Here is a 57671-nt window from a genome sequence, read left to right as displayed (position 1 = left end):
GTTTCCAGCGCGGCTTCGGGCTGGCGGTCGACCACCGTGACCTCGTGGCCGCGCTCAAGCAAGTGCCACGCCGTACTGACGCCAATAATGCCAGCGCCTAAAACAACAACTCTCATAGAAGCCCTCTCTGGCTGACAAGTGTGCAGGAGCTTGCTTTCAATTAACAGAAAAATTAAACTATTAGGTAAAACATCAGCACAGCTAATACAAGGAAGCCCCTCATGAGCACGTTTGATCCCGATGCGCTGGAGTGTCTCGCTGCCATTGTGGAGGAAGGGGGATTTGAGCGTGCGGCCCAGCGCCTGTCGATCACACAATCGGCGGTCTCGCAGCGCTTGCGGGCGCTGGAGGCCCAAGTGGGGACCGTGCTGATCGTGCGCAGCCGACCGCTCAAACCGACGTCCGCAGGTCATCTGCTGCTCAAGCACACCAAGATGCTGCGCTTGCTACGGGCGGACTTGGAGCGCGATCTCAAGGAGCTGGCGCCCAGTTCCTTGAGGGGTGCGCGCGAAGAAGAGCGCATCTCCATTGCGATCAACGCCGACAGCATTGCAACCTGGGCTTTGCCCGCACTGACCGAACTGGCGCAGCAGGGGTTGCCAATGGAAATCATTACCGACGACCAGGATTTCACCCACGAATGGCTGCGGGAAGGCCAGGTGCTGGGCTGCGTCACCACCCTCAAGCAGGCCCTGCGCGGTTGCAAGGTGGTGGCCCTGGGTGCGATGGAATACGTGGCGGTGGCCACACCGCAGTTCGCGCAAGAACGGCTGGGCAAGCCCGGCGGTACGGTCAGCGTCAGACACAACCCGTCGGCGCCGATGCTAACGGCCCACAATTTTCGAGACCTACCGTTCGTGGCCTTCAACCGAAAAGACGATATGCAAAGCGAGTTTGTGAGCAAAGCTTTTGAACTCAAACGGGTCACGCTTAATCAGCTGTTTGTCCCCTCGTCAGAAGGTCAAGTACGAGCCGTACTGGCTGGTTGGGGCGCCAGTGTGGTGCCACGCCTGCTCGCGCAGGGGTTGATTGATCAGGGGCTGCTCATTGATATGGTGCCGACCTTTACCTTGCCGATCCAACTTTACTGGCACTGCTGGAATTTGGAATCCGAAGTTCTGGATGCACTGACCGCCGCCTTGAAGGAATCAGCGACCCGGGCGCTTGTAGTTTGAGGTGTCGACTGCCGGCATGGCGGGTGCAGCGCCCCCCTGTCTATACTGCAGCCCAACAGGAGATTAAGTTATGTTGAGAACCATGCGGTTTGCACGTTTGAGCGCTGCCGCAACTATCGCAGCCGCACTCCTTCTCGCCCCGTCCGTACGCGCACAGCCAGCTTCTCCAGCGCCGACGGGCAACACGCTGAAGATTGGCATCATTGGTCCCTTCACCGGCCCCTCGGCGGACTTTGGCATCCCCATGCTCAACGGCATCCAGCAAGCGGTGGACGAAATCAATGCCGTCGGCGGTTATCTGGGTCGCAAGCTGGAAATCGTGCGCAAGGACGACCGGGCGAATCCAGACCTGGGGCTCCAGCTGTCAAAAGAACTGGTGGCTGAAAAAGTGATCGCGACCGTTGGTTTTTGCAATACCGGTGTGGCCGCGAAGTCGCTGGCGGTTTACCAGACCGCCCAACTGCCGCTGATCATTCCGTGTGCCACCGGCTCGCCACTTACCACCAAGTACCCCGCGCCTGAAAGTTACATCTTCCGGACTTCGGCCAAAGACGCTATTCAGGCGCCGTTTGTGGTGGCCACCTACGATCAACCTTTCAGCAAACAGGACAAGGAGACCACCACTCAAAATATGCTGGTGATGGGCCTGGTGAAAAATGGTGCAGTCACCTTTGCCTACCCTGAAGACGCCAAGCGAAACCTGTTTGTACAACGCAAGCAATAACCCTCTGTTCGCCCACGCACTTGCGGCAGCTCGCGCCATAAACTCACCCATTGAAAGAATGCAGGTTTCGCCCTCCAAAAGGCAGCTGCGCCAATAGCACTGCATTGCATTGCATTGCGATGAAAAAAGGTAATTAAATGCAGAGTTGGTTAGGGCTTCGTTCCCGTCTGGTCCTATTGGTACTGCTTGCGCTGCTGCCCGTTTTTGGCTTGTTCGCCTATTCGGCAGCCCAAAGTCGAAAAGCGGCCCTGCAGCTGGTGGAGTCGAATCTCCAGTCGCAGGTTTTGCTGGTTGCCGCCCACCAACAGCGCTTGGTTGAAATCGTTGATGAACTCCTCGACGGCATCGTCAGCGGCCCTTACATCACGAACCCGGCTCCAGGCGAATGTGCTCTGCTTCTGAAAAAACTGCTCGCAGGGCACCCTGAAATCATCAGTCTGGGGGTGGCTGGGCTCGACGGGAAACTGATTTGCAATGCCCCCGAAAGTGCTCACGATAACTTGGTCCTCCACCAGGCTTCTATAAACCAGGTGCGGGCCGGGCAGCATTTCGCGGTCGGGCATTACGCGATCGGCCAAAGCAGTGGACTACCCGGCCTCGGTTTTGCAATGCCGATGTACACCACAGCCGGTGAACTGGGTGCCATGGCATATGCCGTGGTGAGTCTCCCTGGTTTGGGCGCCCCCTTGACAAATGTCCCCACTTTGCCGGGCACGAGTCTGGCCGTGATGGACCGCGATGGAACGGTACTGGCCGCTTATCCGCTGGCGCCGTCACAACTTGGAAAACCCTACCCAGATGTCGCAGTGCAGCAGGCCGTGAAGCTGCGACAGCAGAGCGTCCGCCAGGCCACGGACTCCGAGGCGATCCGACGAATTTACGCTTTTTCCCCCGTTCCAGGCGGGGGGGATGATGGACTGTTTGTGGTTGTCAGCGTCCCTCAGGAGTTGGCACTTGCAGCAAACCGCAACACGGTAGGTATCGAACTGCTGGCTTTGTTGGCCATGGCCTTGCTCGGAGTGGTCAGCGCGTCGTGTATGGGCAAGCGACTTATCGTGAACCCGGCGAAAGCGATCTTGAAGGAGGCCTGCGAGGTGACCCGCGGCAATCTGGCTGCACGGGTCAAACTGGGTCCCCGGTCTTACGGGGAGATCGATGAAATTGGCCTGGCTTTTAATCGCATGGCTGAGACTCTTCAGGCGCGCCGGGCCGAACTCGACGCAGCCCTTCGTTATACGGACAAGGAGCGCGCCTTGCTGGACCTGATCCTCAACAGCATGAGTGAAGGTGTGATCGCGGTGGACGCCGAGGATAGTTTTCTGTTATTCAATGCGGGCGCCAGCACGCTTTTTTCCAAGCCCGAAGCCGACCTGTCGTTCGATGGCTGGCGGCGTAAAAATGGACTGCTGAAACTTGATGGAACTACGCTTGATCGGGATGCAGGTCCACTGACGCAGACGCTGCAGGGTGCCAGTATCGACAACTGGGACCTCATGCTTAACAGGCCAGGCGCCGAAAACCGGGTGTTGAGGATAAGCACACGTCCGTTGCGCGACGTAAACAACCTGCAGGTCGGCGGCGTGTTGGTATTCAATGACATTACAGAGCTCAAGGCGGCAGAAGGTTTCGCCCAAGCGCAGGAGCAGGTACTGGCACTAATCGCGGCTGGCTCGCCGCTGCACAAATCGCTTGATGCCGTTGCCCGGTTGGTAGAAAAGAGTTCGCCAGGCAGCCTGTGTTCGATCCTGGTTGTGGAGGGTCAACAATTGCGCCATGGCGCAGCACCCAGCTTGCCGGAAAGCTTTACCAACGCCATCGACGGCTTTCAGATTAATGCCGGCGTGGGGGCCTATAGCGCTGCGTTTCTTAAAGAGCAGCTCGTGATCGAAGATGCCGGGCAAGATCCGCTGATGCTGAATTACCGGGATCTGCTGCTGGCTCATAAGCTGCAGGCCTTTTGGTCTGCTCCGGTGATATCCACATGCGGGAAGGTACTGGCCACCTTCGCGATTTACCGGCGCACTCCTTGCAAGCCTGACGTGAAAGATATGGAGTTGATCACTGCAGCAACCCGATTGGCTAGACTTGCGCTGGAACGTACGCACGCTGAGGCGGTTCTTACTAGCAGCGAGGCGCGCTTTCGCGAGCTTGCAGAAAATATTGAAGACGTTTTTTACAACGTCGACGTCGTCACCGGCCAAATACTTTATGTCAGTCCAGGCTATCAAAAGATTTGTGGACGCAGTTGCGAGAGCCTGTACACCAACCCCAAGTCTTATATCGACGCGGTGGTCCCCGAGGACCGGCCACTACTGAAGCGAGCTAGCGAGCGTAATACCGCCGGGAAAATATCCGCTGTCGAGTACCGCATCCTCGCTCTTGACGGCCGGCTGCGCTGGATCCGTGACCACGCCTACCCGGTGTTCAATAGCGACGGTAAACCGGAGCGCGTGGTCGGCACGGCGCGCGACATCACTGATTCCAAGCTGGCCGAGCTGGCGCTGGCCAGCACCAACCGGGCGCTGCAGATGCTGAGCCGTTCCAGCATTGCTATTAACCGCATAGACGACGAAGCCGGCTTGCTGGCCGAGGTTTGCCGCGTGGCCGTTGACGTAGGCAGCTACCGCATGGCGTGGGTAGGATACGCACTGGACGATGCGGCGCAGAGCATCCAGCCCATGGCCCACGCCGGCAAGGAAGATGGCTATCTCGCCTCAATTGCGTTGAGCTGGCGTGACGGCAGTGTGATCGGTCAAGGCCCCTCGGGCCGCTCCATCCGAAGTGGACAGCCCGAGTACCGAAGCGACATTAGCCGGTCCGACAATTTTTACTGGCGCGACGCAGCTTTGGAGCGGGGTTATCTCAGCTCCATTAGTTTGCCACTGCGCGACGGGCAGCGCAGTTTTGGCGTGTTGTGCCTGTATTCTGCGGTGGTGGAGCATTTCACCAGCGATGAAGTCAAGCTGTTGCAGGAGCTGGCTGACAATCTGGCTTTTGGAATCGGCAACCTGCGCGCCCGGCTGGAGCGGCAACGGAGCGAGGCGGCGGCGCGCCAAGCGGCGGCACAGTTGCGCGAACAGGCCTCGCTACTTGACCGGGCACAAGACGCTATCTTCGTGCGCAACCTCGACAGCACCCTGCGCTTCTGGAACAAAGGTGCTGAGCGCCTGTATGGCTGGACCGCCGAAGAGGTCCAGGGCAGGACCATGGCCGAGTTGATGTACTTGAATCCGCAACTGCTCATCGCCGCCATGGACCAAACCCTGGCCAATGACGGGGACTGGACCGGCGAGCTGGAGCAGGTGGCCCGCGACGGCTCTCCCGTCAGCATTGAAGCGCGCTGGACCGTGGTGCGCGATGACCAGGGCCTGGCCAACGGCGTATTGGGCATCAATACCGACATCCGCGAGCGCAAACGGGCGCGCGAGGAAATCCTGCTTCTGAATGCCAGCCTCGAGGAGCGAGTGCAGCAACGCACCGTGCAGTTGAAGTTTGCGAACCAGCAACTGGAGGCTTTTTCCTATTCGGTTTCTCATGACTTGCGCAGTCCGTTGAGTGTCATTGACGGATTTAGCGACCTGCTCGAAAAGTCGATGGCTAAAACGTCCAACGACCCGCTGACCGACCGCTGCCAGCACTACCTCTCGCGCATCCGTGCAGGCGCTTCGCAGATGGGGGAGTTGATCGACGCCTTGCTTTCGCTGGCACAAGTCTCGCGCTCCAGTCTGCGCTGGGAGCCGGTAGACCTTAGCGCACTGGCCGAGCGTTGGCTGGCCAACGCCCAGGAGCGCCAACCCGGCAGGCCGACGCAGTGGCATGTCGAAGCAGGGTTGACCGCTCAGGGTGATTCGCGGCTACTTCAACAAGTGCTCGACAACCTGCTGTCCAATGCCTGGAAATTCAGTGCTGGGGAAGCCCGAACCGAGATTACGTTTGGCCACGAAAGCAACCGCGCTGGCGAAACGATTTATTTCATACGGGACAACGGAGCTGGGTTTGACATGGCCTATGCCAAAAAGCTGTTCGGTGCCTTCCAACGGCTGCATTCGCAGTCTGAATTCGCTGGAACCGGAATCGGCCTGGCGACGGTGCACCAGATTATCGTGCGCCACGGCGGTCGAGTCTGGGGCGAATCTTCCGTCGGACGCGGGGCTACGTTTTACTTCACGCTGGGCACAGCGATGCCGCAAGACGCCTGACGGTCAGAAACCGTGCGTCTGAAGGGTCTCGCGCAGTGTCTGGGCTTTGTCCGCATCAAACGCCCCCTCGACTCGAGCCAGCACCTCCCCCTGGCGATTAATCACTACCGCATAGCTTTGGCTGGTGCCACTCAGGCCAGCCGACCGCACGAAGCTGGAGGGATCTGTGAACACAGGCACCAGTTTGGCGCGCTCCGCGTCAGCGGGATAGTGCCGCAGCAATCTGTTTTCGACCGCACTACGCCCTGTCGGCGTGCCCGGATCATTGAGAACAGGCATTCGCATCCACGCAATGGAGGGATCGTTCCTTAGATTAAGTCCGCGGATCCAGCTTTCGGCCTGGGCGTGCTGCCCGCGCCGAAAAGTGATTAAAGCAAGGGTGCGATCAGCAGGGAGTTCCCCGGATACGGCAATGGGCTGATGCAGTAGGGTTTGCGCCACGAAGATGGGCAAGCGGCCCATCACGCTGGACTCGTTGGGCGCCACAAACACGAGCGCTACCGCGAGACCAGCCACCAAAAACCAAGCGCCAAGATATGACACATTGCTTTTCATGAGGCTCTCCTAATGCAAAGTCTGGTGCAGGAAATGCTGCAGGAACTCACTCATGCAAGATACATGCAAGCTCGGCTGGTGTGCAAATCAATAATTGGGAGAAAGTGTTACGACTGTATGGTAATGGTCTGGCCAATACAGTCTGAAAAAATAGGACTTGGTCGCGTTTTGAGCAAACACATCGGGCGATGTCTAGAATATGTCAATGTTTTTAACAGCGGTTTCACCGTGAGCAACCCAAAGCCTCCCTCCGCAAAAATTAGCGCCCTCAAGGCCGGTCCGGCCAAGGTTTCCTTCAAGGTGCAAATGCTTCAGGCGAGGGAGGATGCCATTGTCCAGGCGGCCAATCGCCTGTTGGCCGAAAAAGGCTTTGACCTGATGACGGTGGATCAGGTGGCGGCCGAGGTGGGTATTGCCAAGGCCAGTCTGTACAAACACTTTCCAAGTAAGGAAGACCTGGCTGCGGCGGCCATGGTGCGGATGCTTGGTCGCGCCCGCACGTTTCTCGCCAGCCTGCCGGCGGATGGCAGCGCAGTTGATCAGCTCAAAGCCGTTGTTCGCTGGATGATGCACATCCAGCTGGTTGGCGAGATGCCCTCCCTGCCCAGCCAAAACTCTGTGCTGCGCGCCGCCTTGATGCGCAACAAGGCGTATATCGACGGGCTGATGGAGGTCAGCGACCAGATTGGGGGCTGGATTGAAGAGGCCCAAGCACAGGGCGTACTTAACCGACAATTGCCAGCCATTGCGGTGCTTTACACCTTATATGCCCGCGCCTGCGATCCGGTGCTGGAATTCCTGAGGATGGGAGGCCAGCACAGCGACGAGCAAATTGTCGAACTGGTGCTAAGCACCTGTTTTGATGGCATAAAGAGCCGCTAGCATTTCCGCTAATTGCCTGCTTGGCGACTAACTTTGTAGCAATTACAGAGTTTCAGCGGACCAGCAACACCGGCACCTTGCTACGCGCCAACACTTGGGTAGCGACAGAACCCATCACGAGGTTGCCCAGTGCGCCATGCCCGTGCGAGCCCATGACGAGCAGGTCAAACTTGCCTGCGTCGGCCAGCTTCGCAATGGTTTCGCCAGCCGGTCCGACTTTCCAGGTGCTCTTGGCATTGATGTGGTGATGCACCAGAAATTTAGACACCGGGGCCAGAACCTTTTCGGCTTCTTCCAAGTAGTAGCTGTCTACAATTTCCTTGCCCACGGCCACGCGAGCCCGCGGCGGCAAGCCCGGCTGGACCGTCAACACGGTGAAGTCATTGTGGCCGCCGAACAATTCGTCATGCGTCATCAAGTAAGCCAGCATTTTCTTGGTGTAACTGCTGCCGTCCACGGCGAGAAGAATTTTCATGGTGTTCCCCTTTTAAAACCACGGGACTGCACACCTTCGTAGCCGCCCGTAAATAATTGCCTATTTCGGGAAGGAGACCACCGAAAGGGTCAATCTGTCAAGTTCTTTGGCCCCCCCCTTGGGATCGCCAACCGACTACGAACGTCGGCAGGGACAAAATCTCTTCAGCCAGTTGATCTATGTCAAGCAGTTCTGAAATCCATGCGGGCTACCAAACTTTGTAGTTAGGATCGGCCTCGTAGACGACCGCTCGGTTGCATAACTCCAAGCAACGCCACAATAATGCCGCTGAAGGGATCGGCCACGGAGGCTACATGTACCCATGCCATTTTTTGAAATAAAAGCGCATCAACAAATTGGGACCAAGGCGTGCGAACACATAGTGTTGTAATTAGGCAATGTGTTCTGCGTCGCACAGATGAAAAGCCTCTCTGGGCGCGCCCTAAGCAAATGAGCGTTGTATGGCTCATCGCCGGGAATTGGACGCCACCCTCATCTGAGGCTTGTTTTTAGGGCCGCCATTGCGAATCAATTCCACCGTCACCACCAAGAATAGGAAGAACACCAAATGAACAGATTCAAAAGTTATTGCAAGCGCCTCGTGTACTTAATTCCCCTGGTGCTGACCGCTTTTGTGGCGGGTTGCGGGGGTGGATCGGACAACAACGCAGCCTTGCTCGCTACAGGAGTCGGACCCACAGTCACCACAACAACGCCGGCTAATACCGCCACGAATGTGCCGGTGAATAGAAAGCTCACAGCGACCTTCAGCAACGCGATAGACCCGGCAACGATCACTACAGACAGTTTTACAGTCACCGCACCGGGAGGGGTTGTGATTTCCGGAACTGTGACCCTGAATGCTGCAAACAACACGGCGATCTTCGCGCCAGTCAGCGCTCTTCCGATTAACACCAAATTAACTGCCACGATCACTACCGGTGTCAAGGATGGAAACGGGCGTGCTTTGGCAAGTGCGTTTGTATGGACGTTTACCACCGGCGCGACGTTGGACACCACCGTACCAAGCGTCACCTCTACAAGTCCGGTTGATGCCGCCACGGGGGTACCGATCAACCGAAAAATCTCCGCTATCTTCGATGAAGCGATGGACCCCTCAACGATCACCTCGGCAACATTTAGCGTGACCACTGGTCCCAGCGCGACACCTGTTGCCGGTGTGGTGACTTACGTGGGCACGACCGCCATATTTACCCCCACAGGAAACTTGGCACTGAGCACGACCTATAAAGCCACGATTACCACGGGGGCTACAAATCTTGCAATTCCCGCCAAAGGATTGCCCGCCAATGTCCAATGGTCCTTCACAACGGCAGACGCCTCACTCGCATTGGCGAAAGGTCCTGCGCCCGTCGTTCTCGGAACTGCTGGCGACTTTGTGATCCTGGCCAAATCCGGCGTTTCAACCACCGGTACCACAGCAGTTACTGGAAATATTGGGCTGAGCCCCGCTGCGGAGACCTTTCTTACTGGTTTTTCCTTGACCCGGGATCCGTCCAATCAGTGGTCGACATCGAGTCTTGTAACTGGAAGACTCTACGCGGCAGACCTGACGCCACCTACGCCGTCTAACCTGACCACGGCTGTGAGCAACATGGAAACTGCTTACACCGATGCTGCCGGCAGATCGCTGCCTGACGCCACAGAATTGGGGGCCGGGAATATTAGCGGGATGACCCTCGTCCCTGGCCTTTACAAATGGGGCACCGGCGTTTTGATGGCCTCGAATATCACTCTCTCAGGTGGCGCAAATGATGTCTGGATTTTTCAGATCGCACAAGATCTCACCGTCGGCAATGGTGTCATGGTGACCCTGAGCGGCGGCGCACAGGCCAAGAACATTTTCTGGCAAGTCGCCGGTCAGGCAACGCTGGGAACCACCGCTGACTTCAAGGGAACCATCTTGAGCAAAACGCTGATTGCGTTGCAAACCGGTGCCGTCATGAACGGCAGAGCTTTGGCACAAACCGCCGTGACCTTGGACGCCAACGCCGTGACAAAGCCCGCCCTTTAAAACAGCGATAACCACGCAGACGGCTCGGCAGGCCTAGTTGAGAAATGGGCGTGGCTAGCTGGCCGGGCGTGGGTTAATCCATGATTTCCGACCGCATAACAAGTTCTTCTTGACGGGGGTGATTTGTGACGCCGACCTTGACGATGCTCGCCCTCTCCGTCAAGCAACCGAAAACAGCTGCACGCCAATTACGACCTGATGCGCCCAGAAGGCAAACACCGCCCAAGCCAGCAAACCCACAACCACGGTGATGGCCGTGCCTGACGCCGTACCCGACGGGTACCTCGCCTGCGTTGATCGATCTCGGGCGCGCGCGGCGCGAAAACTCAGAACCGCCCACCCCAGAAAAGAGCCAAACAACATCATTTGCGCCAGCTTGCCGTTGGCCAGCAGATGCGCCAGCGCCCAAATCATGACTGCCAGCACCATTGGGTGATGCAGCCGCGCTTTGATCGCGTTACGTGGTGCGTAGGTCGCCGCCAGCAGGATGAAGGCAGCCAAGGTCAGCAGCGCTGCCACATGGCGCATCGCCAGCGGCGGCGACCACACGGTCACTGGCTGCTGCCGCGCAAGACCAAAGCCCCAAACCAGCAACCCAAACCCCCCGATTGACAGCAGCGCATAAAGGCCCTTCCAGGGACCCTCGCCGAGCCGCACTATCGTGGCCGTGCGCCAGCCATCCGCCACGATGCGCGTTGAGTGCACGCCTAGAAAAAGAAGCAAGCCCAGAATCAGTATGCCCATTTTTTTTCCTTAAAAAAAGCAACGTCTTGCTTCAGGCGCGGAGCACAAGCGAGCCGGTCTAACCGGCCCGGCTCACTTTGCGCCGCGCCCGCACCGCCGCCGCCAAACCCTGTAGTACCGGCACGGTTTGCGCCATGCTGATGCAGGCATCGGTCACCGACACGCCCTGCAGAAGCGGCTTGCCGGGCACCATGTCTTGTCGGCCTTCGTTCAGGTGACTCTCAATCATGAGGCCGGTGATGCGTTGCTCGCCGGCTTCAATCTGCTGGGCCACTTCGGCCGCCACGATAATTTGCCGCTGATGCTGTTTGCTGCTGTTGGCATGGGACACATCAATCATCACCTGCTCACGCAGACCGGCGCTTTTTAGGAGCACACAAGCCGCGTTGACGTCTGCAGCGCCATAGTTGGTCTGTTTGCCGCCGCGCAAAATGATGTGGCAGTCGTCATTGCCTCGAGTCTCAAAAATGGCCGCTTGGCCCATCTTCGTCATGCCCATGAAGGCGTGCACTGACCTGGCCGCTTGAATGGCATCGGTGGCTACCTTGATGCCGCCGTCAGTCCCGTTCTTGAAGCCGACCGGGCAGCTCAGGCCGGAGGCCAGCTGGCGGTGGCTCGGACTCTCGGTGGTGCGGGCGCCAATAGCGCCCCAGCTCACCAGATCACTAATAAATTGTGGACTCAATAAGTCCAAAAATTCAGTGCCTACAGGCAGGCCCAGTGCCAGTATGTCGAGCAGCAGGCGTCGCGCCATTTCCAGCCCTTCGTTGATGGCGAAGCTGCCGTCCAAGCGCGGATCGTTGATATAGCCTTTCCATCCCACGGTGGTGCGGGGCTTTTCAAAGTACACGCGCATCACCACCAGCAGGTCGTCTGCCAGCGCATCGGCCTGCAGCTTAAGTTGCCGCGCGTACTCCATGGCTTGGCCATGATCGTGGATGGAGCAGGGTCCAACCACGACGATCAGCCGGTCGTCTGAGCCATGCAGCACGCGCGAGATGGCGGCGCGGCTATGTTCCACCAGCGCCAGTGTGGCCGCGGGCACGGGAAGCCAGTCCTCCAGCAGCGCGGGTGTGATAAGCGGACGCACCGCGCTGATACGGATGTCGTCGGTGCGGGTGGTGTCGTGGGTGGAAAGCGGCGTCGCGGATCGGCTGTGCATGGTTTTGAACCTGGTTAGGAGTGATATGAAGTTCTCGCCCTGTATACAGGGTGCGAATTGCTATTGAATGAATAGCGTAATAAGGGATGGCGTTTCGCTCTGCTCAAGCAGGCGCGTAATGCGCCATGAGCGCACTGACGGCGGATTTGGCACAGCGCTGCAATACCATGAGCAGGGCGTGGTCCGGGTTGGCCACACGGTGGCGGGTGCGCAGGTCACGCTGGATCTGGCCCAACAACTCAGCGGCCATTTCGGCATCTGCCAGCGCACGGTGCGCCACACCCCGGCGTGGCAGGTGGTGGTAGTCCACCAGCGAGCCGAGCTTGTGGTTGGGCGCCTGCAGGTAAAGCCTGCGCGAGACCAACATGGTGCAAGCAAAAAGCTGAGGCGACGGCAGGCCCGCGCGCGCCAACTCGCGCACCCAGAACTTGCGGTCGAACGACGCGTTGTGCGCCACCAGCGGCGCCTTGCCCACGAAGCGGCTGGCCTCGGACATTACCTGCGCCGCATCAGGCGCCGCCGCCACCATGGCATTGGTGATACCGGTGAGCTGCGTAATAAAAGACGGAATGCGAATGCCAGCGTTCATCAGGCTCTGGAACCGATCGACCACCCGGCCGCCCTCGACCAACACAATTGCAACCTCCGTGGCGCGGTCGCCGTGATCAGGCGAAATACCTGTGGTTTCGAAGTCGATAACGGCAATGGGTGACATGGGATGGCGAGGCCGTTTGTTTTGGATTTTCAGAACGCCTACTCGCTCTGTAAGCGCTCAAGCGACGGGCAAAAATCCTGGCTGGGCTCCCCCGTATTATTGCCGAAGCGGATTGGGCACCCGGCCCAGCAAGCCGGGGAAGCACATTTTCGCGGGCCTCCTCGGTGGCACCAAGTTAACCGACATCGGTCGATTGGCCAACCTGACACTGAACGGAGTGCAGGCAAAAGTGGTCAATTTAAAACACCCGAAGCTGCCACCATTTGGGCAACCTTATGCGGTAACGCTTTTCCAGGAAACGCTCGTCCAGCAGTATGACGGTTCCTGTGTCTGTCTCGGAACGGATCACCCGCCCTGCCGCCTGCACCACCTTTTGAAGGCCAGGAAACACGTAGGTGTACTCATACCCTCGTCCAAATCGGGCTTGCATGCGTTGACGGATGGCCTGATTGACCTCATCAAACTGGGGCAGCCCCAACGTTGCGATGAAGGCGCCAATCAGCCGCCGACCAGGCAGGTCCACCCCCTCGCCAAACACCCCGCCCAACACCGCAAATCCGATTCCTTGGCCTTCGACGTCAAATTGCTGCAAAAAAGCCAGTCGGCTCGACTCCTCCATCTGGCGTTCCTGTGCCCATACGGCGATGCCTGCACCACGCTGTTCCAGCCGCAGTCGCGCCATCTGCATGTACTCAAAGCTGCTGAAAAACGCCAGGTAATTGCCAGGTTGCATCGCAAACTGCGTCACCATGGCATCGATCAGTGCGTCCAGAGTCGCGGGCCGATCACTCCGGCGCGTAGAGATTGGCTTGATCCTGACCGTCAACTGCTCCGGCCTGAACGGGCAGGCAATGTCCATTGACTGGGTTGTGTCCGGAAGCGCCAGAAGATTGATGTAGTAGTCCGCAGGATTAAGTGTTGCAGAAAACAACACCATCGAGTCTGCCGCCTTGATTCGTGCTGCAAGAAAATGACCGGGAACGATGTTGCGCAGTGTCAGTCTTCCCGCTGCCGTGTCCATCCCTTCTTCTGTGGACACTTCGGGATCCCTGGGCCGCTCCACGACGAGCGTCATTTGAACCGCCTCGGCCAACAATGGATCAGCCGGGAGAAGAGGTTCCTGCAGCCGGTCGAACTCGCACATCGAGTGCTCGCCAAACTCGTCGGCCAAACCGGCAAAAGCAAGGGTCCGAAAGTAAAACGGCAACAGCACACCATGCGACTCGGCCGGATAGTTATTGAGGTACTCGCTGACCGCGCTGTTGAGCTTCTGCAGGCTTCGAAGCCAGGCTTCAGGCACCTCGGTCAGCAAGCCCCACGCCTGACCCGGGGTCTCCCGCTCTGCGGCATCCCTCATCAGCTGCCAGTGGTTCAGCAATTCATCCACGCGGCCTCGGATCACGGCGGGGACGTGAGGGTGGACAGCCAATGTTTCGGCGTAAGTCAAGTCAGCGCTGTACATGCTGCACGCTCTGGCATACAGGTTGTGCGCCTCATCCACCAAAACGCTCACCCGCCAGGACGCGTCAACCGTGAGGGCATACAACATGGCGGTGCGGTCAAAATAGTAGTTGTAATCGCCGACCACGACATCACTCCAGCGGACCATTTCGTGCGCCAGGTAATAGGGGCAAACGTGGTGGTCAAGCGCCACATGGCGCAGATTGGCGTGATCGAGCCAACCCTGTTCTGCTGCCGCCTGCCTGGCCGCTGGCAGCCGGTCATAAAACCCCTGGGCCAGCGGGCAGGATTGCCCATGACAGGCCTTGTCTTTGTGTTCACACGCTTTGTCTTTCGCCATCAGCTCAAGAACTCGAAGTGGAAGGATCTGGTTGGACGCACCTGTGCAATTGCTGTTGCTGGTGTCGCGGATTCGCTGCAACGCATCCAGCGCAATTTGCCGTCCGGGCGTTTTGGCCGTTAGAAAAAACAACTTGTCGATTCCGCGCACTGGCATGGCTCGCAATGCTGGAAAAATCGTGCCAATCGTCTTGCCGATCCCCGTGGGTGCCTGAACCAACAAAGGTCGCGATTGGACGCAGGCCCGGTAAACACCGCTGGCCAAACTATGTTGCCCCGGGCGAAAAGGCTTTTGGGGAAACGCCAGCGTCGCCAGCGCAGCATCGCGGCGTAAACGATGTGCCGCGTTTTGGCGGGCCCAGCCTATGAACTGCTCGCACAAGGCGTCGAAGAAGACCTGGAGTTCTGACGCCGTGAACGCCTCCTTGATCGGGTGTTCGGTCTTTTCCATGACATCGAAATAAACCAGGCTCAACGTCAGCTTTTCAAGCTCGCGACTTTGGCACATCAACCAGCCATAAACCTTGAGCTGAGCCCAGTGCAGTGCCCGGTAGTTGTGGGCGATAGCGTCTACCGAACCCCGGAAAGTTTTGATTTCCTCCAGTTCATTGCGGATTGCGTCATACCCGTCGGCGCGGCCTGCAACCCGCAGATTCTTGTAACTGCCCGAGAGTTTGACTTCCGCCTCGTGGTCTGGACCGCGCCGGCCGGCCACCAGGACATGGCCTTCTCGACCTTGCTGCGCTGTCGGAGAAGGCGTAAAGCGCAAATCCAGATCACCGACCTTGGCTGCAAACTCGCACAGATGGCGCACCGCGACGGCGTAAGCTGGGCCGTCTGAAACGTCTGCCGAGCTTGTCATGCCCCTGTGCCGGCGGCTGCTTGTCCGCCGTCCAAATACTCTTCGTTCCCTAAAAGCAGTGACCGGGCCGGGCCATCAATTGAAAACGAAGTGGTTGAATTCAAAGACGCCGTCTTGGCCTGTGCCATCCATAGCGCGAAGGGCAAATTGGGCATGGATCGCTGGGGGACATAACGCGCCACCTGCAGGCGGTCGGGCGCAGCGATCAAGACACCGCCCGAATCAAGAAAACGCCTGAAGAAAGGCAAACTCGCGGCCTTAATAGCGCATAAAGGACTCGAAGGCGGAAGCGGTTCATTCATAAGGGGTATCCGCCGAGCTCCACTGGCTTCAACCATACTGATTAAATATACAGTAATTATGCCCGTTTAGAAGCCAGCGAACCTCGGCAGCCAAGCAAGCCATTGCCGCACCTTTGCTGCTGGTGAGTGGGACTAGTGGATGGGCATGAGATTGATCAGGCCAAAGAAGAGTTGGAAGGGCTATCCGAAGTGAGGTCGAAAACATGCACCCCTCCGGCGCTGCGCTCGCGCCGGATCCAGCGCGGATCATGCAATGTATGCGCCATGTCGGCCCGTCCCGCGCCCCAGTGTTCCTGCATCGACACACGCGAGAACTCATAGTCTTTTGACTGGCTTTCGTAGTGCTTGCTGCGGTAAATCAAATGCACCACTTCTACTGCATTTTCCGTGCGTACGCGCGACAGCGCACGCACGTCAGGATCGTCACGCAACCCGGGCGGGAGCTTGGCGATCAGGCGTTGTGCCGCTTGCGCGATGACCTGCAGGTTGAGCTCCATGGTAGTGTTCAATCGCGTGCGGCTGGAAAAGCGAATGTCTTTTTCTCTTTCGGTGACTTCTGCAAGCGTGGTCGGCAATGCGCCGGTGGCGGCAAACAGGTCAACCTGGAAAACAACACGTCGCCGCTTGCCCGGCTGATCGAGCACATATTGCAGCGGCGTGTTCGATACCAGCCCGCCATCCCAGTAGTATTCCCCGTCGATCTCTATCGGCGCGAAGCCCGGCGGGAGAGCGCCGCTGGCCATGATGTGCCGCACATCGATACGCTGCTTGGCCGAATCGAAATATTCGAAGTTACCCGTGCGTATGTTGACCGCACCCACTGACAATCGCACCGCGCCCGAGTTGATGCGGTCAAAGTCCACCAGACGCTCGAGCGTCTGCCGCAACGGTTCAGTGTCGTAGTAACTGATGGCCTCCAGCGTGCCGCGTGGTTGCAGCGGTGCAGGTGGAAAGCGTGGTGCAAAAAAGCCTGGCACACCAAACAACAGCACCTGGGCGGCGCTGGACTCATTCAAGGCCTGGCGGGCGGTAGCGTTGGCGGGGGTGGCAAGTGCCGGTGGCTGAAAGGATGAACTGAGTAGCTCCCAAAACTCGCGCAGTCTGGCCACGCGCCGGTCTGACGGGTTGCCAGCAATTAATGCGGCATTAACAGCACCGATCGAGATGCCGGCTAACCAGGTGGGTTGGTGGTAATGCGCACCTAGCGCCTCGAAAACACCCGCCTGGTAAGCACCAAGGGCGCCACCTCCTTGTAATACCAGGATGCATTCTTCATTATCAGGTAGGGACATTTTGTGGACTGATTTAGAAAGTCTGGAAAGACTGTTGCCAGCACATCCAGGTTATTACGGATCTTTGTGAATCGCAGGCTAAGGGGAGGTCGCAAATGCTGCTGGTGCATGCAAAGACCATTCGATGGTGAAACCAGCCAGCGGTGATTGCAGCAGACGGTGACGCCACAGCACAACGCCCGTAGCTTACCGCTGTTCGGTCGCTCTGGCCCAGCCTCCGCGAGGTGGTTTTACCCTGAGGGAAGTCAGGCTTTGGTAAGTGACCTTCCAAGGCTGCGGTTTCTCTTCATTGAAGATGAAATGTTCCAGAATGACGTCGGAAACTATTCCGCGTTCACTTGGCTGCGCAGCCCCTCCTGAAGCCAGCAGGCTCCCTTCACAGAGGTAAAGCGGGCACTGATTGACAATCAAAGTCGGTCAGCTCGTGGCTGAGTTTGTGACAAACTGAACGCTTCGGTTGGAGGGCAACGACAGTCCTGAGCAATGCCGGACAAAAGTGGGTCAGAAGACCCTGCAAATCAGTTTTCGGATTGCTAATGTGCATTGGCGCACAGACGCGGAGGATCTGTCCAGCCCACTATAAGTTATAGGATCAGTGGTGGACCCAATTCCTTGTTGCAGTTTTCTGCTGGCAGTTTGTGCTTTTACGCCACTTGAGCAGCTTGCCGAAAATTTCCATATGCTCTTGCGCGGCAAGTCTTTTGAGTTGAATCATCCTGACTGGTGACCGCAACGTTTCTTCGATAGCTGAAGGTCCAGAACTCAAACCGTTGAAAGAAATCGCTATGACTATCCTCACTTCACGTCGCCGCTTTATTGAAATCACGCCAGTAGCTGGCTTGATTCTGCTAGCGGCTTGCTCGCCAAAATCCGACCCGCCCGCAGCAGTGGTGTCAACTCCCCCGCCCGCAGTTCCTACTCCCGCAGCGGCGCCAGAACCCACCGCTGCGCCAACAACTGTCGCCACGGCGGGCTCCCCGATGGTCGATGAAAAGGATTCCCAAGCGATCACGCTTGGCTACGTGGCCGACGCCACAAGGGCTGATAAGGATAAGTTTAAATCTTACATTCCTGGCAGTCAGTGCAGCGGGTGCGCTCTATATCTCGGTAAGGCGGGTGATGCTTCCGGCGGCTGCCTGCTCTTTCAAGGCAAGAACGTGGCGGCTAGCGGTTGGTGCAGTTCCTGGGCCAAAAAAGCCTAATCAATTCACCCTTCTTGGTGCGACCGCCTGAAGTCGGTTGACTTTGTGCAGGATTATTTGCTCCTTGGGACAGAGCCTTTCAAAACGTCACAACTTGTTAAAGTCACCGCCGATTTCAGAAACACCAAAGCAACCCCCTCGGCGCCGGTACCCTTCATCGCGCAGACTTCATGTCGACAATCCTGTTTACTTGTTGATTTTCAGGTTTTGAAGGTCTGCCTTGCGAAACCATGGCTAACCGCACAAAGCGGGTAGCCATCGCTCACGCGTTTCGCATCACCGCCTGAATATTCTGGAGCCAAACGACCTCCTTGGATACCGACGGTGGAAATCTTTTCACCATTGGGAATAACTCAGCGTTGAATCCGTCTATTAGGTCAGTAAGGCCGATCCGCTCGGCTGAATTTTCGCTTTGCTAACCTACTGGAGTACCTCATGTTGAAAAAATCCCCCCTCCTTGCCTTTAGTATTTCCGCTGCATCGCTCTTGAGCGCATGCGGCGGCGGGCAATCTGATGCCGTTGCCTCGATCCAAAATATGGGCACTATTACGAAACTTGTTTCGACGGTCGCCCCCAACGGCGACGGCAACCCCTACGGACTCGCCATTGCGCCAGCCAATTACACCGGAATCAATGCCGCTACAGGCGCGAAAAACGTACTTCAGCCAGGCGATGTGCTTGTCTCGAATTTCAGTAACAGCGCCGGAGCGAATACGGGTACTACGATCATGCGCTACGTGCCAGGCACCGGCTCAATCTCGCAGTTTTATCAGGAAAAGGCCGGAGCAGGCCCTGTCGCCATGGCTATCAGTAATCTTGGCGCGACCTGGATCGCGAACTTTTTGCCCGGCTACAGCAACCCTAATGCCGGCACTACAACGGGCAACGGTAACGTGGTTGTGGTGACGCCGAACGGTACAGATTTTCCGAACGGAACTGGTGTCATCGATAACAGCAGCGGCGCAACCTTCAATCCAGTCGGGGACCAGTTCGCTGGCCCATGGGGGCAGGCATTTGGTATCAAGGCAGGTACTGCTGCACCTTACTTCTTCGTTACCCAAGTCAACTCAGGATCGATTCAGCGGCAAAAATTTGTTCCTGGCCAATTCGCGCGTGAAAGCGTCGTCACCATCGGAAAGCTTCCTGTCGGAACGAATACGCTGGATCCGACTGGTCCACAAGGCATGGTTTACGATGCGTCAACCGATGTCCTCTTCGTAGTAAGTACCGCCTCCAATAGCATTGTTGCTTTTCCGAACGCGACAACGACACCGGGGTTGGAAGCATCGACAATCGTCTATCAGGGAACGCCCCTGAACGCCCCGGTTGGGTTAACGATTAATCCGCTCACCGGCAGCCTTCTGGTAGTCAATCAGCTGGACAACAATTTGGTAGAGATACTACCTAACTCCATTAGTTCGCCCAGCGGCATACCGACCTTCAATGGTCAGTTGATCGGAGTCAAATTATTGGATAGCACGCCAGTAGACGCCGTCAAAGGAACGGGATCGGCCTTGTTTGGCGTAGCGGCAACCAAAGACGCCGCCGGAAATCTACGGGTCTACTTCACCAATTCAAATACAAATACCCTCAACGTATTTCAGAATTGAACGGCTTCGTCGCGCTTTTTTGAACGCGGGCTGCAGGCTAATACCGTTCTATTTCGGGCGACCTCAGCCACTGCAAGGTCTCACGCCTGCAGTGGCTTCAAGTCGCCGAGTAATGTGGGTATCAACTCTGACACGGTAGGATGAATATGCATCGCACGTTGAATGACCGTATAGGGTGCCTTCGCATACATGACATCCAAAAGTGCATGCACCACTTCATCGGCTTCGATGCCGAGCAGCGACGCACCGAGTATTTTTTTTGTTTCCGCATCCACTAACACTTGCATGAACCCTTGCGTCTCACTCCGCTCACGAGCCCGGCCAACTCGCGTCATCAGCATTTTCCCGGCCAGTATCTTGCGGCCGGTGGCGCGGGCTTCGTGCTCGCTCATGCCGATGCGCGCGAGTGGCGGATCGATGTACAGCGCGTAGGCGGTGATCCTGTCACTAACCCGCCTGGCGTCTCCATCGAGTAAATTGGCCGCAACAATTTCATAGTCGTTGTAGGCGGTGTGCGTAAACGCGCCGCGACAATTGGCGTCGCCCAGCGCGTAGACGCCGGACACGCTGGTAGCGAGTTGGTCGTCCACGACAATGAATCCACGCTCATCGGTTTTAATGCCAGTCTGGTCCAGCCCCAAATCACCCGTGTTGGGCACGCGTCCAACGCCTAGCAACAGATGAGAGCCGCTGAGTTCAACGGCAGCTCCGTCGCACACCGCACTCAGGAGGATCACTTTGCCCGCTTGGCTGACGCGCAGACTACTGGCATTTAACCGGAACTTGACGCCTTCGTCTTCAAGGATGCGTTGCACGGTGAGCGACACATCATCGTCCTCGCGCCCAATCAGTTTCGGGCCCGCTTCGATCACGGTCACTTCGCTGCCGAAGCGCCGGTACATTTGGGCAAACTCAAGCCCAATGTAACTTCCCCCAACAATCAGCAGATGGGCTGGCAACACATCGACATCCATGACGCTAGAGCTGGTCAGGTAATCAATTTCCGACAAACCGGGCATGGCCGGAATCAGCGGACGGGCACCGACATTGATAAATATTTGTGGTGCCTCGAGGGTGAGGCCATTGACCGCGACAGCATGGTCGCCAACGAAACGTGCGTGGCCTTCAATAACCGTCAGGTTTGCGGTGCTTTTGAGCCACTTGGTCACCCCCTCATTGGATTGCTTGACGACGGCATCCTTGCGCGCCTTGACGCGCGCCATGTCGATCCGCACCGGCCCCTCAATCATCACGCCATAGTCCGCGCCATGACGCGCTACATGAGCAGCACGTGCGCTCGCTATCAGCGTTTTGCTGGGGACGCACCCGACGTTTACGCAAGTTCCACCGAACAGCTTGCGTTCAATGATGGCGGTCTTCTTTCCCGAATTTGCAAGCCGTACCGCCAAGGAGGGCCCAGCTTGCCCGGTACCGATGACAATGGCGTCGTAATGTTCCGTCATTTAAGTTCCTTAAGTCGGTGATCAATCGGATGAATGCAGGCAGTAATGCGTGTGGTCAACGATTGGCGGGCGGGATCAGGCTCTTCGAGTCAAATTCAGTACGAAAATCCCTTACAGATTAATAAAATTTTTGCACGATACGAGAAACCTTGCAAAACTTTTGAGAATCGACAAACCGACAGCTCTGTAGGTTCTCAAAATTCTTGCAAAAGGAGCCGACGAAAAATCAACAGCTTTTGTAGTAGTTTTTGGAATGACGAATCAAGAATTCTCAAAATTACTAAAAAAATCCTAATCAACAAAGGAGCCCCATAAAGTCGAATCTGTCTTTTGGACTCCTGACCATTGGTCGCTGGCCCGCTCCAACAAAATGCTATGGCAATAAAGTTTGTAGGTTCCTCAGGCGCAGCTGCAAACGCTGACTGCCAGCAACTGTACTCGTTTTCTAAATGACTCAGAAAGACTGATTGCTGTCAGCTAGCTTGCCGAACTGCCTAAGCGAAACCGGCCGTTCATGTAGGCCTTGGGGGGACGGCAATCTGGCGATGATTTCGCCAAACCCAGTGTCAGAACTCGCCACCAGAGCGGGCCGTTCCCGTCGCTTTGGGCCCAACCCAAGACCAGGCTTCAGCGGCGATTTCCATCCAGCGAGTCGCGGGGTTAGGCAGGAACGCAGGTCAACCTGATCACATCCTCGACAATCCGATCATGAGTCACCAGGCGAAGCGGCGGCCGAGCTCCGGCGAAATAGGGCTTGCAGTGACCCTTCACGATGGGGTGCAGGCAGATTCGATACTCATCGATCAGGCCAAGTTCGGTGAGGCTTTGCGCCAGGTCCGGGCCGGCAACTTCAATCTCCCCTTCGCGCCCGGCCTTCAGTTCGCGGATCAAGCCCACGAGATCATCCTCAACCAGCGTGGCGTTGGGGCCGACCGACTTCCACGCGCGCGAGACGACCCATTTCGGCTGCTTTCGCCACGCCGCCGCGAATGCGTGCCCCGCTGCAGCCCACTCAGGATGATCGTCGTCCCAGTAACGCATGACCTCATACATCTGGCGACCGTACACACTGCCCGCCTGCCCCTATGCCTCCTCGATGAAGTGGCGGAAGCGCGTAGGGCTTGGCCATACCACTTCATTTCCTCACGCGGCGCATCCGCGCGGCTCTGATTGCGTTATGCAATCAGTTGTAAGCTCGATCGACTGATTTTACAAAGAACCAATATCGCTTGTGGCCTGACAAGAGCCAGTCGACCTCCGGAACGGCTTGCTGCATTCCCGACATTGGAACCAGCAGCTCGACCGTCGGCAATGGGGCGTCGATTTCGATGATCGCTGCACCCGCACCCGACCAAGAGCGGTCATCCCCCTGCCGCGCCCCTCAGGGGGATGCGGTTTCGACTGGCACTAGGATGGCATTGCCGGTAGCGACAAGCTTTTCAGACTTCCCGGCAGCAGTGTCGCCTACGGCGTACAGCACAGCAGTGCTACAGCCTCGCAGCTTGATCACCAGGTGAGCGACGCAACTTCTTCTGGTCCGATTCCACTATCTCGACAAAACCAATCCTGGTCGTTACGGAGCCGCGAGGCGGCCCGACCATCACAATACCTGATACGCCCGATCCGGCATACCACCCGGCCGTGACTTTAAGCCAAGCCCGCTTCCTCCTATTGAATCTGGCTGGCACTTATGATGACGATCGATTGTCAAATGCAAGCGAACATCACTGCGCGCAGTGTCAGAATCGCAGAAGACCCATGAATCACGAACCTGACTTCCTTGCAAACCTCCGCGGCGAGTTCTCCGACTGGCGCGTCTGGCGGGACCGCACCATCGTGCTGGCTTACGCCATTGCCTCTGGGCTTTTTGTTGTCGGCTTCACGGTGGCAGTAGAGTGGGTTTTTCGGCTCTTTGAACAACTCCATCATCGTGTGCCGTGGGCGGTTCTTCTGTGGACGCCTACAGTGACCGCCTTCATCGTGTGGACCACTCGCCGCTGGTTTCCGACCGCCGGTGGGTCCGGAATTCCCCAGGTCAAGGCGGCCCTGGATCCAGCGCTGCCGGTCGGGCAAGCCAGCGCCTTTGCTTCATTGCGCCTGACCCTTGCCAAGATCGGGCTTAGCGTGGCAGGTTTTGCAGCCGGCCTGTCCATCGGACGCGAAGGGCCGTCGGTGCAGGTCGCGGCAGGCGTGATGCAGCACGCCAGGAGGTGGCTCTCGCCGGGCAGCAGCATCGACGCGCGGGCCTTGCTGATCGCCGGCGGTGCGGCGGGCATCGCCGCTGCCTTCAATGCCCCGCTGGCCGGCGTCGTGTTTGCCATCGAAGAACTGTCGGGGCGCATGGAGTGGCGCGCCAGCGGCGTCATCATCACAGCCATCGTGCTGGCCGGGCTGATGGCTGTTTCCGCATTTGGCAACCTGAGCTATTTCGGAGTTATTCGCGTCCCCAACCTGGGCTGGACCCTGCTGGGTCCCGGCCTTCTGGTCGCGCTTGCCAGCGGCGTGGCCGGCGGCCTGTTCGCGCGACTGATGATTGCCTCGCTCGCCGGATCGCCCGAGCGATTCAACCGCTGGCGCGCGCGTTGGCCTGTGCGATTCGCTGCCGCTACGGCGTTGGTGGTCGCCCTGATCGGGCTGGTGACGGGCGGGGTCACTTTCGGCGCAGGGTCAGAAGCCGTCAAGAAGATGCTGAGCGGTCATGACGAGTTGACGCCCATCTATACCCTGCTCAAGTTCATCGCGACCTGGCTGACGGCCTGGTGCGGCGTGCCGGGCGGCATTTTTGCGCCATCACTGTCGATTGGTGCAGGCATCGGCGACGGCATCGCACAGTTCGTTGGTGGCGACCTCGGACCTGCGCTCATTGCAATGGGCATGGCCGGCTTCCTGGCCGCGGTCACGCAGGCGCCGCTAACGGCCTTCATCATCGTGATGGAAATGGTCGACGGCCATTCGATGGTGCTCAGCCTGATGGCTAGCGCGATGCTCGCCAGCCTCGTGTCGCGGATGATCAGCCGGCCGCTCTACGACACGCTGGCACATCACATGGTTCTGGCCGCTACTTCCAGGAACGCCACGGACGCGCCGGACCTTGTTCCCGCCGCAGCCGAACCACCATCCCGGGAATCCTGAATGTCCAGCGAACGCCTTAGCTCTTAGATGCTGCCGCATCCTTTCGAGCCTCTTCCAGCAGGCTGCGGATGACCTCTTCGGATGTCTCGTAGTTGCCTTCACCGAAATGGTGGAAGCGGATACGGCCTCGCGCATCCACAAAATAGTGGGCGGGCCAGTAGTTGTTGCTGAAGGCGCGCCAGATGGTGAAGTTATTGTCGACCGCCACGGGGAATGTGATGCCGAGGTCAACCAGTGCTTTTTTCACGTTCCCTAGATTTTTCTCGTAGGCGAATTCGGGGGAATGCACCCCGACTACGATTAGCCCCTGGTCTTTGTACTTGCGCTCCCATTCACGCACATGTGGCAGGGCGTTGCGGCAGTTGATGCAGCCGAAGGTCCAGAAGTCCACCAGCACCACCTTGCCACGTAACTGCGCGGCCGACAGGGGTGGAGAATTCAGCCACGCCGTGGCCCCGTCTAGCGATGGCAGTGCGCCTTCGACGGGAAGCGCGGGCGCGGCTCCTGGTGTGAAGCCACCGGTCCTCAGCAGGTAACGGGAGTCGATTGCATTCCAGCCGATTGCGTTTGTGGGCGATGCGCGCGGCGGCATGGGTCCCAACCGCTTCATCAGCGCTTTTTCAATGGCCTCCCCGCCGCCGGAAGACAGTTGGGCCAGCAGTCCCGTGTCCAGTCCCAATGCCACGGCTGTTACGCCGGCCAGGACCGCCACACCCAGCCCGCGTCGGACCCATTCCCCGGCACCGAGCTTGCGCTTGAGGGCGGCAAAAACTTGGTCACCGGCAAATAAAACCCCAGCCAGTGAGGTCACGGCACCGGCGCCAAAGGCCAGCAGCAGCAGAGAAGTGCGCACGCTCGGGCCTTGCAGCGCGGCGCCGGTGAGAATCAGCCCGAGGATAGGGCCGGCACAGGGTGCCCAGAGTAGTCCGGTGGCCACGCCAAGTAGAAAAGACGACCAAACCGGCCGCCCCGTAGACTCCGCAGCCGGCCTTGTATGGTTTGCCAGGCGTGAACCCATGGCAACAAGTGGCTGTGTCAATCTTGCCGCCAACTGCGGAGCCAATAGCGACACCCCCATCAGCACCAGCACCGCGTAAGCCATCAGCCGGCCATACTCGTTGGTTTGTACCGCCCAGTCGCCAGCCACGGCGGCCAGGGTACCGACGGCCGCAAAGGTCACGGCCATCCCGGCGAGCAGTGGCAGGCCGCTTTGCCTGAATGGCCGGTCCGCCCGCGCGAAGACGAAAGGCAGGACGGGCAAGATGCACGGCGCGAGGATAGTCAGCGCGCCGCCCAGGTAGGACAGCAGAAAGAACGTCATATGACCTCCGGGGTCAATGCTGTGGGACTGACCGATTTACCGCATTGATTGGCTTAAGGACGCGGTGGGTTACTTCTTCATCTCGTCTTTTTTCATGGCGTCGTCCTTGCCCATCGCATCCTTTGCCATGCTGTCCTTCTTCATGGCATCTTTGGACATGTGGTCCTTCTTCATAGCGTCCTTGGACATGTGGTCCTTCTTCATAGCGTCCTTGGACATGTGGTCCTTCTTCATAGCGTCCTTGGACATGTGGTCCTTCTTCATAGCGTCCTTGCCCATGGCGTCTTTCGCCATCGCATCGCCCTTGTCGGCCATGCCGTCTTTGCCCATGGCGTCTTTTTGCATGGCGTCTTGCGCGAAAGCGGAGACGGAAGCGATGGCTATGCAAGAGGCCAGGATGGTTGCAGTGAACTTGTTCATATCGATTTCCTTCGGGATCAGTTTAAAAATGGCACCGTTCTGAATGAACTCGTACCCTACGTTCCAACATGACCGGGCGCCTTAGGCGCTCAGCTTCCGCCGAACCAGTTGTAGCCCTGGTCTTCCCAGTAGCCGCCAGGGTAGGTGTTCGTGACGAACATCGCCTGGATGTATTTTGGATTCTTGTAGCCCAGCTTGGTAGGCATGCGCAGCTTCATCGGGAAGCCATATTTCGGCGGCAATGGCTGACCGTCATAGGTCAGCGTCAGCAGCGTCTGCGGATGCAGCGCAGTTGCCATGTCGATGCTGGTGTAGTAGTCGTCGGCGCACCTGAAGCCGATATATTTCGCTGTGGTGTCCGCACCGATGCGCGCCAGGAAGTCGGCGAAATGTACGCCGCCCCATTTGCCGATGGCGCTCCAGCCTTCCACGCAGATGTGGCGGGTGACCTGGTCTTGCTGCTGCATGGCGCGTAGTTCGGTCAAGGTCCAGCTTTTTCTGTCGGCAACGAGGCCCGCAACTTCAAGCTTATAGCCGGCCTCCTTGACGAGGCGAATTTCATCCTCGCCGTAATAGGCATTGAAGGGAAAGGGCCGCGTGATCATCGACTCCGGATAGGTTGGCGCCAGGGCGTTGGGATTGAAGATCAGGCCTTGCACCTTGTCGTTGAACCGCGAAATCTTTGTCAGGGCGGCCTCGACGCCAGCGTTGTCGCTGATGCTGCAGCCGGTCAGCAACGACAGTCCGCCCATGGTCAGCGATCGTTGCAGGAAGGCCCGGCGCGCGGGTTGCTCGATGCGGCGGCCGATGAGCTGGCGAGCTTCGGCAAGGGCGGCATCGCTGTCGACACCGACCAGCGGGGGACGCTTAAAAATTCTCATGCGAGGTTACCTCCGTGTTTTGGGTCGTGTGCGGCCTTGCCTGCACGGCCGCTCACCATGGCTAGCAGGGTGCGCGGCACCAGGGCCACCATGATCAGGTGCAGCGCCACGAACCCTACCAGCGCGGCCATTGCAAAGAAGTGGATACGGCGCGAGAACTCATAACCGCCGAGCAGGTCACGCAGCAGGCTGAACTGCACCGATTTCCAGAGCACCAGGCCGGAGAGCACCAGCACGATGATGTCGAGCATCACAAACAGATAGGCCAAACGCTGCACGTTGTTGTAGCGGCGCGGGTCAGCATGAGACAGCTTGCCGCGCAGCGCTGCTGCCATGTCTTGCAACACGCCCCGGGGCGACAACGGAAAGAACTTTATGCGCAGCCTGCCGCTGAAAATATTGAGAGCAAGGTAAACCATACCGTTGAATGCAAGCAACCACATCGCGGCAAAATGCCACTGCAGCGCTCCGCCCAGCCAGCCGCCCAGAGTGATCACGGCCGGGATGTTGAACGGAAAAAACGGCGCGGCGTTGTAGATGCGCCAGCCACTGGTCACCAGCACCAGCACGGCCAGCGCATTGAGCCAGTGGGTGGCGCGCATCCACAGCGGGTGGATGGGCGCATGCCGGGAAGCGGTGTTTGCGGTGTTCATGGCCTGCATTATTAGGCCAGTCCGGTCTCCAATTCATCACGAAGAGTTCAATTAATTGTGATAACTTAATTCAGCGCCGCAGCCCATAATCGTCAGTCATGGAACAATCCAAACGCGTTCTGATCGTCGAGGACGATCCCCACATTGCAGAGCTACTGCGCATGCATCTGCACGACGAAGGCTACGCAGTCGTGCATGCGGCCGACGGCCATGCCGGCGTGCGCGAACTCGAACGCGGAAGCTGGGACGCACTGATTCTGGATCTCATGCTGCCAGGCATTGACGGGCTGGAAATTTGCCGCCGCGCCCGCGTCATGACGCGCTACACACCCATCATCATCATTAGCGCCCGTTCCAGCGAAGTACATCGAATCCTCGGCCTGGAGCTAGGTGCGGACGACTATCTGGCCAAGCCTTTTTCAGTGCTGGAGCTAGTGGCTCGCGTGAGAGCGCTGTTGCGGCGCACCGATGCGCTCGCCCGCAATGCACGCGGCGACTCGGGTCGGCTCGAACTCGGCAAGCTCAGCATTGACCCGATTGAGCGCCAGGTGCAGATCGAAGGCAAACCCGTGGAACTGACACCGCGTGAATTCGATCTGCTTTATTTTTTTGCGCGGCATCCGGGCCGCGTTTTTTCACGCCTGGAATTGCTCAACCAGGTCTGGGGTTATCAGCACGACGGCTACGAACACACAGTCAATACCCACATCAATCGGCTACGCATCAAGGTTGAGGCCAACGCGGCCGAGCCTCGCAGCATTCTCACGGTGTGGGGCCGTGGCTACAAGCTGGTCGCGCCTGAAGAGGCCACACCATGAGGTGGCGCATTCTGTCCAGGCTTTCGCTGTCGCAGCGTCTGTCGATAGTCTTTGCCGCGTTGTTGCTGGCCTGTTGCGGCGCCTCCTTGTGGTTGCAGGTGCGCGCCAACGTGCAGCATGAGCAGGAGGTGACACAGCGCCTGTCGCTGGGTCTGGCCGCACACATTGCCGATAATTCGGCCCTGATGGCGCCCAGCGGCCTCAACGATGCAGCCGTAAAAGACCTCTTCGACAAGCTAATGGCCGTCAACCCGAGCGTCGAGGTCTACTTGCTGTCGATGGACGGACGCATCCAGGCGCAGGCGGCCCCGGCCGGGCACCTCAAGCGGGACCGTGTGGATATCACTCCCATCCGCGCACTTCTTGCCGGCGGCCGGTTGCCGGTGTTGGGCGACGACCCCCGCAGCGCCGACGGAACGCGCAAGGTCTTTAGCGCGGCGCCGCTGCGCATCGACGGGCGCGATGCCGGCTATGTGTATGTGGTTCTTATCGGGGAAGATCGGGATACCGTCGCGGCAGGTCTGCAGGCCGGCAGGATGTGGCGTTACTTGCTCTGGTCAATGTCCCTGGTAACGGGACTGGGCCTGCTGGCAGGTCTTATCGCGTTCAGGCTGATTACACGGCCGCTGCGGCGCCTGACAAGCGCGGTCCAGCAATTTGAAACCGGCGGGCTGATCGCGCTCGACAGCGCGGTCCCAGCGCTGAACGAGGCCTCCAGCGGCGGCGGCGAAATCGCTACGCTGGGCCAGGTCTTTACACGAATGACCCAGCGCATCGCAGAGCAATGGCGAGAGCTGACACTTCAGGACCAGCAACGGCGCGAACTGTTTGCCAACATATCGCACGACCTGCGCACTCCCTTAACCTCCCTGCACGGCTACCTCGAAACGTTGTTGCTCAAAGCCGATACGCTGAGCGCTGATGACAGGCGGCGCTACCTCGAAATCGCGCTCGGCCAAAGCAGCAAGGTCGGCCGGCTTGCACAAGAACTGTTCGAACTCGCGCGGCTTGAATACGGCGTTGTCAAGCCGGAGATGGAAAGTTTTGCGCTGCCCGACCTGGTGCAGGACGTGTTCCAGAAGTTCGAACTGGCCGCCGAGGCGCGCGGCCAACGTCTGGTGCCCGACATCGCACCAGGATTGCCCGTGGTCACCGCCGACCTGGGCATGATCGAGCGCGTGCTGACCAACTTGCTCGACAATGCCATCCGCCACTCGCCCGAAGGCGGCGAAATCGTCGTTCAGTTGCGCGCCGAAGGCCGGGGGGTTCGTGTCGAGATCAGCGACACAGGCCCTGGCATTCCAGGCGAACTGCGTAACAAGCTTTTCATGCGCCCGGTGTTCTCGACGGCAGGCGGACGAGCCGGCGGACTCGGCTTGGTCATCGTCAAACGCATTCTGCAATTACACGACAGCGAGATTGAGTTAATTCAGCGCGAACGCAAGGGAGCCGTTTTCTCGTTTTCGTTAGGCTGATTCGATGACATAGGACGGGCTATGTCTGGTCTTCAACTCCACACACTTAGTTTTTAATCAGACTGACATCCTTGGCTCACTCAGTCCCCATCGACTACCGGGCGAGCCTTGGTTTCCCGGCATAACCCGGTCCAAGTTTTACGCCGCATCCCCGGTTCGGTTCGGATTCAGTCATACGCCGTTCGTGGCATTCGGCAAGGTGCGCCTGTCTGCGCGCGCCTTGCTGGCTTGACATCCATCGGCCGCTGCCAGAGAACACTTCGAACCGCTAGTTCAGCGTAGCGTCTTGCCGCAGGCGCTCAATCGTCAGGTCCAAAAACGCCCGCACACGTTGTGGCGCCTGCCGGCCCTCTCTGTGCACCACGTGGATGGGCAACGTTGCGGGCTCAAAGTCCGCTAAGACCGTCTTGAGTCTACCGCTGCGCAAATGCTCCGCAACCTGGTAGGACAAGAGTCTCGTCAGGCCAAAGCCACTGGCTGCCGCATTCACTGCAGAGTCATTGGTTGTCGTAATCATGCGGGCCTGTAGCCGTATGCTGCGCAGTTCTCCTTTGTCCATTAGTTTCCACTCGGGATTGGGCGTGATACTGCTCGCCGAAATGATGGTGTGGGCATGCAGATCGTCGGGTTTAGTCGGTATGCCCTGCCGGGCAAGATAGTCCGGGGACGCGCAAATCACGCGCCGCACTTGCCCGACCCTGGTCGCCTGCATGCCGGAATCCGGCAGTTCTCCTATGCGCACCGCGACATCCACGCCTTCATCGAGCAGGTTAACCACGCGGTCCAAAAAGAGACAGGAGGCACTGACATCCGGATAGCGGCTTAGGTACTCGGTCACGATGGGCGTCACAAACAGGCTGCCGAACAGCATCGGTGCGGTGACGGTCAAGCGTCCGCGTGGGGATGAGTGCATACCAGTAACCGACTCATCCGCCTCCAGCATTTCCGCCAGAATGCGCCGGCAATCCTGTACATAGCGCTCCCCCGCATCCGTGACCCGCACGCTGCGCGTGGTCCGCATCAGAAGCCGAAGCCCCAGATGCGTTTCCAGATCATTGATGGCCCGCGTGACCGCCGGCGGCGACATGTGCAGCTTGCGCGCGGCGCCGGCCAGGCCTTGGCAATCCACAACGGCGATAAAAACGTTGAGGAGGTGAAATCTATCCATGGAATTCCGTTAAATGGAAGAGTGAATTAATTTTATCGGTGATTCTCTACATTGGTCAAACTAAATACAGTTCACCCATTCGCTACACAACGCAGCGAAGATCGGTTCCGAAACTCTTAACCCTTAAAGGAATTCACTATGTCCCGTCTCAGCATCCCCACCGTCGACAACTCCGTAGCGGGCTCCAAGCCATTGCTAGCAGCGGTTCTCAAACAACTGGGCGTAGTACCCAATCTGATGAAGCTGGTCGGCCACAGCCCTGCAGCTCTTGAAGGCTATCTCGCTCTGAACGGCGCACTGGGTAAGGGCAAGTTGAGCGTTCAATTGCGCGAACGTATTGCATTGGCCGTTGCCGAATACAACGGCTGCGACTACTGCCTGTCGGCCCATGACTACCTGGGGCAGAACGTGGCCAAGCTCAGCCGCGCTGAACTGGATGCCGCCCGCGAGGGCCGCTCGGAAGACGCCAGCACAAAAGCGGCCCTGCAATTTGCGCTGCGCGTGGCGCAGTCTCGCGGACGTGTCAGCGACGCCGACATCGCCACACTGCGTCTGGCCGGTTTTGATGAGGCCGCCGTGATTGAAATCGTCGCCAACGTTGCCGTTAATGTGCTGACCAACTACATCAACAACGTAGCCCAAACAGACATCGATTTTCCGGTCGTGAACGCCAAGCTGGCCGCCTGAAAAGGCAGGGGTGCCGCCCACGACGGCACCCCTAACAGAACCATTCACGCACTCCTCAACAAGGAGACAACATGAATCTCGACACCGCCGTTTGAACCCACGCTCTGCGGAAAACGAAACTCTGCATTGCAATATCTAAACGAACACCTGCCAGCTCACCATGAATACAAGTACTTCCCCTTCCCGGCCACCTTCGCCGCCATTCACCTTCGATTCAGCCACACTAAAGGTGCGACTGGCTGAGGATGCATGGAACTCGCGCGATCCTGCTCGGGTGGCGCTGGCTTACACCGCAGCGAGCCAATGGCGTAACCGCTCGGAATTTGTCATTGGTCGTGGCGCCATTCAGGTATTTCTCAATGCCAAGTGGGCGCGCGAGCACGAATATCGCCTGGTCAAGGAGTTATGGGCATTCCATTCCAACCGCATCGCCGCCCGGTTTTGTTATGAATGGCATGACCACAACGGTCAATGGTTCAGAAGCTACGGCAACGAAAACTGGGAATTTGACGCAAACGGTTTGATGCAATTGCGTCTGGCCAGCATCAACGATCTGACTATCTCGGCGTCCGAGCGCAAGTTGCTATGGTCACTGGGGCGACGGCCAGACGACCATCCGTCACTAAGCCAGATGGGGCTGTAAGACCGTGTCCAGCAGTTCACGCTATTCCAGCGACGTCGCCTTCACGCCGGCGGTTAAGGCCATTCAAATGCGCAAGGGCTCCCGCCACGCCTATGCACGCATGGAACAACGTGGCTCCTGGGCGACCTCCATTACACCCGAGCTGCAGGACTTTATATCGGCCCAAACCAGCGTCTATCTGGCCACAGTGAGCGCCGACGGACAACCCTATATCCAGCACCGAGGTGGTCCAGCAGGCTTTCTGCGTGTACTGGGTGCGCACACGCTGGCCTTTGCTGACTACTCGGGCAACAAGCAATACATCTCCACGGGCAACCTGTCCGAGAGTTCCAAGGCCCACCTGTTCCTGATGGACTACGCGCATCGGCAGCGCATCAAAATTTGGGGCAATGCCAAGGTAGTGGAAGACGATGCCGAACTCCTTGACGAGCTGATGCCTGCGCACTACAGCGCAAAGGCGGAGCAGGTCATTGTCTTCACGGTGACGGCTTGGGATGCCAACTGCCCACAGCACATACCGGTGCGCTTTGATGCCGTATCGGTACAGGTTGCGCTGGACCAGCGCGACCAACGCATTCAGGAGCTTGAAGCAATGATTGCAAAACTGCGCCCGGAAGGCGGCGGCGCATGACTTCCGTAGTGCAATGGCATGGGATCAAAATAAGCGACCGTCGTTTTGTAAGAACTTTACTCATCAACGGACTGACTCGCAAGGCGCACAGCATGCGCAAGGGCGCTGAACCAATCCCAATGAGTTCACACTAAAGGCAGCACATGGATATCGATGAGGACATCATCCATCCGGCCTCGTTGAGCGTTGCGCGCTGGGTCAACGCCCTCGCCCTCGCCGTCGCGGTTCTGGTCATGAGTGGCTGGAAGATCGATAACGCAACGGTCTTTCTTGGCTCACTCAGTCCCCTCGAATACCGAGCAAGCCTCGGACTTACGGCATAACCCAGTCCAAGCATTCCGCCGCACCCTCGCACTGTCAAGATTCAAACGGCGCCAACAAGTTGTGAGAATTTTTGCAGTAATTCTCAGAATTACTACAAGCTCAAATATCGATATTAGCCGCCCTAAGCGCATTTTTTTCAATAAATTCACGGCGTGGTTCCACTTCGTCACCCATTAGCATGGTGAATACACGGTCGGCTTCAATGGCGTCGTCAATCTGAACTTTGAGCAAGCGACGCACTTTGGGATCCATCGTGGTTTCCCATAGTTGGGCGGGGTTCATCTCGCCCAGACCTTTGTAGCGCTGGCGAGCGGTGGCGTTCTCGGCTTGACCGATCAACCAGCGCATGGCTTGGCGAAAGTCGCTGATCTTTTCTTCTTTTTGGCGCTCGCCCTCGCCGCGCATCACTTTGGCGCCGTCGCTGATCAAGTCCTTGAACGTCGTGGCAGCTTCAGCCAATGTGGCGTAGTCGGCGCCGTGCACGAACTCTTGTGTCAGCACACTACTTTTCACATTGCCGTGATGGCGGCGGCTGATGCGCAAAATGGGTTTGTCAGTGCGTGCATCAAACTCGCTCGCCACATCGGCAGGTGCGCCAGATACGTTCAACTCCCGCAGCTTTGTTTGCAACGCCATCGCCGACACTTCCGTATCCGCCACGGTATCGAGATTCAACGACACACCATCGGCAATGGCACGCAGGGCTTCGGCATCCATAAAGCCGCTAAGGCGATTGATCACCGACTCAGTGACCTGGTGTCTTCGCGCCAGATCGGCCAGCGCGTCGCCTGTCAGCACGGAGTTTTCGCCGGCGCCAGTCTGCACCGAGGCATCTTTCAAGGCAATTCGCAGCAAAAAGCTGTCAAGTGCCGCGGTGTCTTTCAGGTATTGTTCTTCCTTGCCCGCCTTGACCTTGTACAGCGGTGGCTGTGCGATGTAGATGTGACCACGCTCTACCAGTTCAGGCATCTGACGGTAAAAGAAGGTAAGCAGCAGCGTACGAATGTGCGCGCCGTCGACGTCGGCGTCGGTCATGATGATGATGCGGTGATAGCGCAGCTTGGCGACATTAAAGTCGTCCACGCCGGGCGTGCCCCCAACGCCACCGCCTTTACCAATGCCGGTGCCCAGGGCGGTGATCAATATCAAAATTTCATTACTGGTCAGCAGCTTTTCATAACGCGCTTTTTCCACATTCAGGATTTTCCCGCGCAGAGGCAGGATGGCCTGAAATTTACGATCACGGCCTTGCTTGGCTGAACCACCCGCGGAGTCCCCCTCGACCAGGTAGATTTCACAGCCAGCGGGATCCTTTTCCTGGCAGTCAGCCAATTTCCCCGGAAGGCCCATGCCGTCCAGAACGCCTTTGCGACGTGTCAGATCGCGCGCTTTGCGAGCGGCTTCGCGGGCACGCGCCGCTTCAATGATCTTTCCGACGATGATCTTGGCGTCAGTGGGGCGTTCCTGCAAGTAGTCATGCAGCAGCCGGCTCACAATGTCTTCGACGGGACCGCGCACTTCACTCGACACGAGCTTGTCCTTGGTCTGACTGGAGAACTTAGGTTCGGGCACCTTCACACTCAGAACGCAACACAAGCCTTCGCGCATGTCATCGCCTGTGACTTCCACTTTGGCCTTTTTGGCCAATTCGCTGTCGTCGATGTATTTATTAATCACGCGCGTCATCGCTGCGCGAAGGCCGGTCAGGTGGGTACCCCCGTCGCGTTGGGGAATGTTGTTGGTAAAGCAAAGCACCTGCTCGCTGTAGCCACTGTTCCACTGCATCGCCACTTCCACACCGATGTTGGTACCCTGGTCACTCTGCCGGTCACCCATCGCGGCAAACACGTTGGGGTGAAGTACCGTTTTACCTTTGTTAATAAACGCCACGAAGCCTTTGACACCATCGGCACCGGCGAAGTCATCTTCCTTGCCAGTGCGCTCGTCTTTAAGGCGAATCTTAACGCCGTTATTCAGGAAACTCAGCTCGCGCAGCCGTTTGCTCAAAATCTCATAGTGAAAATCGTTGTTTTCCTTAAAGATGTCGGTGTCGGGCAAAAAGTGGACTTCCGTGCCGCGCTTGTCGGTCGGGCCCATCACTTTCATGGGGGAGACTTCAACGCCGCCGACCGTCTCGACGAGACGATTTTGCACAAAGCCTTTGGAGAACTCCATGACATGGACTTTGCCGTCACGGCGAATCGTAAGACGCAACATTTTTGACAGTGCATTCACACAACTCACGCCCACCCCATGCAGGCCGCCGGACACTTTGTAGCTGTTCTGGTTGAACTTGCCGCCAGCGTGTAGTTCCGTCAGCGCGATCTCGGCCGCAGAGCGCTTGGGCTCATGCTTGTCGTCCATCTTCACACCGGTTGGAATGCCGCGCCCGTTATCCACCACACTGATGGAATTGTCGGTGTGGATGGTGACAAGGATATTGTCGCAATGGCCTGCCAGTGATTCGTCAATCGAGTTGTCGACGACCTCAAACACCAGGTGGTGCAGGCCCGTGCCATCAGACGTGTCTCCAATGTACATGCCGGGTCGCTTGCGCACCGCCTCTAGGCCTTCCAATATCTGGATCGAGCCTTCTCCATAGGCTTCTGATGCCCCTGCCTGATTGCTATCGATTTTCGGCTGGAAATTGGAGCTTCCCTCCACTGCGTCACCCTCGGTGACGTGAACTTGATCGGCTTCGTTCGGTTTGTTTTCTTCAGTCATGACCCGCTTTTCTCAATCTCTTGAATGACCAAACCCGCGTAGGCTCGCGGGTCTGTTTGTAATTTTTGACCTGTTCTTCTTGCCAAATAGGCGTCAAATACGCATCGGCATCACCACGTATTTGAATGCAGCATCGTCGGGGATAGTCAGTAACGCAGAGCTGTTGGAATCAGCCAGCTCGATCTTCACCATGTCCTGGTTCATGTTAGCCAGCGCATCGATCAGGTAGGTCACGTTAAAACCAATTTCTATGGACTCGCCGCCGTAGTCGATGTCGAGCTCGTCCACCGCTTCTTCCTGCTCGGCATTGTTTGACGCCACGCGCAGCGTTCCCGGTTCAATATTCAATCGAACACCCTTGAATTTTTCACTGGTTAGAATCGCGGTCCGCTGCAGGCTGGCCAGTAGGGGAACACGGCCTAGCAGGATGATGTTTTTGTGGTTCTTGGGTATGACGCGGTTGTAATCGGGAAATTTTCCTTCGACCAGCTTGGTCACAAATTCCATACCTTCAAAGCTGAACTTGGCTTGATTACCGGCAAACTGCATCTCGATAGCGCCTTCTTTGTCGCTCAGCAGACGCTGCATCTCTAGCACCGTCTTGCGCGGAAGAATCACTTCCTGCTTAGGCACTTCAACATCCAGCGTGGCTGAAGAAAATGCCAAGCGATGGCCATCGGTGGCCACTAAGCTCAACTGATTGCCTTCAGCGACGAACAGAATGCCGTTGAGGTAGTAGCGAATGTCGTGCACAGCCATGGCGAACGACACCTGATTGAGCAAGGCCTTGAGCACCTTTTGAGGAACCGAGAAGGCCGGACCAAAGTTGGCGGCCTCCTGCACCAGCGGAAAATCTTCCGCTGGCAGGGTCTGCAGAGTGAAGCGACTTTTACCGCCCTTCAAAATTAGCTTGTTTTGCGCCGACTCCAGAGACACCGTCTGGTCGCTCGGCATGGACCGCAAGATGTCGATGAGCTTGCGCGCACCTACGGTGGTGGTGAAGTCGCCTGCATCGCCATCAAGTTCAGCGGTTGTGCGAATCTGAATTTCGAGATCGCTCGTGGTCAGCTGAAGCTGCGCCCCGGTTTTGCGAATTAAAACATTGGCCAGAATCGGCAAAGTGTGCCTGCGCTCCACAATCCCCGCGACCGATTGCAACACCGACAAAATTTTTTCTTGAGTGGCTTTCAGAACGATCATTTCTTCCCCTGTATTTATCTTTAATTCTTTAATTCAAATTAGTAGTAGTGATAAGCACCGCGTCTGTCTGTGGATAGCGGTATTTTCTCCTTTTTAATCAACTACTTGGCGTTTGTTTAACCCTGTGTTCAGACATCCTGGAAAATTTTGTGATTTACGAACAACTTTTCATTGTCATCTGCTTCTGTGGATAAGTCATAGGTTGTTAAAAACTTGTCCCCAAAGCTGTCGCGAAGGCCTTAAAACGTTAAAGAGTAGGTAAAAACGCACTTTTTCAGCCTTTTAGGGTTTGTTCCAAGACATGCAGCTGCTGATTGAGTTCAGTCATCAGTTGACGTTCCGCAGCCATTTTTCGTACCGCGTGCAACACGGTGGTGTGGTCCCGTCCGCCAAACAGCTCACCGATCTCCGGCAAGCTCTTTTGCGTGAGTTCCTTGGCCAGGTACATGGCAATCTGGCGCGGCCGCGCAATGCTAGCCGGGCGCTTCTTGGAATACATGTCCGCAACCTTGATCTTGTAGTAGTCGGCCACAGTCTTTTGTATGTTTTCAACGGAAATCTGCCGATTCTGAATAGACAGCAGGTCACGCAGCGCTTCTCGAGCCAACTGGATCGAAATTTCCTTGTGGTTAAAACGAGAATAAGCCAAAATTTTTCGCAACGCGCCTTCCAGCTCCCGCACATTCGAGCGAACGTTTTTGGCTACAAAAAATGCTACCTCCTCCGGCATGACCGTACCCTCGACCTCTGCCTTACGAATCAGAATGGCGACGCGCATCTCCAATTCAGGGGGCTCAATGGCCACTGTCAACCCAGAGTCAAAGCGCGACACCAAGCGTTCATGAATATCAGTTAACCCTTTCGGATAGGTATCGCTGGTCATCACAATATGCGATTTTTTAGTCAGCAAGGCCTCAAAGGCGTTAAAAAACTCCTCTTGTGTGCGGTCCTTGTTGGCAAGAAACTGCACATCATCAATCAGCAGCAAATCCAGCGAGTGATAGCGCTCCTTAAACTCATCAAACGTCTTGCGCTGGTAGGCTTTAACCACGTCTGAAACAAATTGCTCCGCATGGATGTAGAGGACTTTGGCAACCGGGTTGTCGGCCAGTAGTTTGTTGCCAATGGCATGCATCAAATGGGTCTTCCCCAAACCGACGCCACCATAGATAAAAAGCGGGTTGTACAGCTGCCCTAGACTGCTGGCCACATGAAGCGCTGCTGCGCGGCCCATGCGGTTGGCGGTGCCCTCAATCAATGTGTCAAAAGTCAGCGCCGTGTTGATCCGGTTCTTGAACGGAGCATTCGCAGCCTCTTCAGGCCCACCCATACCGACCGGCTCCGAATTTTCAACGCCTTCAAAGCTGCGAACTAAAGTCGTTGATTTAGTGGGTGATTCTCGAGGGACGAGCGCCAATTCAATGGGAATTCTTTGGCCTGATAGCTTTTCAATCAATGCGGATATGCGGGCGGCGTACTGGGCACGAACCCAATCAAGTTTGAACCTGTTTCCAACTTGGACAGTGACCTTGGACAAGTCCGGTGCCACGTTGACCACCAGCGGTCGAATCCAGGTATTGAACTGCTGTTCAGGTAATTCCTGGGCTAACTGGTCAACGCAGGTTTGCCATAAATCTTGACTCGAACTATGAACGAACATCTCACTCATGACTTCATTTGACCGGGCTGCTGGAGTGAAAAAAGGCGCACCGGCTTGTGGATATTGTTAATTTTAAGCACTCGCAATTTTAGCTGGAGCCCCTAGTTGTCCACAAAATTCCAGCTTTGGGTTTACCCCTCTTACATAAGTGCATTCCTGCACGCAGAAAAGGTTCTTTAGTGTCGCACGGAGCGGCTGCTAAAAAACACATTCTTTTGCAGCACTAAGGTGACCGCTTGCCGGTGGGCGCTCTTCGGGAAGAACTAAGCCAACCGATACCTTTTAGCATCAAGTCACGAACACCGTAAATTCAGAATCCTCTGAAAAGATTTTAGAACCCTTTTTTTACCTCATGAGGCAGCACGTCCTGTTGAACAACTGTGGGGAAAACTTTTTAACAACCTATGACTTATCCACAGAAATGTTTCATCACGAAAAGTTGTTCATGTCTTGCAAGATACTTTCGCGCCGCCTCAACACACGGTTAAACATTCGCCAAGTCCTTGATTGAAAGGAAGAAAATAGGGCTATCCACAGATCAGCGGCACCCTTATCACTACTACTAATTTAAATTAAAGAATTAAAGAGTAAAGATAAAACTACCGCGTCACCTCTCTGAACAGCACGCTACAGGGAAAAAAAGCCCGAAGAACGCTCAAAAATCTTCCTGCAATGGCTATTATTAGGTCGGCAGCAGCACAATTTTCCCGATGCCGCAGTTCCTAAACCGTAACGCCGAAAACTCAGTGGTTGCCAGTATTGAGAAATCTGTGATAATCATTGGTTTCCCGATTCGGGGCGGATTGATTTCCCCTGCATGGCCGTGCTTATCGATCCAGTTTTGATCGGTCAGCCAGTCCGCCGCAGGTGTATTGCAAGTCCTGCGGACTTGTAAAGCTGGCCGTGTTGTACGGCCGCCAAGATCATTCGAATCACTAAGGGATGCTTTGTAGCTGTCAGGCCAGTAGGATTTATCATGAAACGCACATACCAACCTTCCAAAGTCAAGCGCGCTCGCACGCACGGTTTTTTGACGCGCATGAAAACGCGAGGCGGTCGCGCAGTAATTGCCGCGCGTCGTGCCAAAGGCCGCAAGCGCTTGGCCGTTTAAGCGCACTTCACGCGGGTCGTTCATTTTTTTTTGTTAACTGACGCTTGGCGGCAGTGCAGCGGCTTAAAACTCGACCGCAGTTCCAGGCAGTGCTTGCTGGAACTATTGTTGCAAAAACGACGCATTTCGTACTGCATCGCAATGCGCTGAATACACGAGTTGTGCAAATACAGTCCGACAAACCTGACAACTCACCGATGCTGTTTCCGATCCAGGATCTCTGGATCGGTGCGATGGTTCCAAAACGCTGGGCTAAACGAGCGGTTACGCGCAATGCGATCAAGCGACAGATCTACACCGTGAGTGCTGAGCTTTTGAATCAATATCCCGAGGCCGCTTTTTTGGTTCGTCTGCGGCGCGAGTTCGCTCGTAATGAATTTGTCAGCGCTAGCTCCAAGCAGTTAAGGCTGGCTGTGCGAACTGAAGTGCAGGCGCTGATGCAGGTACTAATCCAACTCTAGAGCAAATCCCTATGAACGCGAAACTTGCAGTCTTGGTACGTTCACCGCAAACCGCGCTGATTGGTTTGGTGAAGGGATACCGTTTGTTGCTCAGTCCCTGGCTAGGCTCGGCCTGCAGGTTTGAACCCAGCTGCTCGGCGTATTCGTTGCAAGCGCTACAGCAGCACGGCGCAGCCGTTGGAAGTTACCTGACGCTACGTCGCCTGACGCGCTGCCATCCCTGGTGCGATGGCGGTTCCGATCCGGTGCCGCCAAAAAAAGCGGCTTCTCTTTTCACCCGTCTGGTCACACCCGTGACTCCTACATCTTCTAAAAAGACGCCGTCATGAACGACATCCGCCGCACTATTTTGTGGGTTATTTTTGGTTTTTCCATGGTCTTGTTGTGGGATCAATGGCAGGTTTTCAGCGGTCATAAAGCCACTTTCTTTCCTTCAGCAACGCAGACTAGCAAGGTACTCTCACCCACTGTGCCCGTTGCGCCCACACTGAGTGGAACAGCTTCTTCGGTTCCTTCGTCGTCCTCCGCTGGGGTAACCCAAAACTTACCTGGTGCGGTGCCAACGGGTGCGCCTTCGATGCCGTCCACCGTCAAAGAGCGCGTAGTGGTCAGCACTGACGTGCTCACACTAACCTTTGACAGCGAAGGCGGAACCTTGGTTCGCTCGGTGTTCAGTAAATACAAAGACACCGCACACAAAGAATTGGGCTATGTGCTGCTAGATGAGAGTAGCGATCGTGTTTATGTGGCACAAACTGGCCTGATTGCGGGCACTACGGGCGGCACCTTCCCGACGCATAAAACCCTGATGACGGTGGTTCCCGGCGAGCGCACGCTAAAGGACGGCCAGAACGAGCTACAAATCAAGTTTGAATCTGCCGCCATTGGTGGCGTCAAACTGGTGAAAACCTATACGATTAAACGCGGCGCTTACGACATGGCTGTGCGCCATGACGTGATCAATACCGGCAACGTACCAGTGGCTCCTCAACTCTATTTGCAGCTGGTACGCGATGGTAACAAGCCGCCTGGGGAATCGTCGTTTTACTCCACTTTTACCGGTCCAGCCATCTATACCGAAGCCAAGAAGTATCAGAAAGTGGAATTCAAGACGATCGAAAACAATAAGGTGGATGTTGAAAAACAGGCGACCAACGGCTACGTCGCAATGGTGCAGCACTACTTCGCATCGGCATGGATTCTGGGGGATGGCATCCAGCGAGATATCTTTCTACGCAAGGTCGATACCAACCTATTTGCTGTGGGCATGATCACGCCGTTGAACAGCATCGCGCCCGGTGCAACCAGGACGATCGACTCAAAATTATTTGTTGGCCCGCAAGAGGAAAAAAAGCTTGAAGCCTTGTCCCCTGGCCTTGAACTGGTGAAGGACTACGGTTGGCTGACTATTCTGGCGAAGCCGCTGTATTGGTTGCTCGACAAGCTGCATAGCTTCATCCAAAACTGGGGTTGGTCCATCGTTGCACTGGTGCTGCTGCTCAAGATCGCGTTCTACTGGCTCAATGCCAAGGCCTATGCCAGCATGGCCAAGATGAAGGCCATCAATCCGAAGATCACGGAGATGCGAGAGCGTCTGAAAGACAAGCCGCAGGAAATGCAGCAGGCGATGATGAAAATCTACCGCGAGGAAAAGGTTAACCCCATGGGCGGCTGCTTCCCCATCATGATCCAGATCCCTGTATTTATTGCGCTTTACTGGGTCTTGCTGTCCAGCGTGGAGATGCGTAGCGCGCCGTGGATGCTCTGGATCAAGGACTTATCGTCTCCCGATCCGTTCTATATTCTGCCCGTCGTCATGGCGCTGACGACCATGCTGCAGACTGCTCTCAATCCCGCACCGCCGGACCCGATGCAAGCCAAGCTGATGTGGTTTATGCCGCTTATTTTCAGCGTAATGTTCTTCTTTTTCCCGGCTGGTTTGGTGCTGTACTGGATTACCAACAACATTTTGTCGATTACTCAGCAGTGGGTCATTAACACCCGAATGGGTGTCCCGCCGCAGTTCAACCTGCCGAAGTTCAAATAATACGAACGGGTCTCAAAGCAACGCTTTGAGATTCTTCACAAATTCGGATTTATGCTGGCCCGACATCACGATCCGATCGTCGCCATCGCAACTGCTCCAGGGCGCGGGGCAGTGGGAATCGTGCGAATTTCTGGCAAAGAAATTTCACCGCTTATTCTTGCTATTTGTGGTCGGCCGTTAGAACCTCGACGGGTCACCTACCTGCCGTTTCGCGATGCTCTGGGGCAGGTGATTGACCAAGGGCTGGCCATTTATTTTCCAGCCCCTCACTCCTATACCGGCGAGGACGTGCTGGAGTTGCAGGCCCATGGCGGGCCGGTGATACTCCAGCTGCTGTTAGCGCGCTGCCTGGAGGCGACAGCGGCGCGCGGTCCCATTGAAGGCGAAAACTCGCTGTCTCAGCTGTCAGGCCTTCGAATCGCCCAACCGGGAGAATTTACAGAGCGCGCATTTCTGCACGACAAAATCGACTTAGCGCAAGCCGAGGCCATCGCAGATCTGATCGATGCCAGCACTGCAGCTGCCGCGCGTTCAGCCGCCCGCTCAATGTCCGGTGAGTTTTCAATAGCGGTGAATATGCTGCTGGAACAGTTGATCCATTTACGTATGCTGGTTGAAGCCACGCTGGATTTTCCGGAAGAAGATATTGAGTTTCTTCAAAAGGCCGATGCACAAGGGAAGCTGCTGCGGCTGCAAACAATGTTGGAAAACGTATTACAGCGGGCCACTCAGGGTGCCATCTTGCGGGAGGGCATCAAGGTAGTGATTGCTGGTCAGCCCAACGCCGGTAAGAGTTCACTGCTTAATGCATTAGCCGGAGCTGAACTAGCCATCGTCACGCCGATTGCGGGTACCACGCGAGACAAAGTTTCGCAATTGATCCAGATAGAAGGCGTGCCGCTGCATGTGGTGGACACTGCGGGTCTGCGCGAGGCATTGGACGAAATTGAAAAAATTGGCGTCGAGCGGGCCTGGGTAGAAATTGAAAGTGCGGACGCGGTTCTTTTTTTGCACGATTTGACGCAGCAAGAGGATATTGGTCACATCGCAAAGGATGCAGCGATAGCACAAACCCTGGCAAAAAAATTATCAAAAAATACGGCCATCATCAATGTCTGGAATAAGTTGGACGCGGCCAGCCCTGAGGGGCTTGAAATGGGTAGGAGCGGTGTGCTTATTTCAGCTAAAACAGGCGCCGGTCTGCAAGCGCTTCGACAGCAACTACTTGGAGTGGTGGGTTGGAAAGTTGCACCCGAAGGCGTTTTTATGGCGCGTGAACGCCACTTGCGTGCGCTGGATAACGTGAAAGACCAGTTGGCAACAGCAGCAGCTCAGTTTCACGCAGCCCGACCTGCGCTGGATTTGCTCGCCGAAGATCTGCGTCAGGCGCAACTTCATTTGGGCGAAATTACCGGGAAGTTCAGCCCAGACGATTTACTGGGAGAGATTTTTTCGAAATTCTGTATTGGAAAGTAGCCCTGAACCGTAAGGTTCCTGGGGTCGCAGGACAGAAGCAGTGATTGCCGCCAAAAAGGTGACAAAAAGGCCGTCCGCAGCGAACGATTAAAAATTAGAATTTTTTGTATTAGGTGTAAGTCGTAGTTAACAAAGCTTGCGGCGTTCGTGGAGCAAAGGTATCTTTGTTTCTATTATGAACGCCGCACTACCCGCCGCCCTTTGCTTTGACATCCATGAGTTGGCCGAAGCCATCACGCACAGCCGAGCCAGTGACGCCTTGAGTTGTCAATTCACCCCGCCGGACTGGGACGTTCTGGCCAGCTACATGCAGCCGTTTGCAATGAAGAGCGGCCATGTTTTGATGGAGCAGGGATCCTTGGACCGCACGTTGTATTTTATTGAGAGCGGTACCGTGAGCGTTCACTATGAAGACGAAAAAGAACGCCTCTGGATGGCGTTGGTGGGCGCAGGGACCGTGTTGGGCGAAGGATCTTTTTTTTCGCACCTGACGCGTAGGGCGGCGGTGCATGCCTCGGCGCCTTGCAAGCTCTGGCGTTTGACCTCTCTAAGGTTTCTGGAACTGGCCAACCGCCACAGCGCGATTGCAATGGAGCTGACGATGGCGATTGGCTCTGTCATGGCGAAACGGCTGTATAACCGCGCGCGACGAGTCGCTGTCACTTGATCGTTATGGCGGCGACCTTGCCGCCCTCAAAACGCCTTTGGCTAACTCAATTCTGATGTCTGTGGCTCAGGCTGAGCATCAAAAAACTAACCAATCGAACGTAACAAAATTTTTACATAAATACTGACAAGCCGAGTTACATTTATTAGCGAAAGAAGAGGCACCGAATAGGCCCCGGCGGCAACAGAGCGGGCACAGCGCGGTAACTACTATCTCTCTCGCTTTTGGGAGGAGAAGTATCCAATACGAGAACTCTGCACATGTCTTTCTTCACCTGGTTTTCCGGGAAATCGCATCCAGTGAAATCCGTTGTAAGCGATGAAAAAAAACGCTCTCACACAGGTGGCCACAAGCCCGTTGTTCTCTTGCCCCAGCGGCCAGTGCCGGAGGAGGCTAACCCCCGGGAAGATCGGAAAGTTAAACGCCACGCCCGTCGCGAGCAGTTGTACGTGGCAATTCGCGAGGCGATGACCCGGGCTGGCGTGTTGTCTGCCCGCTATAAGTTCAAGGTGCTTTCGCTAGACCAGCCTGGAGATAACTTTCTGGTCATGATAGATCTGGCAACGGCTTCCGGCGCCCCTCCCGAGCAGTTTTCTGAGATGGAGGCCCTGATTGTTCACAATGCTCAGGCTCGTTTTCAGATCACTGTGCCTGCGGTGTACTGGCGCCGGGATGAAGTGGCCGCCTTGCGGAAGCCAGAACCAAGCCGCCAAAGTGCGGCGCGTGAGCCGATTCAGGTTGAGGAGATCGTGGCCTTCAAACAAGCCCTGCGTGCGGCATCAGTGCTCGGCCCGAAAGCCTTGCCTGAAAAAGGGGGCCAAATTCGCAGCGCAGCGCACTCTTACACGTTGCTCACAGGTTTTGAAGACACGGAGATGCCCGAGTCGCCTTCTTCTCCGGCGCTCAGCAGCACGCAATACGGCGACTTGACCTAGGCGCGGGGATCCTTTGAGCGGGGCGACTCGGGGAGTTATGACTGAGAGTTTTCTGGTCTTGTTCCTGAAGGTCAGCCGCGCAACAGTTTTTCTTCGGCTGTGGACAGCGCCTCGGGCTTACCTGACAGCACCAGCGTGTCGCCTCCTTCAAGCAGGGTGTCATCATGGACCTCCAGCGGTTTACCGGTTCCACGCCGCAAACTAACAACCCGCACGCCCACGGACTGAAGCGCCATCGTGCCCAGCGGCCTGCCTGCGAACCTGATTTCCAGCGGAAGCGTCACGGTCGAGAGGCGTTCCTGTTCACGTTCATTGACGGTGTCGTCGTCGGCACCGCGAAAGTAGCCACGCAACAGGTTGTAGCGTGCATCGCGCTGGTCCTGCACCACGCGGATCACGCGGCGCATGGGTACGCCTACCAGCGCCAGCGCATGGCTAGCCAGCATTAGACTGCCTTCTATGGCTTCGGGCACCACTTCGGTGGCGCCCGCAGCCCGCAGCTTTTCCAGGTCGTGGTCGTCCACGGTTCGCACAATGACTGGCACCATTGGCGCGTGGGCACGTGCGTTGGCCAGCACTTTGAGGGCGCTTGCGGTGTCAAGATAAGTCACCACCACCGCACTGGCTCGTGAAAGGCCAGCCGCGATCAGGGCCTGTAGGCGCACCGCATCGCCAAACTCTACCGAGTCGCCGGCCGCAGCAGCCTGGCGCACCCGATCCGGATCCAGGTCTAGTGCGATGTACGGGATGCCTTCGCGTTCCAACATGTGACCGAGGTTTTGACCGCAGCGGCCATAGCCACAAATGATCACGTGCTTAGTGGTGTTGATTGATTTGCGCGCAATCGTGGTCATCTGCAGCGACTGCTGCAACCATTCGCTGGAGACCAGTCGCATGACGATGCCGTTGCTGTGCATGATGATGAAGGGCGTGGCAAGCATCGACAACACCATGCTGGCCAGGATCGGATTCAGCAAGGCTTGCGGCACCAGGCTGCTCCCCTGCGCCAACGACAGCAGCACAAAGCCAAACTCCCCGGCTTGCGCCAGATACAGGCCGGTGCGCAACGACACGCCAGCAGTCGCACCGAGCGAGCGTGCCAGCACCGTGACCATGCCGAGTTTGAAAAGCACCGGCAGCGTTATCAGCAGCAGCACCAGCGGCCAGCGCGCCACCACCTGATGCCAGTCCAGCATCATGCCGATGCTGATGAAAAATAGCCCCAGCAGGATATCGTGAAAGGCACGGATGTCGGTTTCCACCTGGTGCTTGTATTGGGTCTCGGAAATCAGCATCCCGGCGATAAAAGCGCCCAACGCCAAACTAAGACCCGCCCACTCGGTCAGCCAGGCTAGCGCCAGCGTGACCAGTAGCAGGTTGAGCACAAACAGCTCTTCGCTCTTGCGTCGCGCCACGAGTGTGAGCCACCAGCGCATGACGCGCTGGCCTCCGGTGAGCAGCAGACCGACCAGTCCAGCGGCCTTTATTCCCGCAATAGCCAGCGCCATGAACAACTTGTCAGGCGACGAACCAAGCGCAGGAATCAGCACCAGCAGCGGCACCACCGCCAAGTCCTGAAACAGCAATACGCCCATGACGCGCTTGCCATGTTCGGAATCGAGCTCCAGCCGCTCGGACAGTAGTTTGACGACGATGGCCGTGCTGCTCATAGCCATTGCGCCGGACAGTGCCAACGTGGTTTGCCAGCTCATCGTCCATAAGGTCGGTGCCATGCTGGCAAGAAACAGCGAGCCTAGGGTGGAAAGCACCATGGTGAGCGTGACCTGAAGCATTCCCAGTCCAAAGACGTGGCGGCGCATGGAGCGCAACTTGGGAAGGTTGAATTCCAGCCCGATTACAAACATCAAAAACACTACGCCAAACTCACCCAGATGGCGCACGCCGTCGGAGTTTTGGCCCAGTGCCAACGCATTCGGCCCAATCACCACACCGGCAGTCAGGTAGCCAAGCATTGGGGGCAATTTGAGCGAGCGGCATGCCACCACACCGAGCACTGCGGCCAGCAGGTACAGCAGGGTCAGTTCAAGGGCACTCATGCGTGAATGGTAGCCGATGAGCTAGCGCCGGCTGCCCGTTGTCAGGGTCGCAACAGGCCCGGCGCCCTCGCGCTACTCGATAGAATGCAGTCATGAGCTTTGATGCCGCGAACTATGATGCCGAACGTGTACTGACCCTTGCCAGGAAGACCTTTGAGATAGAAGCGACTGCCGTGCTTGGCCTGGCGAGCCGCGTAGGCGCCGAATTCGCCCAAGCGGTCTTGCTGATGCTATTGTGTCGTGGCCGTGTGGTGGTCATGGGCATGGGGAAAAGCGGGCATATCGGCCGCAAAATCGCGTCCACATTCGCGTCTACGGGTACGCCAGCGATGTTTGTGCATCCGGCCGAAGCCAGCCATGGTGATCTTGGCATGATCACGAGCCTGGATGTGGTGCTGGCTATCTCCAACAGCGGCGAAAGCGCAGAGCTTACGGCAATTCTCCCGGTTCTGAGCCGCTTGAGCGTGCCGCTCGTGGCGATCACTGGGGGCATTCACTCTGCGCTGGCTAAACATGCCTGTGTCAGGCTGGACAGCAGTGTGGCGAGAGAAGCCTGCCCACTGAATCTGGCGCCTACGGCGAGTACGACAGTGCAACTCGCGATCGGCGATGCGTTGGCTGTGGCGTTGCTCGATGCGCGCGGTTTCAAGGAGGAAGATTTTGCTCGTTCTCATCCAGGCGGTGCGCTTGGCCGCAAGCTCTTGACTCACGTGAGCGATGTGATGCGTAGCGGTGATGCGGTACCGCAGGTGCGGCTAGAAACAAGTTTTTCCGACCTCATGCGTGAGATGAGCGCCAAGGGATTGGGGGCGACCGCGGTCGTAGATGACAGCCAGCGCGTGCTGGGAATCTTTACCGACGGCGACTTGCGCCGCCTGGTTGAGAAAGGCGTGGACTTGCGCAGCGGCAAAGCAGGCGATGTGATGCACACTAATCCGCGCACGGTGCGGATGGACTCGCTTGCTGTAGAGGCGGTGGCGATGATGGAGCAGTACCGCATTACCAGTGTGCTGGTGGTAGACGACAAAGGGGTGCTTTGTGGTGCACTCAATTCAAATGACTTGATGCGCGCCAAGGTGATATGAACTCCGCGCTTTTTACCAAGGTTGGTATGCGGCCTCCAGAGGCGTTGGAACTTGCGCGTAGCGCCGAATTGTTGCGTTCGGAGACAGCAGCGGGTGCGGCGTTGAAGGTCGCGCCTGAGCTGCTACTTCACGCCCAACCCGTGCGAGTCGCATTCTTCGATGTGGACGGTGTGCTGACGGACGGCGGACTGTACATGTCTGAGGACGGCGAGATTCTCAAGCGGTTCAATACGCTGGATGGCCACGGTATTAAGCTGCTGCAAAAGGCCGGCATCACGCCGGCCATCATTACTGGACGCGACAGCCCCGCGCTGCGCGCAAGGCTGATAGCGTTGGGCATCACGCATGCGCATTTCGGTACTGAGGACAAGCGGCCTGCTGCAGAAATCACCTTGCGGGCGTTAGGTCTTGACTGGGCCGCCGCCGCAGCAATGGGTGACGACTGGCCCGATCTGCCTGTGATGCGCCGTGCGGCCTTCAGTTGCGCACCGGCAAATGCACACGGGGAGGTCAAGTCGCAGGCCCGCTATGTTACGCAGGCGAGCGGCGGCCATGGCGCGGTGCGTGAGCTGTGTGATTTGTTATTGGTCGCTACCGGTCGCTACGCCAGCTTGCTGCAAGAGTACAACCGATGACGGCCGCCTCTCACGGCGTGCGACGGGGTGGCGCGCTGCGGCAGCTGAACGGGTCCTGGCGTGTCGCCTTCCGTCTGTGGGACAGCATGGCCATTTACATGCCGCTGCTGATGATGGGGTCACTGGCTTTGGGAACCTATTGGTTGGTACGCAATACCCCGATCTTTAGTGCACCCGATGTCACGAAAGAGGCGAGGCATGAAGTAGATTATTTTATGCACAAGTTCACCATCAAAAACTTTGACGAAGGCGGTAAGCTTAAAAGCGAAATTTACGGCATTGAAGCGCGGCATTTTGCCGATACTGATATTTTGGAAATCGACAAGGTAAGGATTCGCAGCATCAATCCGGAGGGATTGGTCACAACGGCGACAGCCAATCGAGCCTACGCCAACAGCGATGGCTCAGAAGTTCAGTTGACCGGCAATGCACTTGTAGTGCGGGAAGCAAGTCTAGGCGCCAACGGCAAGGAGACGCCCCGCCTGGAATTTCGCGGAGAATTTCTGCATGCCTTTCTGAATGAGGAACGGGTCACGTCCCATAAACCTGTGGTTTTGATACGAGGCACGGATCAGTTCACGGGCGACACGTTTTCTTACAACAACCTGGACCAAGTGGCCAATCTGAAGGGTCGAGTGCGGGGGGTTCTAATGCCCAAAGTTGCCAACAACGCGCCGCCCTCGATTAGTTCCAAACCGCGCGCTGCGCCTTAGTGATAAGCGGAAGCGCCTGGCAGGCGATTGATAGTTCCAATACCGCCTTTGTGCCGTCACTAAAAGCTATTGAAGGTGGGCCCAACAGTTTCGGGTAGACACTCACTCAACACATCGCATTACGCCGCAAAGTAGCCACTAGGCATCGCGGCACTGCAAACACTCAATGGTTCATTTACTGGCGAATCCCCGGCACACGAAGAACCGGGCGACAACATAAAAGGCTTCAAAATCGAAATTTTGAAGCCTTTTTGGTGTCCTAAAGTCAAAGACCAGAGGAGCTAGGTGCGCTAGCTAATCAGCTAGCAACCACGTGCAGGTCTGAAGGGCTTAGTAGCCGCCGCGACCACCGCCGCCGCCGCCAGAGCGGCCACCGCCAGCACCGCCGCCGCCGTACGGGCTACGGAAACCGCCGTCACTGCCGCCGCCACCAGAACGGCCACCGCCGCCGCCAGCGCCGCCACCGTATCCGCCGCCACCACCGCCACCGCCAGCGCCGCCGCCGTATCCGCCACCACCGCTACCGCCGCCGAAGCCGCCGCTGCGTGGAGGACGTGCCTCCATTGGACGTGCCTCATTCACGACAACGCTACGGCCACCCAAAGGCTGTCCATTCATGCCATTGATCGCGGCTTGAGCTTCTGCATCGCTCGCCATTTCAACAAAGCCAAAGCCTTTGGAGCGACCGGTGTCGCGTTCCATCATGACTTTAGCGCTGGTGACAGCGCCGAATTGACCGAAAGATTGTTGCAGATCTTCGTCCCGCACTGAGTAAGGCAGGTTGCCGACGTATAGTTTGTTGCCCATGAAGGGACTCCTCTAAAACACAATAACAAAAGCGATGGGGTCCCGAAAGCACAACAAATCTTATACGTACCGCTGTAGCGCGCGAAACTGACCGATCACCTAACTTGCGTGAATATTTAAATTCACACCAATATATTATGCGTCAGTAATGAAAAACACAATCAGCCGTCTTCACCACTTGCATTGAGGGAGGCTGCGTCTGCGAAGGGTTTCTCGCGATCTTGAGTTGTTGTGAGGGATAGCGACATGGTGTGTGAGAAGGTTATTTCTCAGACCGGACCGTCGCAAAAAGAAGAGGGACATAAAAGGGAAGCGCGAATACCGACAGTCGAAGTGCGTCTTCAACCAGGGCAGTGAGCGTCTTTGTAAAGTGCATTTCCTGTCCCGTCTTATCTTTCTAAGGAGTTAGTGCACACACTCGCCTGGAACACCTTAGTTGAAACGGGAAAGCTTATGTTTTATCTTCGCTTTAAGCGGAGGGAGTCCTAAAAAATAATTAAACCCCGGATACCATTTCAATTTTCTGGGATGGTAGTACCAAAAAGTAGCTTGTATTTTCAGGCGGCAGATAAGGCGTTACAAAGTATTACTTATTTCCGCAAAAAAGTTTTGACTTATTGGTAAAAAAGCCGAGGAAAGCGCCTACCTTGCATCCTGTTCCAGCGGATAGCCAGAAAGTTTCGCGCTGTCGGCGCGTTCAGCGTCACCGTTGTATTGTTTTTATCGGTCCATCACTGCGCGCAACGTTGCTGCGAATCAAGGTAATGATCTGGTGTTTAAGAATACCGATCAGCCACGTTTTAGACTGGAATCGGCGGCCAAACATCTAGGGCTTTGACAAGGCGGCCACGAGAGTTTTTAGCACCGCATCTTCAGCCCAGTCGTCGTTACGCAGTTGCAGGCCCGCGAAACGGATCAGGTAAATGCGGTGTTCGACCGGTTGCTTTTCAAGCGTTGCCATGAGGGCATGGCTAGCGAGCCCTTATGTCAATGGTCTGTGGCGCCAGCCGATTTTTAGACATCACGAAAACCGCTGCTAAAGCAGGTTTTGATCTGGCGCCCTGGAGCGAGTGCAATAAACGCCAGGGCAGCACTTATTGTGATTACCAGGTGACCTCGCGGTCAGGCGTGGCCCCAATGCGGTGAATCGACAAATCCGCGCCCTCGAATTCTTCCTCTTGTGTCAGGCGCAGGCCCATGGTCGCCTTCAGCGTGCCATAAACGACAAATCCCGCCAGTAACGCCCAGGCCACGCCCATAGTGCTTCCTATGAGCTGAGCGCTAAAACTTACTCCACCCAGCCCCCCGAGTGCTTTACTGCCAAAAAGGCCAGCAGCAATTCCGCCCCAAGTGCCGCACAACCCGTGCAATGGCCAGACCCCAAGTACGTCGTCAATCTTCCATTTGTTCTGGGTCAGCGTGAACATCACCACAAAAACTCCGCCGGCCACACCGCCTACTACGAGCGCGCCCAGCGGATGCATTAAGTCAGAGCCAGCACACACCGCCACAAGCCCGGCCAGCGGGCCGTTGTAGAGAAATCCCGGATCATTTTTGCCAAACACCAGCGCGGCTAGCGTTCCGCCCACCATCGCCATCAAGGAGTTGACGGCCACCAGGCCTGAAATTTTGTCGAGGGTCTGCGCACTCATCACGTTAAAGCCGAACCACCCCACGATCAGAATCCAGGCGCCCAACGCCAGAAAAGGAATATTGGAGGGCGGATGGGCAGATACGGCACCATCCTTTCGATAGCGGTTGCGACGGGCCCCCAACAAAATCACGGCAGGCAGTGCCAACCAGCCTCCAACCGCGTGGACCACGACAGACCCGGCAAAATCATGAAATTCGGAACCGGTGAGCGACTTGATCCAGGCCTGCACACCAAAATGCTGATTCCAAACAATGCCTTCAAAAAAAGGATAGATAAAACCGACGATGACTGCGGTTGCGATCAATTGGGGGTAGAAGCGAGCACGCTCGGCAATTCCTCCGGAGATGATCGCAGGAATAGCCGCTGCAAACGTCAGTAAAAAGAAAAACCGGACCAATTCGTAACCATTTTTGGCGGCCAACTCCTCCGCTCCGACGAAGAAATGCGTGCCATAAGCCACACCGTAACCGACAGCGAAATAAACCACGGTTGAAACTGAAAAGTCCACCAGAATTTTTGCAAGCGCGTTCACTTGATTCTTTTTGCGGACCGTACCTAATTCCAGAAAGGCAAACCCGGCATGCATGGCCAGCACCATGATGCCGCCCAACAAAATGAACAGGGCATTCGAGCCCTGTTTTAGTGCTTCCATAAATTCCTCTTGTATGAAATGTAATTTCTTGGTGCGTATTATCAGAAAACTTAAAAATTGCACCAAATACAAGCAAGAAATGCGCCACGAAAGTGCAAAGTTAGACAGAGGGGCCTGCGCGCGCAGATTGCACCCGTGCGCACGCTCAAGCGACTAGCGTGCTTTTGTGGAGGCGCGCACCTTGTGGCCGCGCCGGAATCGGTGCACTACATAGCGTGAAAAGCGTGAGGACCCCGTTTTTTACCTTGATATACTTATAAAGCGCTGATTTGCTCAGCTTGCGGGCGCATAAAAAGTACCGCTAAAAACGAACCGTCATGACCCGGACTCGCGTTTAGCGATGCCGGGTTTCCTTTTAGGGTTTCAGGTCGCTGATTTGACGGTCCTGATCGCTGGTCTTCCTAAGGGTGGGTGTCCTATCTTGTCTTCTCCCTCGGTCCTGGTTGCTTCACCAAAGTCCATGCACTTTGACGAGCCCCTGCTTTTGCAGAGCGGCGCGTCAATTCGTGCCTACGACTTGAGTTATGAAACCTACGGCACGCTCAACGTCGATAAATCCAACGCCGTGCTGATTTGCCACGCCCTGAATGCGTCGCACCATGTGGCAGGTGTTTACTTGGACGAGACCGGTCACGTGAAGGACAAGTCTGAAGGTTGGTGGGACAGCATGATCGGTCCGGGCAAACCGGTGGATACCGACCAGTTTTTCGTCATTGGCGTCAACAACTTGGGCTCCTGCTTCGGCTCTACCGGGCCGATGCAGGTCAATCCGGACACAAACGAGGTCTATGGCGCCAATTTCCCGGTTGTGACGGTGCAGGATTGGGTCAGCGCCCAGGCCAGACTGCTTGACGTAATGGGCATTCAGACGCTGGCCGCCGTCATGGGCGGTAGCTTGGGGGGCATGCAGGCGCTGGGCTGGACACTGCAATACCCCGACCGCGTGCGGCATGCCGTCGTGGTAGCCAGCGCGCCGAATCTGACGGCCGAAAACATTGCCTTCAACGAAGTCGCGCGCCGCGCCATCGTGACCGATCCCGATTTTCACGGCGGGCATTTTTACCGGTACGGCGTGCTGCCCAAACGCGGTCTGCGCATCGCCCGCATGATCGGCCACATCACCTATTTGAGCGACGACGTGATGAACGAAAAGTTTGGTCGCCAGTTACGGCAAACCGTGGACCTTCAATCGAGTGTGGGGGAACCTTGCGAAGCGCCACCCCAAGCAGGCGTGGACGCTTCCGCTGGCAGTGCATTGCAGCCAGCGAAAAGGGACGCCTATAAATACACAACGCAAGAGATCGAGTTTGAGATTGAAAGCTACCTGCGCTACCAAGGCGATAAGTTCGCTGAATACTTCGACGCCAACACTTACTTGCTGATCACGCGCGCGCTGGATTATTTTGATCCGGCCAGCGAATTTGGCGGTGACCTGAGTCGTGCGCTGGCAAAAGCCCGTGCCAAATTTCTGCTGGTGAGCTTCACCACCGATTGGCGATTTTCACCGGCACGCAGCCGCGAGATCGTCAAGGCGCTGCTCGACAACCAGCGCGACGTGAGCTACGCCGAAATCGATGCGCCCCATGGGCATGATGCTTTTTTGCTGGATGACGCTCGCTATATAGGCGTAGTTCGCTCCTATTTTAAGAGCAAGGTGGCAGTATGACCCGGCGAGCCGAGAGGGCTGCGCACCCCTCTGCAGATTTGTTGTCGATTGCCCAGCTGGTGCCGCAGGGGGCTCGCGTGCTGGATCTCGGGTGTGGGACCGGCGAATTGCTGGACCATTTGATTCGCGAGCGCGGGTGCTCAGGCTACGGGGTTGAGATTAACGACGCCAATGTTCAGGCCTGCATGGCGCGCGGTGTGAATGTGCTCCAGCTGAACCTTGAAGAAGGGCTGACAATGTTCGGCGATGGTTCGTTTGACGTGGTGCTGCAGATTGACACATTGCAGCATCTTCGCAATGCCGAAGTCATGTTGCGTGAGACGGCCCGGGTGGGACGCATCGGGATCGTCGCTTTCCCAAATTTCGGTCACTGGCCTAATCGTCTAGCCGTCTTGCGGGGGCGAATGCCGGTGACCAAGATCCTGCCATACCAGTGGTATGACACCCCTAACATTCGCGTCGGTACGCTGCAGGACTTCGAAGCCTTGGCTGTCAAAAACCGGCTGCAGATTCTGGACCGATTTGGTTTGCAGGACGGGAAAGAAATCCGGTTTTGGCCGAACGGGCGCGCTAGCCGCGCCGTGTTCAAGGTTCAGCGGGCCTAAGTAGAAACCGGTGAGCAGACCCTGCACGTTGGCGTTTTTCTTGCCAGCAGGAGCGGCCGCGTGCTGCAAGCGGGATTAGCGGCTATAAGTTTTATCGCAATTTTGGTGTTGACGCTTCCCCTTTCCGCTGGCCGGCGTGTTGGTGTGCTCGGTCGGCCTGGCTTAAACGCAAAACGCGGAGCCACTTGACCTCGGGGTATGCTTACCGTCGCAATGAAATCTTTTGAACAAAGCGCCGTTCTATCTACCGGGTCTCTGTTCAAAAGACTGTTGGAGCGAGTGTTCGGCCCCTGGGTGCAACAAGTTTCGGCGGTGACCTTGCGCGTCGATGCGATGGCGGGGTTGCTGGGTGCTGTGCTGGTTCTGCCGCAAGGTATAGCCTTCGCAACGCTGGCGGGCCTGCCGCCGGAATATGGCCTTTACACGGCGATCGTTCCCTGCATCATCGCCGGGCTGTTTGGCTCTAGTTGGCATGTCATGTCGGGGCCCACCAACGCAAACTCTCTCGCCCTTTATGCCATGCTGGCGCCTTTGGCGTTGGCCTTTAGCCCGCTGTATATCCAGCTGGCGCTGGCCATTACCGTGATGGTCGGCATCCTGCAATGGCTGATTGGCGCACTGCGCTTAGGCGTTCTGGCTAACTTTATTTCTCCCGCCGTGCTGTTTGGTTTCACCTCCGGCGCGGCCTTGCTGATCGCTGTGCACGCACTGCCCGATCTGCTGGGTCTCGCTGCGGCCTCCGAACACAGCGCCGCCGCAGTGTTGAGTTATGTGTTCTCGCAACTTAGCTCGGTGCAACCTGCTGCCTTGGCGGTGGGTGTTATCACGCTGGGGGTAGCGCTGCTGGTGCGCCGACTGCGTCGCAATTCGCCTTACATGCTCATCGGACTCGGGGTGGGCACCGCGTTCGCTTGGTTGTGGGGCCACTATCTAAACGTTCATGCCGCAGGGTTGGTTAGCGGAGCGGTCGTGTCGCTCCGAATGATTGGCCAGATTGCTACCCCGTGGCCTCGCTTTGAGGTCCCGAAAATCAGCTGGGCGCAGGCCACGGAGCTGGTGGGATTGGCGTTTGCGCTGACCATCGTGGCCTTGGGCCAAGCCATTTCGATTGCAAAGATGGTCGCTTTGCGTTCTGGCCAGCGCATCGATGCCAACCGTGAGTTCCGGGGTCAAGGTCTGTCGAACATCGTCGGTGGATTTTTCTCGTGCTACGTGTCGTGCGGCTCCATGAACCGCTCCATTCCCAATCTTGAAGCGGGTGCCCGTACGCCGCTGGCCTCGGTGTTTTCTGCGCTGCTGCTGCTCGCTTTAGTGGCGCTTAGCGCGCCGTTGCTGGCGCAGATTCCCATGGCCGCACTGTCAGCCTTGTTGGTTTTGGTTGCGCTGGCGTTGCTCGACTTGGCGCGCTGGCGCGAGTTGTTCAGATTGAGCCGCAGTGATTTTGGAGTCGCGCTGACCACCCTGGTTGCCACAGTCACCATTCGGCTAGAGATCGCCATTTTGCTCGGCATGCTGTTGTCGCTGATGTCCTTTTTGTACCGCACTTCGCGGCCCGCCATGCGCACCATGGGCTTTGACAATCTCGGGTTGGATCGGCACTTCGTGGTGATTGACGACACGCGGGAAGATCCCTACGAGCAGCCTCACCCCGCTCTACCCGAATGTCCGCAACTCAAGCTGCTGCGGATGGAGGGCGAAGTGTACTTTGGCGCGACTCAACACGTCGCCGACATCCTGCATGCGTTGCGCAGCCAGCCGCTGCCGCAAAAGCACTTGCTGGTGATGGCGAAGAGTATGAACTTTATTGACCTGGCAGGGGCTGAGTTATGGGAGGCCGAACTCGCCGCCCGCAGGGCTATGGGAGGAAATCTCTACTTTCATAGACCACGGCCAGAAGTCCTCCGTATGTGGCGCAAAACCGGCTTCACAGACCTGCTCGGGCCTGAACACCAGTTTTCTGACAAGTTCGCCGCAATTTCTACCATCTTCACCAAGTTGGACCCCGAAATTTGCCGGCATTGCACGGCGCGGATTTTTTGGGAATGCAAAACCGTCCCTGGCCCGGACAGCCTTGAAGCTTGAATTTTCTACCTAGATTTTCGGCCATGCGTACCCCGCGGGGCGCCTGGTCAATTTTCGAGCCGCATGAAGTCGCGGCCGCCTTG

General features: G+C 56.9%; 50 protein-coding genes (1 of these 50 running past the window's edge). 27 read left to right on the top strand and 23 right to left on the bottom strand.

The window, feature by feature from the left end:
- Positions 1-116: the 5' end (the start) of a D-amino acid dehydrogenase gene (locus tag HHJ16_RS13630; RefSeq protein WP_296901423.1), read on the bottom strand. Its footprint begins 1237 nt before the window's first position; only the first 116 of its 1353 coding nucleotides appear in the window; the start codon lies at positions 114-116; the stop codon falls past the left edge of the window.
- Positions 117-221: 105 nt separating this feature from the next.
- On the opposite strand from HHJ16_RS13630, the gene HHJ16_RS13625 reads away from it, so the two are divergent.
- From HHJ16_RS13625 to HHJ16_RS13615, 3 genes are all read left to right on the top strand, one after another.
- Entirely contained in the window at positions 222-1175 is a 954-nt protein-coding gene (locus HHJ16_RS13625; RefSeq protein ID WP_296901422.1) for a LysR family transcriptional regulator ArgP, read from the top strand.
- A gap of 70 nt (positions 1176-1245) precedes the next feature.
- Positions 1246-1899, top strand: coding sequence for an ABC transporter substrate-binding protein (locus tag HHJ16_RS13620; protein WP_296901420.1), 654 nt, complete (start codon positions 1246-1248; stop codon positions 1897-1899).
- Positions 1900-2036: 137 nt separating this feature from the next.
- Positions 2037-6098 carry a PAS domain S-box protein gene (locus tag HHJ16_RS13615; protein ID WP_296901418.1) on the top strand — a complete coding sequence of 1354 codons (4062 nt, stop codon included), beginning with the start codon at positions 2037-2039 and terminating at the stop codon, positions 6096-6098.
- Positions 6099-6101: 3 nt separating this feature from the next.
- Here HHJ16_RS13615 and HHJ16_RS13610 read toward each other — a convergent pair whose 3' ends face one another.
- The gene (locus HHJ16_RS13610; protein WP_296901416.1) at positions 6102-6653 is read right to left on the bottom strand and encodes a hypothetical protein; all 552 of its coding nucleotides are present in this window, start codon (positions 6651-6653) and stop codon (positions 6102-6104) included.
- Positions 6654-6959: 306 nt separating this feature from the next.
- Between HHJ16_RS13610 and HHJ16_RS13605 the strand changes: the two genes are divergently transcribed.
- Positions 6960-7535: a TetR/AcrR family transcriptional regulator gene (locus tag HHJ16_RS13605; RefSeq protein WP_296901454.1), complete on the top strand. Its 576-nt coding sequence runs from the start codon at positions 6960-6962 to the stop codon at positions 7533-7535.
- Between the two features lie 52 nt (positions 7536-7587).
- Here the strand turns inward: HHJ16_RS13605 and HHJ16_RS13600 are convergent, their stop codons facing one another.
- On the bottom strand, positions 7588-8010 hold the full coding sequence (locus HHJ16_RS13600) for a universal stress protein (RefSeq protein WP_296901414.1): 423 nt from the start codon (positions 8008-8010) through the stop codon (positions 7588-7590).
- Positions 8011-8578: 568 nt separating this feature from the next.
- Between HHJ16_RS13600 and HHJ16_RS13595 the strand changes: the two genes are divergently transcribed.
- Positions 8579-10045 carry an ice-binding family protein gene (locus HHJ16_RS13595; protein ID WP_296901412.1) on the top strand — a complete coding sequence of 489 codons (1467 nt, stop codon included), beginning with the start codon at positions 8579-8581 and terminating at the stop codon, positions 10043-10045.
- Between the two features lie 159 nt (positions 10046-10204).
- On the opposite strand, the gene HHJ16_RS13590 is transcribed toward HHJ16_RS13595, so the two are convergent.
- The 6 genes from HHJ16_RS13590 to HHJ16_RS13565 form a co-directional block, all read right to left on the bottom strand.
- Entirely contained in the window at positions 10205-10789 is a 585-nt protein-coding gene (locus HHJ16_RS13590) for an NnrU family protein (RefSeq protein ID WP_296901410.1), read from the bottom strand.
- 58 nt (positions 10790-10847) lie between these two features.
- Entirely contained in the window at positions 10848-11951 is a 1104-nt protein-coding gene (locus HHJ16_RS13585; protein WP_296901409.1) for a 3-deoxy-7-phosphoheptulonate synthase, read from the bottom strand.
- A 103-nt stretch (positions 11952-12054) separates the two neighbouring features.
- Positions 12055-12666, bottom strand: a complete 612-nt coding sequence (locus HHJ16_RS13580) for a 3'-5' exonuclease (protein ID WP_296901407.1) — start codon at positions 12664-12666, stop codon at positions 12055-12057.
- A 238-nt stretch (positions 12667-12904) separates the two neighbouring features.
- The gene (locus tag HHJ16_RS13575; protein ID WP_296901405.1) at positions 12905-15328 is read right to left on the bottom strand and encodes an ATP-dependent DNA helicase; all 2424 of its coding nucleotides are present in this window, start codon (positions 15326-15328) and stop codon (positions 12905-12907) included.
- Positions 15325-15630 carry a hypothetical protein gene (locus HHJ16_RS13570; RefSeq protein WP_296901404.1) on the bottom strand — a complete coding sequence of 102 codons (306 nt, stop codon included), beginning with the start codon at positions 15628-15630 and terminating at the stop codon, positions 15325-15327. Before HHJ16_RS13570 ends, HHJ16_RS13575 begins: the two co-directional genes overlap by 4 nt.
- 155 nt (positions 15631-15785) lie before the next feature.
- Entirely contained in the window at positions 15786-16922 is a 1137-nt protein-coding gene (locus HHJ16_RS13565) for a patatin-like phospholipase family protein (protein WP_296901403.1), read from the bottom strand.
- 785 nt (positions 16923-17707) lie between these two features.
- On the opposite strand from HHJ16_RS13565, the gene HHJ16_RS16910 reads away from it, so the two are divergent.
- Positions 17708-18124, top strand: a complete 417-nt coding sequence (locus HHJ16_RS16910) for a high-potential iron-sulfur protein (protein ID WP_366557500.1) — start codon at positions 17708-17710, stop codon at positions 18122-18124.
- A 435-nt stretch (positions 18125-18559) separates the two neighbouring features.
- The gene (locus HHJ16_RS13555) at positions 18560-19735 is read left to right on the top strand and encodes a hypothetical protein (protein ID WP_296901401.1); all 1176 of its coding nucleotides are present in this window, start codon (positions 18560-18562) and stop codon (positions 19733-19735) included.
- Between the two features lie 80 nt (positions 19736-19815).
- Here the strand turns inward: HHJ16_RS13555 and HHJ16_RS13550 are convergent, their stop codons facing one another.
- Positions 19816-21198 (bottom strand): FAD-containing oxidoreductase, encoded by a 1383-nt coding sequence (locus HHJ16_RS13550; protein WP_296901399.1) that lies wholly within the window; start codon positions 21196-21198, stop codon positions 19816-19818.
- 660 nt (positions 21199-21858) lie between these two features.
- Positions 21859-22251, bottom strand: a complete 393-nt coding sequence (locus tag HHJ16_RS13545) for a dihydrofolate reductase family protein (RefSeq protein ID WP_296901397.1) — start codon at positions 22249-22251, stop codon at positions 21859-21861.
- Positions 22252-22956: 705 nt separating this feature from the next.
- On the opposite strand from HHJ16_RS13545, the gene HHJ16_RS13540 reads away from it, so the two are divergent.
- The gene (locus HHJ16_RS13540) at positions 22957-24330 is read left to right on the top strand and encodes a chloride channel protein (protein ID WP_296901395.1); all 1374 of its coding nucleotides are present in this window, start codon (positions 22957-22959) and stop codon (positions 24328-24330) included.
- 16 nt (positions 24331-24346) lie between these two features.
- Here HHJ16_RS13540 and HHJ16_RS13535 read toward each other — a convergent pair whose 3' ends face one another.
- From HHJ16_RS13535 to HHJ16_RS13520, 4 genes are all read right to left on the bottom strand, one after another.
- Complete coding sequence (locus HHJ16_RS13535) at positions 24347-25651, bottom strand: cytochrome c biogenesis protein DipZ (RefSeq protein ID WP_366557498.1); 1305 nt, start codon at positions 25649-25651, stop codon at positions 24347-24349.
- A 69-nt stretch (positions 25652-25720) separates the two neighbouring features.
- Positions 25721-26071 (bottom strand): pentapeptide MXKDX repeat protein, encoded by a 351-nt coding sequence (locus tag HHJ16_RS13530; RefSeq protein WP_296901394.1) that lies wholly within the window; start codon positions 26069-26071, stop codon positions 25721-25723.
- Positions 26072-26160: 89 nt separating this feature from the next.
- Positions 26161-26952 carry a molybdopterin-dependent oxidoreductase gene (locus HHJ16_RS13525; protein ID WP_296901392.1) on the bottom strand — a complete coding sequence of 264 codons (792 nt, stop codon included), beginning with the start codon at positions 26950-26952 and terminating at the stop codon, positions 26161-26163.
- On the bottom strand, positions 26949-27605 hold the full coding sequence (locus HHJ16_RS13520) for a cytochrome b/b6 domain-containing protein (RefSeq protein ID WP_296901390.1): 657 nt from the start codon (positions 27603-27605) through the stop codon (positions 26949-26951). Before HHJ16_RS13520 ends, HHJ16_RS13525 begins: the two co-directional genes overlap by 4 nt.
- A gap of 98 nt (positions 27606-27703) precedes the next feature.
- On the opposite strand from HHJ16_RS13520, the gene HHJ16_RS13515 reads away from it, so the two are divergent.
- The gene (locus HHJ16_RS13515) at positions 27704-28423 is read left to right on the top strand and encodes a response regulator transcription factor (protein ID WP_296901389.1); all 720 of its coding nucleotides are present in this window, start codon (positions 27704-27706) and stop codon (positions 28421-28423) included.
- On the top strand, positions 28420-29898 hold the full coding sequence (locus HHJ16_RS13510; RefSeq protein WP_296901388.1) for a HAMP domain-containing sensor histidine kinase: 1479 nt from the start codon (positions 28420-28422) through the stop codon (positions 29896-29898). The genes HHJ16_RS13515 and HHJ16_RS13510 overlap by 4 nt, the downstream gene beginning before the upstream one ends.
- A 268-nt stretch (positions 29899-30166) precedes the next feature.
- Here the strand turns inward: HHJ16_RS13510 and HHJ16_RS13505 are convergent, their stop codons facing one another.
- Complete coding sequence (locus tag HHJ16_RS13505; RefSeq protein ID WP_296901386.1) at positions 30167-31066, bottom strand: LysR family transcriptional regulator; 900 nt, start codon at positions 31064-31066, stop codon at positions 30167-30169.
- Between the two features lie 138 nt (positions 31067-31204).
- On the opposite strand from HHJ16_RS13505, the gene HHJ16_RS13500 reads away from it, so the two are divergent.
- From HHJ16_RS13500 to HHJ16_RS13485, 4 genes are all read left to right on the top strand, one after another.
- A complete protein-coding gene (locus HHJ16_RS13500; protein WP_296901384.1) occupies positions 31205-31753 on the top strand; it encodes a carboxymuconolactone decarboxylase family protein in 549 nt (182 codons plus the stop codon).
- A gap of 160 nt (positions 31754-31913) precedes the next feature.
- Positions 31914-32396 (top strand): nuclear transport factor 2 family protein, encoded by a 483-nt coding sequence (locus tag HHJ16_RS13495; protein WP_296901382.1) that lies wholly within the window; start codon positions 31914-31916, stop codon positions 32394-32396.
- Between the two features lie 4 nt (positions 32397-32400).
- Positions 32401-33027, top strand: a complete 627-nt coding sequence (locus HHJ16_RS13490) for a pyridoxamine 5'-phosphate oxidase family protein (RefSeq protein WP_366557497.1) — start codon at positions 32401-32403, stop codon at positions 33025-33027.
- A gap of 143 nt (positions 33028-33170) precedes the next feature.
- The gene (locus HHJ16_RS13485) at positions 33171-33350 is read left to right on the top strand and encodes a hypothetical protein (RefSeq protein WP_296901380.1); all 180 of its coding nucleotides are present in this window, start codon (positions 33171-33173) and stop codon (positions 33348-33350) included.
- 100 nt (positions 33351-33450) lie between these two features.
- Here HHJ16_RS13485 and gyrB read toward each other — a convergent pair whose 3' ends face one another.
- The 3 genes from gyrB to dnaA form a co-directional block, all read right to left on the bottom strand.
- Positions 33451-36075 carry a DNA topoisomerase (ATP-hydrolyzing) subunit B gene (gyrB, locus tag HHJ16_RS13480; RefSeq protein ID WP_296901379.1) on the bottom strand — a complete coding sequence of 875 codons (2625 nt, stop codon included), beginning with the start codon at positions 36073-36075 and terminating at the stop codon, positions 33451-33453.
- 93 nt (positions 36076-36168) lie between these two features.
- A complete protein-coding gene (gene dnaN, locus HHJ16_RS13475) occupies positions 36169-37275 on the bottom strand; it encodes a DNA polymerase III subunit beta (RefSeq protein WP_296901378.1) in 1107 nt (368 codons plus the stop codon).
- Positions 37276-37549: 274 nt separating this feature from the next.
- Positions 37550-38944: a chromosomal replication initiator protein DnaA gene (dnaA, locus tag HHJ16_RS13470; protein WP_296901376.1), complete on the bottom strand. Its 1395-nt coding sequence runs from the start codon at positions 38942-38944 to the stop codon at positions 37550-37552.
- A gap of 967 nt (positions 38945-39911) precedes the next feature.
- On the opposite strand from dnaA, the gene rpmH reads away from it, so the two are divergent.
- The 7 genes from rpmH (at position 39912) to HHJ16_RS13435 (ending at position 45632) form a co-directional block, all read left to right on the top strand.
- Entirely contained in the window at positions 39912-40046 is a 135-nt protein-coding gene (rpmH, locus tag HHJ16_RS13465) for a 50S ribosomal protein L34 (protein ID WP_007862708.1), read from the top strand.
- A gap of 53 nt (positions 40047-40099) precedes the next feature.
- Positions 40100-40507, top strand: a complete 408-nt coding sequence (locus tag HHJ16_RS13460; RefSeq protein ID WP_296901450.1) for a ribonuclease P protein component — start codon at positions 40100-40102, stop codon at positions 40505-40507.
- An 11-nt stretch (positions 40508-40518) separates the two neighbouring features.
- On the top strand, positions 40519-40836 hold the full coding sequence (gene yidD, locus HHJ16_RS13455; protein ID WP_296901374.1) for a membrane protein insertion efficiency factor YidD: 318 nt from the start codon (positions 40519-40521) through the stop codon (positions 40834-40836).
- A complete protein-coding gene (gene yidC / locus HHJ16_RS13450; RefSeq protein WP_296901372.1) occupies positions 40833-42554 on the top strand; it encodes a membrane protein insertase YidC in 1722 nt (573 codons plus the stop codon). The genes yidD and yidC overlap by 4 nt, the downstream gene beginning before the upstream one ends.
- Positions 42555-42605: 51 nt before the next feature.
- On the top strand, positions 42606-44030 hold the full coding sequence (gene mnmE / locus HHJ16_RS13445) for a tRNA uridine-5-carboxymethylaminomethyl(34) synthesis GTPase MnmE (RefSeq protein WP_296901371.1): 1425 nt from the start codon (positions 42606-42608) through the stop codon (positions 44028-44030).
- A 175-nt stretch (positions 44031-44205) separates the two neighbouring features.
- A complete protein-coding gene (locus HHJ16_RS13440; protein WP_296901369.1) occupies positions 44206-44697 on the top strand; it encodes a cyclic nucleotide-binding domain-containing protein in 492 nt (163 codons plus the stop codon).
- A 260-nt stretch (positions 44698-44957) separates the two neighbouring features.
- The gene (locus tag HHJ16_RS13435) at positions 44958-45632 is read left to right on the top strand and encodes a hypothetical protein (protein ID WP_296901368.1); all 675 of its coding nucleotides are present in this window, start codon (positions 44958-44960) and stop codon (positions 45630-45632) included.
- 71 nt (positions 45633-45703) lie between these two features.
- Here HHJ16_RS13435 and HHJ16_RS13430 read toward each other — a convergent pair whose 3' ends face one another.
- Positions 45704-47689: a monovalent cation:proton antiporter family protein gene (locus tag HHJ16_RS13430; protein WP_296901366.1), complete on the bottom strand. Its 1986-nt coding sequence runs from the start codon at positions 47687-47689 to the stop codon at positions 45704-45706.
- Positions 47690-47781: 92 nt separating this feature from the next.
- Between HHJ16_RS13430 and HHJ16_RS13425 the strand changes: the two genes are divergently transcribed.
- Genes HHJ16_RS13425 through lptC form a run of 3 tightly spaced genes read left to right on the top strand, consistent with a single transcriptional unit; the run spans position 47782 to position 50122 of the window.
- Positions 47782-48774: a KpsF/GutQ family sugar-phosphate isomerase gene (locus tag HHJ16_RS13425; protein ID WP_296901364.1), complete on the top strand. Its 993-nt coding sequence runs from the start codon at positions 47782-47784 to the stop codon at positions 48772-48774.
- On the top strand, positions 48771-49409 hold the full coding sequence (locus tag HHJ16_RS13420) for an HAD hydrolase family protein (protein WP_296901362.1): 639 nt from the start codon (positions 48771-48773) through the stop codon (positions 49407-49409). Before HHJ16_RS13425 ends, HHJ16_RS13420 begins: the two co-directional genes overlap by 4 nt.
- A complete protein-coding gene (gene lptC / locus HHJ16_RS13415) occupies positions 49406-50122 on the top strand; it encodes an LPS export ABC transporter periplasmic protein LptC (RefSeq protein ID WP_296901360.1) in 717 nt (238 codons plus the stop codon). Before HHJ16_RS13420 ends, lptC begins: the two co-directional genes overlap by 4 nt.
- Before the next feature lie 330 nt (positions 50123-50452).
- Here lptC and HHJ16_RS13410 read toward each other — a convergent pair whose 3' ends face one another.
- The 3 genes from HHJ16_RS13410 to HHJ16_RS13400 all read right to left on the bottom strand — a co-directional run bounded on the left by HHJ16_RS13410 (position 50453) and on the right by HHJ16_RS13400 (position 53235).
- A complete protein-coding gene (locus tag HHJ16_RS13410; RefSeq protein ID WP_296901359.1) occupies positions 50453-50929 on the bottom strand; it encodes an RNA-binding protein in 477 nt (158 codons plus the stop codon).
- 826 nt (positions 50930-51755) lie between these two features.
- Entirely contained in the window at positions 51756-51890 is a 135-nt protein-coding gene (locus tag HHJ16_RS13405) for a hypothetical protein (protein ID WP_296901357.1), read from the bottom strand.
- A 142-nt stretch (positions 51891-52032) separates the two neighbouring features.
- A complete protein-coding gene (locus HHJ16_RS13400) occupies positions 52033-53235 on the bottom strand; it encodes an ammonium transporter (RefSeq protein ID WP_296901355.1) in 1203 nt (400 codons plus the stop codon).
- A 421-nt stretch (positions 53236-53656) separates the two neighbouring features.
- Here HHJ16_RS13400 and HHJ16_RS13395 point away from each other — a divergent pair, with 421 nt between their 5' ends.
- The 3 genes from HHJ16_RS13395 (at position 53657) to HHJ16_RS13385 (ending at position 57588) form a co-directional block, all read left to right on the top strand.
- The gene (locus HHJ16_RS13395) at positions 53657-54901 is read left to right on the top strand and encodes a homoserine O-acetyltransferase (RefSeq protein WP_296901354.1); all 1245 of its coding nucleotides are present in this window, start codon (positions 53657-53659) and stop codon (positions 54899-54901) included.
- Positions 54898-55506, top strand: a complete 609-nt coding sequence (metW, locus tag HHJ16_RS13390; RefSeq protein ID WP_296901352.1) for a methionine biosynthesis protein MetW — start codon at positions 54898-54900, stop codon at positions 55504-55506. The genes HHJ16_RS13395 and metW overlap by 4 nt, the downstream gene beginning before the upstream one ends.
- A gap of 213 nt (positions 55507-55719) precedes the next feature.
- Complete coding sequence (locus tag HHJ16_RS13385) at positions 55720-57588, top strand: SulP family inorganic anion transporter (protein ID WP_296901448.1); 1869 nt, start codon at positions 55720-55722, stop codon at positions 57586-57588.
- Positions 57589-57671 lie beyond the last annotated feature (83 nt).

Origin of the sequence: Polaromonas sp. (assembly GCF_012927485.1) — a bacterium.
Classification (GTDB): Bacteria; Pseudomonadota; Gammaproteobacteria; order Burkholderiales; family Burkholderiaceae_C; genus Polaromonas.
The sequence above is the reverse complement of the archived record's forward strand: the minus strand, read 5'-3'. Positions and strand labels throughout refer to the sequence as shown.

What these genes read in the sequence shown, in the direction of transcription:
- HHJ16_RS13625 (WP_296901422.1), top strand. Translation starts at nt 222, where the DNA reads ATGAGCACGTTTGATCCCGATGCGCTGGAGTGTCTCGCTGCCATTGTG.
- HHJ16_RS13620 (WP_296901420.1), top strand. Translation starts at nt 1,246, where the DNA reads ATGTTGAGAACCATGCGGTTTGCACGTTTGAGCGCTGCCGCAACTATC.
- HHJ16_RS13615 (WP_296901418.1), top strand. Translation starts at nt 2,037, where the DNA reads ATGCAGAGTTGGTTAGGGCTTCGTTCCCGTCTGGTCCTATTGGTACTG.
- HHJ16_RS13610 (WP_296901416.1), bottom strand. Translation starts at nt 6,653, where the DNA reads ATGAAAAGCAATGTGTCATATCTTGGCGCTTGGTTTTTGGTGGCTGGT.
- HHJ16_RS13605 (WP_296901454.1), top strand. Translation starts at nt 6,960, where the DNA reads ATGCTTCAGGCGAGGGAGGATGCCATTGTCCAGGCGGCCAATCGCCTG.
- HHJ16_RS13600 (WP_296901414.1), bottom strand. Translation starts at nt 8,010, where the DNA reads ATGAAAATTCTTCTCGCCGTGGACGGCAGCAGTTACACCAAGAAAATG.
- HHJ16_RS13595 (WP_296901412.1), top strand. Translation starts at nt 8,579, where the DNA reads ATGAACAGATTCAAAAGTTATTGCAAGCGCCTCGTGTACTTAATTCCC.
- HHJ16_RS13590 (WP_296901410.1), bottom strand. Translation starts at nt 10,789, where the DNA reads ATGGGCATACTGATTCTGGGCTTGCTTCTTTTTCTAGGCGTGCACTCA.
- HHJ16_RS13585 (WP_296901409.1), bottom strand. Translation starts at nt 11,951, where the DNA reads ATGCACAGCCGATCCGCGACGCCGCTTTCCACCCACGACACCACCCGC.
- HHJ16_RS13580 (WP_296901407.1), bottom strand. Translation starts at nt 12,666, where the DNA reads ATGTCACCCATTGCCGTTATCGACTTCGAAACCACAGGTATTTCGCCT.
- HHJ16_RS13575 (WP_296901405.1), bottom strand. Translation starts at nt 15,328, where the DNA reads ATGACAAGCTCGGCAGACGTTTCAGACGGCCCAGCTTACGCCGTCGCG.
- HHJ16_RS13570 (WP_296901404.1), bottom strand. Translation starts at nt 15,630, where the DNA reads ATGAATGAACCGCTTCCGCCTTCGAGTCCTTTATGCGCTATTAAGGCC.
- HHJ16_RS13565 (WP_296901403.1), bottom strand. Translation starts at nt 16,922, where the DNA reads ATGTCCCTACCTGATAATGAAGAATGCATCCTGGTATTACAAGGAGGT.
- HHJ16_RS16910 (WP_366557500.1), top strand. Translation starts at nt 17,708, where the DNA reads ATGACTATCCTCACTTCACGTCGCCGCTTTATTGAAATCACGCCAGTA.
- HHJ16_RS13555 (WP_296901401.1), top strand. Translation starts at nt 18,560, where the DNA reads ATGTTGAAAAAATCCCCCCTCCTTGCCTTTAGTATTTCCGCTGCATCG.
- HHJ16_RS13550 (WP_296901399.1), bottom strand. Translation starts at nt 21,198, where the DNA reads ATGACGGAACATTACGACGCCATTGTCATCGGTACCGGGCAAGCTGGG.
- HHJ16_RS13545 (WP_296901397.1), bottom strand. Translation starts at nt 22,251, where the DNA reads ATGTATGAGGTCATGCGTTACTGGGACGACGATCATCCTGAGTGGGCT.
- HHJ16_RS13540 (WP_296901395.1), top strand. Translation starts at nt 22,957, where the DNA reads ATGAATCACGAACCTGACTTCCTTGCAAACCTCCGCGGCGAGTTCTCC.
- HHJ16_RS13535 (WP_366557498.1), bottom strand. Translation starts at nt 25,651, where the DNA reads ATGACGTTCTTTCTGCTGTCCTACCTGGGCGGCGCGCTGACTATCCTC.
- HHJ16_RS13530 (WP_296901394.1), bottom strand. Translation starts at nt 26,071, where the DNA reads ATGAACAAGTTCACTGCAACCATCCTGGCCTCTTGCATAGCCATCGCT.
- HHJ16_RS13525 (WP_296901392.1), bottom strand. Translation starts at nt 26,952, where the DNA reads ATGAGAATTTTTAAGCGTCCCCCGCTGGTCGGTGTCGACAGCGATGCC.
- HHJ16_RS13520 (WP_296901390.1), bottom strand. Translation starts at nt 27,605, where the DNA reads ATGAACACCGCAAACACCGCTTCCCGGCATGCGCCCATCCACCCGCTG.
- HHJ16_RS13515 (WP_296901389.1), top strand. Translation starts at nt 27,704, where the DNA reads ATGGAACAATCCAAACGCGTTCTGATCGTCGAGGACGATCCCCACATT.
- HHJ16_RS13510 (WP_296901388.1), top strand. Translation starts at nt 28,420, where the DNA reads ATGAGGTGGCGCATTCTGTCCAGGCTTTCGCTGTCGCAGCGTCTGTCG.
- HHJ16_RS13505 (WP_296901386.1), bottom strand. Translation starts at nt 31,066, where the DNA reads ATGGATAGATTTCACCTCCTCAACGTTTTTATCGCCGTTGTGGATTGC.
- HHJ16_RS13500 (WP_296901384.1), top strand. Translation starts at nt 31,205, where the DNA reads ATGTCCCGTCTCAGCATCCCCACCGTCGACAACTCCGTAGCGGGCTCC.
- HHJ16_RS13495 (WP_296901382.1), top strand. Translation starts at nt 31,914, where the DNA reads ATGAATACAAGTACTTCCCCTTCCCGGCCACCTTCGCCGCCATTCACC.
- HHJ16_RS13485 (WP_296901380.1), top strand. Translation starts at nt 33,171, where the DNA reads ATGGATATCGATGAGGACATCATCCATCCGGCCTCGTTGAGCGTTGCG.
- gyrB (WP_296901379.1), bottom strand. Translation starts at nt 36,075, where the DNA reads ATGACTGAAGAAAACAAACCGAACGAAGCCGATCAAGTTCACGTCACC.
- dnaN (WP_296901378.1), bottom strand. Translation starts at nt 37,275, where the DNA reads ATGATCGTTCTGAAAGCCACTCAAGAAAAAATTTTGTCGGTGTTGCAA.
- dnaA (WP_296901376.1), bottom strand. Translation starts at nt 38,944, where the DNA reads ATGAGTGAGATGTTCGTTCATAGTTCGAGTCAAGATTTATGGCAAACC.
- rpmH (WP_007862708.1), top strand. Translation starts at nt 39,912, where the DNA reads ATGAAACGCACATACCAACCTTCCAAAGTCAAGCGCGCTCGCACGCAC.
- yidD (WP_296901374.1), top strand. Translation starts at nt 40,519, where the DNA reads ATGAACGCGAAACTTGCAGTCTTGGTACGTTCACCGCAAACCGCGCTG.
- yidC (WP_296901372.1), top strand. Translation starts at nt 40,833, where the DNA reads ATGAACGACATCCGCCGCACTATTTTGTGGGTTATTTTTGGTTTTTCC.
- mnmE (WP_296901371.1), top strand. Translation starts at nt 42,606, where the DNA reads ATGCTGGCCCGACATCACGATCCGATCGTCGCCATCGCAACTGCTCCA.
- HHJ16_RS13440 (WP_296901369.1), top strand. Translation starts at nt 44,206, where the DNA reads ATGAACGCCGCACTACCCGCCGCCCTTTGCTTTGACATCCATGAGTTG.
- HHJ16_RS13435 (WP_296901368.1), top strand. Translation starts at nt 44,958, where the DNA reads ATGTCTTTCTTCACCTGGTTTTCCGGGAAATCGCATCCAGTGAAATCC.
- HHJ16_RS13430 (WP_296901366.1), bottom strand. Translation starts at nt 47,689, where the DNA reads ATGAGTGCCCTTGAACTGACCCTGCTGTACCTGCTGGCCGCAGTGCTC.
- HHJ16_RS13425 (WP_296901364.1), top strand. Translation starts at nt 47,782, where the DNA reads ATGAGCTTTGATGCCGCGAACTATGATGCCGAACGTGTACTGACCCTT.
- HHJ16_RS13420 (WP_296901362.1), top strand. Translation starts at nt 48,771, where the DNA reads ATGAACTCCGCGCTTTTTACCAAGGTTGGTATGCGGCCTCCAGAGGCG.
- lptC (WP_296901360.1), top strand. Translation starts at nt 49,406, where the DNA reads ATGACGGCCGCCTCTCACGGCGTGCGACGGGGTGGCGCGCTGCGGCAG.
- HHJ16_RS13410 (WP_296901359.1), bottom strand. Translation starts at nt 50,929, where the DNA reads ATGGGCAACAAACTATACGTCGGCAACCTGCCTTACTCAGTGCGGGAC.
- HHJ16_RS13405 (WP_296901357.1), bottom strand. Translation starts at nt 51,890, where the DNA reads ATGGCAACGCTTGAAAAGCAACCGGTCGAACACCGCATTTACCTGATC.
- HHJ16_RS13400 (WP_296901355.1), bottom strand. Translation starts at nt 53,235, where the DNA reads ATGGAAGCACTAAAACAGGGCTCGAATGCCCTGTTCATTTTGTTGGGC.
- metW (WP_296901352.1), top strand. Translation starts at nt 54,898, where the DNA reads ATGACCCGGCGAGCCGAGAGGGCTGCGCACCCCTCTGCAGATTTGTTG.
- HHJ16_RS13385 (WP_296901448.1), top strand. Translation starts at nt 55,720, where the DNA reads ATGAAATCTTTTGAACAAAGCGCCGTTCTATCTACCGGGTCTCTGTTC.